Source organism: Aeromonas allosaccharophila, from assembly GCF_000819685.1.
Lineage (GTDB): Bacteria > Pseudomonadota > Gammaproteobacteria > Enterobacterales > Aeromonadaceae > Aeromonas > Aeromonas allosaccharophila.
This window is the reverse complement of record NZ_CDBR01000025.1, coordinates 56,292-111,401: the sequence shown is the minus strand read 5'-3', so window position 1 is coordinate 111,401 and position 55,110 is coordinate 56,292. Positions and strand designations below refer to the sequence as shown.

General features: G+C 60.0%; 54 protein-coding genes (2 of these 54 running past the window's edge). 30 read left to right on the top strand and 24 right to left on the bottom strand.

Features of this window, described 5'->3' with window-relative positions; all coding sequences use genetic code 11:
- Positions 1-251: the 3' end of a LysR substrate-binding domain-containing protein gene (locus tag BN1115_RS05800; RefSeq protein WP_042656430.1), read on the top strand. 640 nt of this gene lie to the left of the window's left edge; 251 of the gene's 891 nt are visible here — the last part of the coding sequence; its start codon lies off the left edge, out of view; the stop codon is at positions 249-251.
- A 9-nt stretch (positions 252-260) separates the two neighbouring features.
- On the opposite strand, the gene znuB is transcribed toward BN1115_RS05800, so the two are convergent.
- Together znuB and znuC are read right to left on the bottom strand one after the other, a co-directional pair.
- Positions 261-1,040 carry a zinc ABC transporter permease subunit ZnuB gene (znuB, locus tag BN1115_RS05795; RefSeq protein ID WP_005354863.1) on the bottom strand — a complete coding sequence of 260 codons (780 nt, stop codon included), beginning with the start codon at positions 1,038-1,040 and terminating at the stop codon, positions 261-263.
- 21 nt (positions 1,041-1,061) lie between these two features.
- A complete protein-coding gene (gene znuC, locus BN1115_RS05790) occupies positions 1,062-1,838 on the bottom strand; it encodes a zinc ABC transporter ATP-binding protein ZnuC (protein WP_005354861.1) in 777 nt (258 codons plus the stop codon).
- 93 nt (positions 1,839-1,931) lie between these two features.
- Here znuC and znuA point away from each other — a divergent pair, with 93 nt between their 5' ends.
- Together znuA and BN1115_RS05780 are read left to right on the top strand one after the other, a co-directional pair.
- A complete protein-coding gene (gene znuA, locus BN1115_RS05785) occupies positions 1,932-2,876 on the top strand; it encodes a zinc ABC transporter substrate-binding protein ZnuA (RefSeq protein WP_042656429.1) in 945 nt (314 codons plus the stop codon).
- A gap of 67 nt (positions 2,877-2,943) precedes the next feature.
- On the top strand, positions 2,944-3,618 hold the full coding sequence (locus BN1115_RS05780; protein WP_042062932.1) for a transglutaminase-like cysteine peptidase: 675 nt from the start codon (positions 2,944-2,946) through the stop codon (positions 3,616-3,618).
- On the opposite strand, the gene BN1115_RS05775 is transcribed toward BN1115_RS05780, so the two are convergent.
- Complete coding sequence (locus BN1115_RS05775; RefSeq protein WP_042656428.1) at positions 3,613-4,554, bottom strand: TAXI family TRAP transporter solute-binding subunit; 942 nt, start codon at positions 4,552-4,554, stop codon at positions 3,613-3,615. The two genes, BN1115_RS05780 and BN1115_RS05775, sit on opposite strands and share 6 nt — an antisense overlap.
- Positions 4,551-5,849: a LapD/MoxY N-terminal periplasmic domain-containing protein gene (locus BN1115_RS05770; RefSeq protein ID WP_042656427.1), complete on the bottom strand. Its 1,299-nt coding sequence runs from the start codon at positions 5,847-5,849 to the stop codon at positions 4,551-4,553. Before BN1115_RS05770 ends, BN1115_RS05775 begins: the two co-directional genes overlap by 4 nt.
- A gap of 260 nt (positions 5,850-6,109) precedes the next feature.
- Here BN1115_RS05770 and mepM point away from each other — a divergent pair, with 260 nt between their 5' ends.
- Positions 6,110-7,447 (top strand): murein DD-endopeptidase MepM, encoded by a 1,338-nt coding sequence (gene mepM / locus BN1115_RS05765; protein ID WP_042656426.1) that lies wholly within the window; start codon positions 6,110-6,112, stop codon positions 7,445-7,447.
- 72 nt (positions 7,448-7,519) lie between these two features.
- Here mepM and BN1115_RS05760 read toward each other — a convergent pair whose 3' ends face one another.
- Positions 7,520-8,464 carry a D-2-hydroxyacid dehydrogenase gene (locus BN1115_RS05760; RefSeq protein ID WP_042656425.1) on the bottom strand — a complete coding sequence of 315 codons (945 nt, stop codon included), beginning with the start codon at positions 8,462-8,464 and terminating at the stop codon, positions 7,520-7,522.
- 162 nt (positions 8,465-8,626) lie between these two features.
- On the opposite strand from BN1115_RS05760, the gene BN1115_RS05755 reads away from it, so the two are divergent.
- The gene (locus BN1115_RS05755; RefSeq protein ID WP_042656424.1) at positions 8,627-9,208 is read left to right on the top strand and encodes a YjaG family protein; all 582 of its coding nucleotides are present in this window, start codon (positions 8,627-8,629) and stop codon (positions 9,206-9,208) included.
- A gap of 71 nt (positions 9,209-9,279) precedes the next feature.
- Here the strand turns inward: BN1115_RS05755 and BN1115_RS05750 are convergent, their stop codons facing one another.
- A complete protein-coding gene (locus BN1115_RS05750; RefSeq protein WP_042656423.1) occupies positions 9,280-9,759 on the bottom strand; it encodes a MarR family winged helix-turn-helix transcriptional regulator in 480 nt (159 codons plus the stop codon).
- A 163-nt stretch (positions 9,760-9,922) separates the two neighbouring features.
- Between BN1115_RS05750 and BN1115_RS05745 the strand changes: the two genes are divergently transcribed.
- Together BN1115_RS05745 and BN1115_RS05740 are read left to right on the top strand one after the other, a co-directional pair.
- Positions 9,923-10,450: a hypothetical protein gene (locus BN1115_RS05745; RefSeq protein ID WP_042656422.1), complete on the top strand. Its 528-nt coding sequence runs from the start codon at positions 9,923-9,925 to the stop codon at positions 10,448-10,450.
- 9 nt (positions 10,451-10,459) lie between these two features.
- Positions 10,460-12,058 carry a BCCT family transporter gene (locus tag BN1115_RS05740; protein WP_042062941.1) on the top strand — a complete coding sequence of 533 codons (1,599 nt, stop codon included), beginning with the start codon at positions 10,460-10,462 and terminating at the stop codon, positions 12,056-12,058.
- Between the two features lie 117 nt (positions 12,059-12,175).
- On the opposite strand, the gene BN1115_RS05735 is transcribed toward BN1115_RS05740, so the two are convergent.
- Positions 12,176-13,414: a multifunctional CCA addition/repair protein gene (locus tag BN1115_RS05735; protein ID WP_042656421.1), complete on the bottom strand. Its 1,239-nt coding sequence runs from the start codon at positions 13,412-13,414 to the stop codon at positions 12,176-12,178.
- Positions 13,415-13,651: 237 nt separating this feature from the next.
- Between BN1115_RS05735 and mutY the strand changes: the two genes are divergently transcribed.
- The 3 genes from mutY (at position 13,652) to mltC (ending at position 16,206) form a co-directional block, all read left to right on the top strand.
- Positions 13,652-14,704, top strand: a complete 1,053-nt coding sequence (gene mutY / locus BN1115_RS05730; protein WP_042656420.1) for an A/G-specific adenine glycosylase — start codon at positions 13,652-13,654, stop codon at positions 14,702-14,704.
- Positions 14,705-14,712: 8 nt separating this feature from the next.
- On the top strand, positions 14,713-14,985 hold the full coding sequence (locus BN1115_RS05725; protein WP_005335828.1) for an oxidative damage protection protein: 273 nt from the start codon (positions 14,713-14,715) through the stop codon (positions 14,983-14,985).
- A gap of 117 nt (positions 14,986-15,102) precedes the next feature.
- Complete coding sequence (mltC, locus tag BN1115_RS05720) at positions 15,103-16,206, top strand: membrane-bound lytic murein transglycosylase MltC (RefSeq protein WP_042052484.1); 1,104 nt, start codon at positions 15,103-15,105, stop codon at positions 16,204-16,206.
- 85 nt (positions 16,207-16,291) lie between these two features.
- Here the strand turns inward: mltC and BN1115_RS05715 are convergent, their stop codons facing one another.
- Positions 16,292-16,678 carry a YgiW/YdeI family stress tolerance OB fold protein gene (locus tag BN1115_RS05715; protein WP_005335826.1) on the bottom strand — a complete coding sequence of 129 codons (387 nt, stop codon included), beginning with the start codon at positions 16,676-16,678 and terminating at the stop codon, positions 16,292-16,294.
- A 254-nt stretch (positions 16,679-16,932) separates the two neighbouring features.
- Here BN1115_RS05715 and BN1115_RS05710 point away from each other — a divergent pair, with 254 nt between their 5' ends.
- Both BN1115_RS05710 and ompA read left to right on the top strand, forming a co-directional pair.
- Positions 16,933-17,958 carry an SGNH/GDSL hydrolase family protein gene (locus BN1115_RS05710; protein ID WP_042656419.1) on the top strand — a complete coding sequence of 342 codons (1,026 nt, stop codon included), beginning with the start codon at positions 16,933-16,935 and terminating at the stop codon, positions 17,956-17,958.
- 266 nt (positions 17,959-18,224) lie between these two features.
- Positions 18,225-19,259 (top strand): porin OmpA, encoded by a 1,035-nt coding sequence (gene ompA / locus BN1115_RS05705; protein WP_042656418.1) that lies wholly within the window; start codon positions 18,225-18,227, stop codon positions 19,257-19,259.
- Between the two features lie 135 nt (positions 19,260-19,394).
- Here ompA and BN1115_RS05700 read toward each other — a convergent pair whose 3' ends face one another.
- On the bottom strand, positions 19,395-20,417 hold the full coding sequence (locus BN1115_RS05700; RefSeq protein ID WP_042656417.1) for a GGDEF domain-containing protein: 1,023 nt from the start codon (positions 20,415-20,417) through the stop codon (positions 19,395-19,397).
- Between the two features lie 134 nt (positions 20,418-20,551).
- On the opposite strand from BN1115_RS05700, the gene rnr reads away from it, so the two are divergent.
- The 4 genes from rnr (at position 20,552) to BN1115_RS05680 (ending at position 24,915) form a co-directional block, all read left to right on the top strand.
- Entirely contained in the window at positions 20,552-22,945 is a 2,394-nt protein-coding gene (gene rnr / locus BN1115_RS05695) for a ribonuclease R (protein ID WP_042656416.1), read from the top strand.
- A complete protein-coding gene (gene rlmB, locus BN1115_RS05690; RefSeq protein ID WP_042062953.1) occupies positions 22,942-23,691 on the top strand; it encodes a 23S rRNA (guanosine(2251)-2'-O)-methyltransferase RlmB in 750 nt (249 codons plus the stop codon). Before rnr ends, rlmB begins: the two co-directional genes overlap by 4 nt.
- 7 nt (positions 23,692-23,698) lie before the next feature.
- The gene (locus BN1115_RS05685; protein WP_042656415.1) at positions 23,699-24,268 is read left to right on the top strand and encodes a Crp/Fnr family transcriptional regulator; all 570 of its coding nucleotides are present in this window, start codon (positions 23,699-23,701) and stop codon (positions 24,266-24,268) included.
- 191 nt (positions 24,269-24,459) lie between these two features.
- A complete protein-coding gene (locus BN1115_RS05680; RefSeq protein WP_042656414.1) occupies positions 24,460-24,915 on the top strand; it encodes a GNAT family N-acetyltransferase in 456 nt (151 codons plus the stop codon).
- Positions 24,916-24,987: 72 nt separating this feature from the next.
- On the opposite strand, the gene srmB is transcribed toward BN1115_RS05680, so the two are convergent.
- The gene (srmB, locus tag BN1115_RS05675) at positions 24,988-26,211 is read right to left on the bottom strand and encodes an ATP-dependent RNA helicase SrmB (protein ID WP_042656413.1); all 1,224 of its coding nucleotides are present in this window, start codon (positions 26,209-26,211) and stop codon (positions 24,988-24,990) included.
- 119 nt (positions 26,212-26,330) lie between these two features.
- Between srmB and BN1115_RS05670 the strand changes: the two genes are divergently transcribed.
- From BN1115_RS05670 to brnQ (BN1115_RS05660), 3 genes are all read left to right on the top strand, one after another.
- On the top strand, positions 26,331-27,041 hold the full coding sequence (locus BN1115_RS05670; protein ID WP_042656412.1) for a tRNA1(Val) (adenine(37)-N6)-methyltransferase: 711 nt from the start codon (positions 26,331-26,333) through the stop codon (positions 27,039-27,041).
- A 191-nt stretch (positions 27,042-27,232) separates the two neighbouring features.
- Positions 27,233-28,537 (top strand): branched-chain amino acid transport system II carrier protein, encoded by a 1,305-nt coding sequence (gene brnQ, locus BN1115_RS05665; protein WP_082034802.1) that lies wholly within the window; start codon positions 27,233-27,235, stop codon positions 28,535-28,537.
- 430 nt (positions 28,538-28,967) lie between these two features.
- Positions 28,968-30,245 carry a branched-chain amino acid transport system II carrier protein gene (brnQ, locus tag BN1115_RS05660; protein ID WP_042656410.1) on the top strand — a complete coding sequence of 426 codons (1,278 nt, stop codon included), beginning with the start codon at positions 28,968-28,970 and terminating at the stop codon, positions 30,243-30,245.
- Positions 30,246-30,316: 71 nt separating this feature from the next.
- Here the strand turns inward: brnQ (BN1115_RS05660) and BN1115_RS05655 are convergent, their stop codons facing one another.
- The 3 genes from BN1115_RS05655 to zur are packed head-to-tail and all read right to left on the bottom strand — an operon-like array spanning position 30,317 to position 31,461.
- On the bottom strand, positions 30,317-30,547 hold the full coding sequence (locus tag BN1115_RS05655; RefSeq protein WP_042656409.1) for a hypothetical protein: 231 nt from the start codon (positions 30,545-30,547) through the stop codon (positions 30,317-30,319).
- 4 nt (positions 30,548-30,551) lie between these two features.
- On the bottom strand, positions 30,552-31,013 hold the full coding sequence (locus tag BN1115_RS05650) for a chemotaxis protein CheX (RefSeq protein ID WP_042656408.1): 462 nt from the start codon (positions 31,011-31,013) through the stop codon (positions 30,552-30,554).
- The gene (zur, locus tag BN1115_RS05645; protein ID WP_005335805.1) at positions 31,003-31,461 is read right to left on the bottom strand and encodes a zinc uptake transcriptional repressor Zur; all 459 of its coding nucleotides are present in this window, start codon (positions 31,459-31,461) and stop codon (positions 31,003-31,005) included. Before zur ends, BN1115_RS05650 begins: the two co-directional genes overlap by 11 nt.
- 137 nt (positions 31,462-31,598) lie before the next feature.
- Here zur and dusA point away from each other — a divergent pair, with 137 nt between their 5' ends.
- Complete coding sequence (gene dusA / locus BN1115_RS05640) at positions 31,599-32,585, top strand: tRNA dihydrouridine(20/20a) synthase DusA (RefSeq protein WP_042656407.1); 987 nt, start codon at positions 31,599-31,601, stop codon at positions 32,583-32,585.
- Positions 32,586-32,651: 66 nt separating this feature from the next.
- Here the strand turns inward: dusA and BN1115_RS05635 are convergent, their stop codons facing one another.
- The 3 genes from BN1115_RS05635 to BN1115_RS05625 all read right to left on the bottom strand — a co-directional run bounded on the left by BN1115_RS05635 (position 32,652) and on the right by BN1115_RS05625 (position 36,376).
- Positions 32,652-34,211 carry a methyl-accepting chemotaxis protein gene (locus tag BN1115_RS05635; protein ID WP_042656406.1) on the bottom strand — a complete coding sequence of 520 codons (1,560 nt, stop codon included), beginning with the start codon at positions 34,209-34,211 and terminating at the stop codon, positions 32,652-32,654.
- Between the two features lie 130 nt (positions 34,212-34,341).
- On the bottom strand, positions 34,342-34,641 hold the full coding sequence (locus tag BN1115_RS05630; protein ID WP_042656405.1) for a hypothetical protein: 300 nt from the start codon (positions 34,639-34,641) through the stop codon (positions 34,342-34,344).
- A 112-nt stretch (positions 34,642-34,753) separates the two neighbouring features.
- Positions 34,754-36,376, bottom strand: coding sequence for a peptide ABC transporter substrate-binding protein (locus BN1115_RS05625; RefSeq protein ID WP_042656404.1), 1,623 nt, complete (start codon positions 36,374-36,376; stop codon positions 34,754-34,756).
- Positions 36,377-36,560: 184 nt separating this feature from the next.
- Between BN1115_RS05625 and BN1115_RS05620 the strand changes: the two genes are divergently transcribed.
- On the top strand, positions 36,561-37,268 hold the full coding sequence (locus BN1115_RS05620) for a ParB-like protein (RefSeq protein WP_042656403.1): 708 nt from the start codon (positions 36,561-36,563) through the stop codon (positions 37,266-37,268).
- Positions 37,269-37,362: 94 nt separating this feature from the next.
- Here BN1115_RS05620 and BN1115_RS05615 read toward each other — a convergent pair whose 3' ends face one another.
- A complete protein-coding gene (locus tag BN1115_RS05615) occupies positions 37,363-38,022 on the bottom strand; it encodes a CatB-related O-acetyltransferase (protein ID WP_042656402.1) in 660 nt (219 codons plus the stop codon).
- A gap of 284 nt (positions 38,023-38,306) precedes the next feature.
- Here BN1115_RS05615 and BN1115_RS05610 point away from each other — a divergent pair, with 284 nt between their 5' ends.
- Complete coding sequence (locus tag BN1115_RS05610) at positions 38,307-38,735, top strand: DUF2753 family protein (RefSeq protein ID WP_005335785.1); 429 nt, start codon at positions 38,307-38,309, stop codon at positions 38,733-38,735.
- Between the two features lie 17 nt (positions 38,736-38,752).
- On the opposite strand, the gene BN1115_RS05605 is transcribed toward BN1115_RS05610, so the two are convergent.
- Positions 38,753-39,502 (bottom strand): enoyl-CoA hydratase-related protein, encoded by a 750-nt coding sequence (locus tag BN1115_RS05605; RefSeq protein ID WP_042656401.1) that lies wholly within the window; start codon positions 39,500-39,502, stop codon positions 38,753-38,755.
- A 90-nt stretch (positions 39,503-39,592) separates the two neighbouring features.
- Between BN1115_RS05605 and BN1115_RS05600 the strand changes: the two genes are divergently transcribed.
- The 3 genes from BN1115_RS05600 to BN1115_RS05590 all read left to right on the top strand — a co-directional run bounded on the left by BN1115_RS05600 (position 39,593) and on the right by BN1115_RS05590 (position 41,567).
- The gene (locus BN1115_RS05600) at positions 39,593-40,042 is read left to right on the top strand and encodes a copper chaperone PCu(A)C (RefSeq protein WP_042656400.1); all 450 of its coding nucleotides are present in this window, start codon (positions 39,593-39,595) and stop codon (positions 40,040-40,042) included.
- A 94-nt stretch (positions 40,043-40,136) separates the two neighbouring features.
- Positions 40,137-40,769 carry a TIGR04219 family outer membrane beta-barrel protein gene (locus BN1115_RS05595; RefSeq protein ID WP_042656399.1) on the top strand — a complete coding sequence of 211 codons (633 nt, stop codon included), beginning with the start codon at positions 40,137-40,139 and terminating at the stop codon, positions 40,767-40,769.
- A 117-nt stretch (positions 40,770-40,886) separates the two neighbouring features.
- Positions 40,887-41,567: an SDR family oxidoreductase gene (locus tag BN1115_RS05590; RefSeq protein WP_042656398.1), complete on the top strand. Its 681-nt coding sequence runs from the start codon at positions 40,887-40,889 to the stop codon at positions 41,565-41,567.
- A 94-nt stretch (positions 41,568-41,661) separates the two neighbouring features.
- Here the strand turns inward: BN1115_RS05590 and BN1115_RS05585 are convergent, their stop codons facing one another.
- Complete coding sequence (locus tag BN1115_RS05585; RefSeq protein WP_042656397.1) at positions 41,662-43,386, bottom strand: proline--tRNA ligase; 1,725 nt, start codon at positions 43,384-43,386, stop codon at positions 41,662-41,664.
- Positions 43,387-43,659: 273 nt separating this feature from the next.
- Between BN1115_RS05585 and rlmD the strand changes: the two genes are divergently transcribed.
- Positions 43,660-45,012 (top strand): 23S rRNA (uracil(1939)-C(5))-methyltransferase RlmD, encoded by a 1,353-nt coding sequence (gene rlmD, locus BN1115_RS05580; protein WP_042656396.1) that lies wholly within the window; start codon positions 43,660-43,662, stop codon positions 45,010-45,012.
- A 104-nt stretch (positions 45,013-45,116) separates the two neighbouring features.
- Here rlmD and araA read toward each other — a convergent pair whose 3' ends face one another.
- The 3 genes from araA to BN1115_RS05565 are packed head-to-tail and all read right to left on the bottom strand — an operon-like array spanning position 45,117 to position 49,016.
- A complete protein-coding gene (araA, locus tag BN1115_RS05575; protein WP_042656395.1) occupies positions 45,117-46,616 on the bottom strand; it encodes an L-arabinose isomerase in 1,500 nt (499 codons plus the stop codon).
- A 13-nt stretch (positions 46,617-46,629) separates the two neighbouring features.
- Positions 46,630-47,328, bottom strand: coding sequence for an L-ribulose-5-phosphate 4-epimerase (locus BN1115_RS05570; RefSeq protein WP_042656394.1), 699 nt, complete (start codon positions 47,326-47,328; stop codon positions 46,630-46,632).
- Entirely contained in the window at positions 47,325-49,016 is a 1,692-nt protein-coding gene (locus tag BN1115_RS05565; RefSeq protein ID WP_042656393.1) for a ribulokinase, read from the bottom strand. Before BN1115_RS05565 ends, BN1115_RS05570 begins: the two co-directional genes overlap by 4 nt.
- Positions 49,017-49,377: 361 nt before the next feature.
- Here BN1115_RS05565 and BN1115_RS05560 point away from each other — a divergent pair, with 361 nt between their 5' ends.
- The 4 genes from BN1115_RS05560 (at position 49,378) to araC (ending at position 54,039) form a co-directional block, all read left to right on the top strand.
- Positions 49,378-50,361, top strand: coding sequence for an arabinose ABC transporter substrate-binding protein (locus tag BN1115_RS05560; protein ID WP_011705778.1), 984 nt, complete (start codon positions 49,378-49,380; stop codon positions 50,359-50,361).
- Between the two features lie 72 nt (positions 50,362-50,433).
- Positions 50,434-51,933: an L-arabinose ABC transporter ATP-binding protein AraG gene (gene araG / locus BN1115_RS05555; protein ID WP_042656392.1), complete on the top strand. Its 1,500-nt coding sequence runs from the start codon at positions 50,434-50,436 to the stop codon at positions 51,931-51,933.
- Positions 51,934-51,981: 48 nt separating this feature from the next.
- On the top strand, positions 51,982-52,983 hold the full coding sequence (gene araH / locus BN1115_RS05550) for an L-arabinose ABC transporter permease AraH (protein ID WP_042656391.1): 1,002 nt from the start codon (positions 51,982-51,984) through the stop codon (positions 52,981-52,983).
- A 144-nt stretch (positions 52,984-53,127) separates the two neighbouring features.
- Complete coding sequence (gene araC / locus BN1115_RS05545) at positions 53,128-54,039, top strand: arabinose operon transcriptional regulator AraC (RefSeq protein WP_042656390.1); 912 nt, start codon at positions 53,128-53,130, stop codon at positions 54,037-54,039.
- A 127-nt stretch (positions 54,040-54,166) separates the two neighbouring features.
- Here the strand turns inward: araC and BN1115_RS05540 are convergent, their stop codons facing one another.
- Both BN1115_RS05540 and pqiB read right to left on the bottom strand, forming a co-directional pair.
- Positions 54,167-54,736, bottom strand: a complete 570-nt coding sequence (locus tag BN1115_RS05540; RefSeq protein WP_042656389.1) for a PqiC family protein — start codon at positions 54,734-54,736, stop codon at positions 54,167-54,169.
- Positions 54,733-55,110, bottom strand: the 3' end of a protein-coding gene (pqiB, locus tag BN1115_RS05535) for an intermembrane transport protein PqiB (protein WP_042656388.1). Its footprint extends 1,272 nt past the window's final position; only the last 378 of its 1,650 coding nucleotides appear in the window; the start codon falls outside the window, past its right edge; its stop codon occupies positions 54,733-54,735. Before pqiB ends, BN1115_RS05540 begins: the two co-directional genes overlap by 4 nt.

Here is a 55,110-nt window from a genome sequence, read left to right as displayed (position 1 = left end):
AGGCGCGGATGCACCACTTCAGCCATGTGCTGCTGGCGATGGAGGCGGCGGCCTGGGATCAGGGGGTGGCGTTCGTGAATGACTACATGCTGCGGCCCGATGATCCCCAACTGGTGGCCTTGCCGGTACACCAGCTGGAGACGGGGGATGCCTTCTACTTTACCTGCAAGCGCTCGCGGGCCCATGAGCCCGCCATCAGCCGGTTGCGCCAGTGGCTGATGATGGAGACACGCCAGAGCATGCCGCTCTAGCCTGCGCCGTTACGCTCTCTTGAACTGGCTCAGCACAAACAGGCTGGTGGCGCAGACGACGACCGAGGGGCCTGCCGGAGTGTCCTGATACCAGGAGAGGGTCAAGCCACCCAGCACGGCGAGGCAGCCGATTAGCGCGGCAAAGCCGGCCATCTGCTCCGGCGTCTGGCTGAAGCGGCGGGCAGTGGCGGCGGGGATGATCAGCAGGGAGGTGATGATCAGCGCGCCGACAAACTTCATCGCCACGGCGATCACCAGCCCGATCAGCAGCATCAGCACGCAGCGCAGCACATCGACCCGGATCCCCTCTACCCGCGCCAGCTCTTCCGAGATGGTCATGGAGAGCAGGGGATCCCACAATCGCCACAGGGTGAGCAGCACCAGCGCGCCACCGCCGTAGATCCAGAGCAGATCCATCGGTTGTACCGAGAGCAGGTCGCCAAACAGGTAGGCCATCAGATCCACCCGCACGTTATCCATAAAACTCAAGGTAACCAGACCGAGGGACAGGGCGCTGTGGGCTAGAATGCCGAGCAGGGTATCGGTCGCGACCTGCTGGTTGCGACTCATGATCACCAGCAGCATCGCCATGGCGAGGCAGCAGACCACCACCGCCAGGGTGAGATCGACCTGCAGCAGGATGCCCAGCGCGATGCCGAACAGACAGGCGTGGGAGAGGGTGTCGCCAAAATAGGCCATCTTGCGCCATACCACGAAGCTGCCGAGGGGGCCGGCCAGCAGGGCGATGCCGAGACCGGCCGCGAGGGCGTATAACAGAAAGCTGTCCACTTGAATGTCCTGTTGCTTGCGCTATTTACTGTGAGCGTTGTTGCGAGAGGGCAGGCGGATGACGGGAGCCTGCGGTTCATGATGATGGTGTTCGCCGTCGCAGTGGTGATGGTGGGTATAGACCGCCAGCACCTCCTGCTCCGGTCGCCCGAACAGACGGGCAAATTCGGGGTGGCGCGCCACGCTTTCCGGCTCGCCATGACAGCAGACGTGGCGATTGAGGCAGATCACCTCGTGGGTGCTGGCCATCACCAGATGCAGGTCGTGGGAGACCATCAGCACGGCGCAATTGAACTCGGCGGCGAGCTGGCCGATCAGGGCATAGAGCTCGATCTGGCCGGTGATATCGACCCCTTGTACCGGCTCGTCCAGCACCAGCAGCTCGGGCTTGACCAGCAGGGCGCGTGCCAGCAGCACCCGCTGCATCTCACCGCCGGAGAGTTTTTGCATCCGGTTTTCCAGCAATCCTTCTGCGCCAACCCGGGCCAGCGCTTCCTCGATGGAGAGGCGGCTGTTTTTGCCCAGTTGCAAGAAACGGCGCACCGTCAGCGGCAGGGTGGGATCCAGATAGAGGCGCTGGGGCACATAGCCGACTCTCAGGTCGCGACTGCGGGTGATCTTGCCCGAATCCGGCGTGAGCAGACCCAGCACCAGCTTGCTCAGAGTGCTCTTGCCCGCCCCGTTGGGGCCGACCAGGGTGGTGATTTTGCCTTTATTGAGGGTAAAGGAGACCTTGTCGAGCACAGAGCGTCCATCAAACGAGAGAGAGACCTCTTTCAGCTCTACCAGTTGGCTCATGACAACTCCGGGGTTTACAGCCAGTGAGAGTTATAATATAACAAAAAGCGGCTGTTATATTATCACATACTCACCCCCTGACGAGATTCATCAATGAGAATTATTGCGCTTTTCACTGCCTTGCTGGCGGTGAGTTTGCCTGTTCGTGCCATTGAGGTACTGACCACCATCAAGCCCCTTGGCTTCATCGCCGCGGCGATCACTGACGGGGTGAGCGAGCCCAGGGTATTGCTGCCGACCGGCGCCTCTCCCCACGATTTTTCCCTGCGTCCCTCCGATATTCGCAGCATCAACAGCGCTGGTCTGGTGGTGTGGGTCGGCCCCGAGCTGGAAGGCTTTATGGCCAAGCCGCTGGCCAACCATCCCCATGCTCTGGCCCTGACTCAGGTTGAGGGGATGCCGCTGTTCAACTACGCGACTCAGGATAGCCATGACTCCCATGATCATGATGGGCACGATCATGACCACGCAGCCCACGAGCACGGTGACCATGATCATGATGAAGGGCATGAGGGACATCATCACGAAGGGGTCGATCCCCATATCTGGCTTGGCCCGACGCAGGCCAAGGTGATTGCCAAGGCGATCGCAAGCGAATTGGGCAAGCTGGATCCGGCCAATCAGGATCGCTATGACGCCAACCTCGCGGCATTTGATGCCAAGGTGGATGCCAAGGACAAGGTGATTGCCGGCCAGATGAAGGCGGTGAATCAGAAGGGGTACTTTGTCTTCCACGAGGCGTACGGCTATTGGGAGCGCCACTACGGCATGAGTTCAAAAGGTCACTTCACCGTGAGTCCGGAGCGTCGCCCGGGTGCCAAGACCCTGGTGGATATTCGCAAGGCACTGGAAGAGAAGCAGGCGAGCTGCATTTATGCCGAGCCGCAATTCTCACCGGCAGTGATCGAATCGGTGGCGCGCAATACCGGTGCCAAGGTGCTGTTGCTGGATGAGGTGGGTGAACAGGTGCCGCTCGGCCCGGATGGTTATCCCCAATTCATGCAGCAATTGGCTGACGCATTCGCCCAGTGTCGCTGATCACCGGCTGAGCCTCTCATCCGGACGGACTATACTGACCTCCAGCATCTGACATGGAGTGTCCGGTATGAAATGGTTGTTGATCCCGGCCTGCACCCTGGCGCTATGTTGCGCCAGTGTGCAGGCATCGCGTCTTTCCGAGTACATTGCCAGTCCGGAGCTGCGGGCCAAGCTGCAGGAAGTGTATGGTGGCCGCGCCATTCAGCGGGCCGAGGCTTTTTCTCGCCTGCTGGCCCCCAGAGCGGGCACGACCGACCAGCAGAAGATCGAGCTGGTGAACAACTACTTCAACAATCTGACCTACAGCGAGGACCCCAGGTTGTGGGGGGATGAGGATTATTGGGCCAATCCGCTGGAGTTCATCGGTGCCCGCGGGGGGGATTGCGAGGATTACAGCATCGCCAAGTACTACACCCTGATGGAGCTGGGGGTGGATGAGAAGAGGCTGCGGCTGGCTTATGTCAAGGCAGTCAAATACAACCAGTTCCACATGGTGACGCTCTACTTCCCGACTCCCAAATCTGACCCGCTGGTGCTCGACAACATCAACAGCCGGATCCTGCCCGGTAGCAAGCGTACCGATCTCATCCCCGTTTACAGCTTCGATGCCAAAAGCATCTGGATCATGAAGTCACGCCGGGAAGGGACGCTGGCGGGGAGTGCCGATCGGTTAGCGCAGTGGACATCGATGAAGACCCGTTTCTCCAGCGAGCAACTGCGCTCTCCCCGTCGTCAGCTATAGCTTGCCCGCCGCTTTCAACTCCTCGAAATATTTTGCCGCGCCCGGATGCTGTTCAATGCTCAGCACCGGGCCGGTTTTATTGCGCGCCCGGTGAAACATATTGGCATAGCCATAAGTCTGTCCATTGAACTTGGTCTGCTGGGTCAGCATGGCCTTGGTCAGGCGATAGACAGACGCTTCCGGCATGGCGGCATTGGTGACCAGGGTGGCGGCGATGGCAAAGGTTGGCGTCGCCTTCAGATTGCCAGGGTAGATGCGGGCTGGCACCTGACTGCGCTGGTAGTAACTGACCCCCTTGAGCAACTGATCCCGGGTGGCTCCCTCTATGGCAAGAAAGCTGACGGGGCAGCGCTTGGCAGTATCCAGCACGATCCGGTTCGGGTGCCCCATCACCAGTGCAAATGCGTCTATCTGCTTGCTGCAGAGCGCATCCGGCAGGTTGGCCATGCTCTTCAGGTCGAGGTCCTGCTCTTTCGCTCCCAAGATGTTGAACAGGGCCAGCGCCGTCTGGCGGGTTCCCGAGCTCTTCAGCCCCATGTCGATGGGGGCGAGCTTGAGCTGTTCCAGTGAGGTGATATCGCCATCGGCACGGATCACTATGGTGAAGGGCTCGGCATGGGTGGCAAACAGGGCACGCAGCTCAGGTTGCGGCTGCGTGGCAAAAGGGCCAAAGCCCTTGCTGGCCTGATACAGCCAGTCCGATTGCACCATGGCGTAAGAGGTCTGGCCGCTCTTCAGTCGCTGCAGGTTTTCTATTGAACCCGATGTGGCTTGTAGCTTGCACTCAAGTTGTTTATCGACCTCATGGGCCAGCCGGCAAAACTCTTTGGTTATCTGGTGGTAAATCCCCTGCTCACCACCGGTGGCGATCGTCACGGTTTCAGCCATCAGGCCGGGTTGCCACAGCAGGGGCAACAGTATGGCGAGCTTTTTCATGATTGCGCCTCCCTGGCATAACCATCGATACCCCAGGTCCGCAGTTTGTCGATGTCGCGGCACTCTCCCGATTCCGCCAGCAGGGTATAACCGGCGGCATGCATGGTCTGGGAGAGCAAATTCCAGTAGAGCGGCGCATCGGTCAGCTGGCAGCTGATAAAGATGGGGTTGAGCGGGTCAAGTTGATTGAAGGTATCTGCATTGAGGGGAATGGCGCTGAAGGCGAGCTCACACCCCTGTTCCTGTAGCGCGGCCAATGTGGCTTGGCCGTGGGCGGGGAACGTGGCCACATCCCAGCGCCAATCCAGTGTCTTGCCGCGTCCCTGGCTCAGCAGGGGGGCGATTTCTGACCATTGTGGATGATTGAGCAGGGAGAGGGGCAGCAAGATCCCCTCAATATGGGAGTGCTGCCACTGTTGCAGAGCGGTCTGGATGGTCGCGAGATCGCTGTCTGCTCCGAGGGGCTGGTTGGGCAAGAAGCGCTGGTAGAGCGCGATATCCCCTTGAGTTGAGACAAATTTTTGCAGTTGCCCGCCTTCCGGCAACGGGCTTAGCCCTTGCAGCGGCTGCGGGTGGGTCAGTGGCAGCTGTTTGCCCAGCTGGGTGATCTTGAGCCGTTGTTGCAACAGATCCCGTTTGCGTTCGGAGACCAGTTGGTTGATGGAGATCGCCACCTCTTTGAGATCCTGCAACCAGGGTGTGGGCAGGGTGCTGTTGAACTGGTGTTTGCGGACCCGGATCAGCTGCAGGTTGATCTGCTCCAGAGGGTGCAGCAGGCGTTTGCAGACCAGGGAGATCACCAGGGTAAACACCACCAGCCCCGCCAGTAGCGCCAGACCGGTGCGGCTGATGGCATTCCACAGATGCTGGTAGGCGTAACCGCTATGCCCCTCCAGTGTCAGGGTGCCCAGCATGCGCCAGCCATCGGTCAACTCTTGCTCAATCTTGACGGGCGGCATGCCGATAACCGAGGGAAGCCAGCCGGGAACATTCTGCTGGGTCGAGTGGAAGACCTTCTGAAACAGCAACTGGCCATCGGGATCGATCAGGGTGACCGAGCTGACGAAGCCGCCATCAAACATGGCATTAACGATGGTCTCTGCCAGCACCTTGTCGTCATTTAACAAGGTTCCTTGCAAAACCAGTCCAAGGGCCGTGATGGCGGTTTCCAGATTGGCTGACATCTGGTCGAGGATGGACTGGCGGACTGTCGTGACTTCCAGTGCGAACAGCAGCGCTGCACCTATCAGGAACAGGACGACAATTATTCTGATTAACAGTTTTGCTAACGACATATCCACTCCATGGAAAAGTTATCGCAACATTTTGGGTTTCTATTCAGAATCGAATCCGACCCGGTTCTTAAAAATAGGAAAAAATGGTTAAAAAAGACGATCATTTCTGCCCATCCGGGCGGGTTATGCATAAAATGTGAGGTTCATGCAGATTGCGATGAACTATTTGTAACTTTTTTTGTCCAACAAACAGTTTTATACGGTTTTGTCACAACTGACATCGCAACTCACACTCTTTAGATCTAAATACAGGATAGCGGATGAAACGTCTCCGTCCCTTGGTAGTACAGGCTGCCAATTGGGAACCACCGGTTCCCCGCAAACACTTTTATGCCATGCTGATGCTGACGGCCATGACCCTGTCAGCAGTGGCATTATTGCCAGCTCCGGGTGACATCCTCGAGCGGCCGCTGCGTCTTGAGTTGCCCATTGATACCGCCGGTACGGCAACCAACGAAAACAACACCGACTTTAACGAAATCCCCGATCACGAACTGGTTGATCAGAGTGCGCCGGATGACGACATCCCGGTCGACACCACCCCCCAGTGGCAGGATTACCGGGTTCGCAACGGCGAAAACCTGACCGCCATTTTTAACAATCTCGGTCTCTCCACCACCACCCTCTACAAGGTGCTGGACGCGGACAACAAGAACTATCTGGCGCGCCTCAAGCCGGGCCAGAATATCGAGCTGCTGATCGATCAGGACAATATCCTGCAGCAACTCAAGATCCGCCTGAACATCAAGCAGACGCTGGTGATGGCGCGTAGCGATGATGCCTATACCGCCTCCATGATCAATGAGAAGGTCGAGTGGCAACCGCAGCGTTACAACGGGGTGATCAACGGCAGCTTCTATGTCAGTGCCCGTAATGCGGGGATTCCGGCCAACCATATCCAGAAGATTGCCAACCTGTTCCAGTGGCGGATGAATTTCGCCAAGGACTTGCAGAAGGGCGACAAGTTCAAGGTGCTGGTCCGCCAGGAGACGGTGGAAGGCAAGAGCACCGGCAACAGCCAGCTGCTCGGCGTGGAAGTGATTAGCCAGGGCAAGAATGTGTCAGCCTGGCTGGCCGAAGATGGCAACTATTACGACGGTCAGGGCAACAGTCTGGAGCGCGGATTCCGCCGCTACCCGACTCACAGCCGCTACCGGATCAGCTCCAATTTCAACCCCGCGCGCAAGCATCCGGTGACCGGTGCGATCCGTCCCCACGAAGGGACCGACTTCGCGGTACCGGTGGGCACGCCTGTGCTGGCGACCGGTGATGGTGTGGTCCAGAAGGCGACCAGCCACCCGCTGGCGGGCACCTATGTGGTTATCAAACATGGCCGCACCCTGGCGACCCGCTATCTGCACCTGAGCAAGCTGCTGGTCAAGCCGGGCCAACGGGTGAAGATGGGCGACAAGATCGGCCTCTCCGGCAACACCGGCCGATCGACCGGTGCCCACCTGCACTATGAGCTGCGGATCAACAACCGCCCGGTCAATGCCATGACCGCCAAGCTGCCGATGGCTGAACCCCTGAGCGGCAAGGAGCGTCGTCAGTTCCTCGCCAAGGTGAAGAGCTACCGCAAGGAGCTGGCCGCGGGTTGATACCTGTCATCACTGCCTGAAATGAAAAGGCCCCGCCAGATTGGCGGGGCCTTTTTGCAGGCGCGGTGAGGGTCAGTACCCCTTGTCGAAGTCAATCTTGCCATCCAGTGGCTGGCCGTCGATAAAGCGGATGTAGTTGCGCACAAAGATCTGGGCCACATCCTCTGGGAAGCTGTAGGCGCTGTTGTGAGGGGTGACGATGAGGTTGGGTTGTCCCCACAGCGGACTGTCGGCGGGCAGCGGCTCCTGCTCGAACACATCCAGCACCGCCATCGCCAGCTTGCCGGTACGCAGCGCGGTGAGCAGATCGCCCGAGTGCACGGCGCTGCCGCGGCCAACGTTGAGCAGGATGGCGCCCGGTTTGCAGTGTTCGAAGCGGGCGGCATTGAACAGATGACGGGTATCTCGGGTGGCTGGCAGCACGCTGACGATGACATCGGCCTGTGCCAGCATCTTGTTGAGCGCAGGCAACTGATAAACCTGATCAAAACCGGCCCGCTCCCGACCGCTGCGGCTGATGCCCAGCACCTTCATGCCAAAATGTTTGCCGGTCTGGGCGATATGCTGGCCAATGCTGCCGGTACCCAGGATCAGCATGGTGCGCCCCTTGAGGCCCTGGTAGGGGTGGCTTTGCCACAGCCGCTGCTTCTGCTGCTCCCGATAAAGAGGAATTTGGCGCATCAGGCTGAGCAGATGACCAAAGACATACTCGCTCATCAGCGGGCCGAAGATACCGCGCACATTGGTGAGCTGAAAGTCGCGGCGACTGTCAGGGTCGAGCAGCACATCGACTCCCGCATAGGTGGACTGGAACCAGCTCAGCTTGTTGGCTTTGGGCAGCAGCGGTTTGGCACGGGCCGGTTCGGCCATCAGAATATGGGCTTCGCCAATCAGTTTTTCGGCATCGGCCGGATTATCGGCCCGCAGAATGCGCAGATGGGGGAGGTTGGCGGCCTTGAGCAGCCGTTCGTAGTGAGCATTATCCTGGCTGAGCAAAAGAAGGGTACGTTGGCTCATACTCTTGTTCCTTATCAGAATTTGCGGCGCAACAAGATGCCGCTCTCGTCCCATCTTACCTGACTTCATCTCGCAACATAGCCGACCAGGGCGCTTTTTCGTTTTCGCCGCGCGCCTCGTGGGCTACAATCTGCCCCACATTTTGCAAAGGATCCGACTCCAGTGTTTGGTGACAAGTTTTATAAGCGACTGGCCGAGCTACAGCCTTGGCAACAGACCGTCTACACCCTGGCGCTGGCAGAGCGCATGTACCCCAACTATGCCCTGTTCTGTCAGGCCTCCGGCTTTGGCAATGCAAGCGCCTTCCGGCATGCGCTGGATCAGCTGTGGGTCTACCTCACCGTCAAGGGATCCCGGGTCAATCTGGGGGCCATTCTCGAAGAGTTCGAGTCTCACATTCCGGATCCCCGCAAGTTCGAATCCTACGGCGCCTATCCCGCGCTGGATGCCTGCGTTGCGCTGGGCTGCGCCTACAACTCGGTGATCTGCCGGGTTGGCGAAGAGGCCAACGATGCCAGCCATGCATCAGTCGGTACTGTGGCCGGTTTTATCGAGCTGCTGGAAGAGCGGGATCTGACCGAAGAGGAGCTCTACGAGCACGAGTACATGGAAGCCGAGCTGGAGTTCCAGGTCGAACTGCTCAAGCGGGTTGCCCATGAACGCGACAGCGATCGTATCCTGGCCATCAGAGCATTCGCCTCTCAGGATGGCGTCTCCAATATCGGGATCAGCCTGGAAGAGTAATTCTCTCCAGCTCCTGATAGACAAAAGCTCCCGTTCGGGAGCTTTTTTTATGCCTGAAATTGTTCAGCAGCTTATGCCTGCTCTTCGGTGAGGGGTCTGACACTCAGCACCGGGGCGGCGTCGATTTCGTCGGCATTCATCATGGAGGAGATGCGCTGCAGGGAGGAGAGCAGCAGGGTCTGCTCCCACGTTTCCAGTGCCTGAAAACGCTGGATGAAGCGCTCTTGCAGCGGGGTGGGGGCCTGGGCCAGCAGGGCGCGGCCTGCGTCAGTCAGTGTCGCGTGAACCTTGCGCTTGTCGGTATTGCTGCGAACGCGCTGCACCAGTTGGCGGCTCTCCAATCGGTCCATGATGGTGGTGGCGGTGGCCTGGCTCATGTTGGTGTGATCGGCCAGCTGGCGCATGGAGATCTGTCCCAGCTCGTCGATCCCTTTGAGCAGCAAGAGTTGCGGGGAGGTGAGCCCGGCTTCTTTGATCAGGCGCCTAGAGTGCATGTCGATGGCACGAATAATCTGGCGCAGAGCGACCAGCACTTCATCATGTTTTTCCATGGGGTGTGCGTCATTGGAGGGCTATGGAGAGGCGCAAAATTTTCCGCCTAATTCGTCACAAGGTCAATATGGTTTTTGCTGTAATCATTTCTGCTCTAATTAATTTTGTGTTAGGTTGTCGGGCATTTCACGGAATTCACCCTGACATTTGAGGAGCGAAATGATGAACAACGAGCTGGATATCAAGTCTCTGGTAGCCGAGTTACGCGTGGTCAGAGTGCGCTACGAACTGCCTGATACCTCGGCGTTTGTGCGTTATCAGCCTGCCTACGAAGAGGACCCCAATACCCTCAAGGTGCACCACTATGATGGTGAATTACCCCTCTCGTGCAGTGAGACAGGTACTTTCAACCTAAAGGAGTTGGTGAATGAATTGCGCTACGCCTATGTGCTGGTTCACCTCTTTCCTGATGAAAGTGCCATGAACTTCTATCTGACCGGCCTCGATACCGGCCTGGCCCAGCTGGAGTTCATCGGCGGCTCTTACGATTTCAACCGGCTCTGGATCACCAGCGGTGTCTCCAATCTGGGTGTCCCCATGGCCATCTTCCTTGGCAAGCGTCACGCCGTGAATGGCCAGCCCTCGGTTTCGTTGGTGGATCACCGCGAACAGGCAGCCGGCAAACTGGTCTATCGCGCCATCGGCGGTGCCGGTGAGCATGTGGGCGAAGACTTTTTCAACAACGACTAAGGAGGCTGGATGCGAGCAAGCAAAGGGCTATTGAAAGGCCTCAACCCGACCATGGCCATGACGGCCCTCACCGTGATCACCCTGTTTTTGCTGTTTGGCGTATTTGTTCCCGATACCGCGGCCGCCTGGTTTGTCGGTGCCAAGGATCAGATCATTGCCGGGTTCAAGTGGTACTACATTCTGGTAGTCGCCCTGTTCCTGTTCTTCGCTGTCTACCTGATGTTCAGCCGTTTTGGCAGCATCCGACTGGGTGACGACGACCAGGTACCGGAGTTCGGCTACTTCGCCTGGTTCTCCATGCTCTTTAGTGCGGGCATGGGTATCGGTCTGGTGTTCTGGAGCATCGCCGAGCCGATGAACCATCTGCAGGGCAATCCATTCATTACCGAAGGGATGACCCCGGAAGCGGCCCAGATCGCCATGCGTCTCACCTTTTTCCACTGGGGTCTGCACCCCTGGGCTATCTATGTGATCGTCGGCCTGTCGCTGGCCTTCTTCAGTTATCGCCGCAAGTTGCCGCTGGCTATTCGTTCTGTGCTTTACCCGATTCTTGGCGAGCGGATCTACGGCTTCTGGGGCCATGCGGCCGATGTGCTGGCAGTGTTTGGCACCGTGTTCGGGGTGGCAACCTCCCTCGGGCTGGGGGTCTCCCAGATGAATACCGGCCTCAACCAGATGTTCGGCATGGCAGTGTCGCAGTCCAACCAGCTCTGGCTGATTGGTGGCATCAGCCTGATCGCCACCCTGTCGGCAGTCTCCGGGGTCGGGCGCGGGGTGAAGATCCTCTCCGAGCTCAATATCTGGCTGAGCGTGTTCGTACTCGCTCTCTTTCTGGTGCTGGGGCCGACCACCTATATCCTCAACGCCTATGTACAGAACATCGGTGATTACCTGCAGAACATCGTCAAACTGAGCTTCTGGACCAACACCGAGGCCAATGGCACTTCTGCCTGGCAGTCGAGCTGGACGGCGTTTTACTGGGGTTGGTGGATTGCCTGGGCGCCGTTTGTCGGCATGTTTATCGCCCGTATCTCCAAAGGGCGCACCATTCGCGAGTTTGTGCTCGGCGTGCTGTTGGTGCCTTCGCTGCTCGGCATGTTCTGGCTCACCGTGTTTGGCGGTACGGCGATGAATCTGGAGCTGTTTGGTGGTGGTGGGGTGGTCGCTGCGGTCAATCAGGATGTGACGCTGGCGCTCTACAAGACGGTCGAGCTGCTGCACTGGGAGACCTTCGGCTGGATCGCCAAGGCCGTGCTGACCCTGCTCATCTGCACCTACTTCATCACCTCCAGTGATTCGGGCACGCTGGTCATCACTACCCTGCTCTCCATCGGTGATCAGGAGCCGCCGGTGCTGCACCGCGCCATCTGGGGGCTGGGACAGGGGCTGGTTGCCGCCATCCTGCTGGTCTCCGGCGGCCTGGCAGCCTTGCAGGCGGCCAGCATCATAGCGGCACTGCCCTTCTCGGTGATCATGCTGGCGATGTGCTATTCGCTGATGCTGGGGCTCAAGCAGGAGAGCCAGCGCCAGTTCGAGTATCGCCAGAACCTCAAGCGCCACGATGGCTCATCCCATATGAGCCTGATGGAGCGAATTGGTCCGGCATAAAGGCACCAGCAGGGGTTAGCGCCTCTCATATATAAATCTGGATGCAAAACGGCCGCCCTAGCGATGCTCTCCTTGCGGAGCTCATCATCAGGGCGGCCGTCTGTTATGGGGCCGAGGTTACTCTTCGATAAAGGTCCACTCATCCTTGACCCGACTGATGGCGTCGGTCCGCTTTTTGGCCAGCTGCTCCTTGATCTCTTCTCCCTTGTAACCTGCCGCCACTATCTCTTTCACCGGCACCGCCTGGGCGGCAGCCAGCGCTTCGGCCACATAGTCCGGCTCGGCGTAGACCCGCTCCTCGAAACCGGTACGGCCGTGGAAGTCGGCGCGGCAGGCATCCAGCAACTGGGCAAAGCGCTCGGGGCGGCGCCAGGCATCGGCCTTGTCGAACACCTTGAGCAGGGTGGCTGGCTTGAGCTCAAAGGCGATGTGGATGTGGGTATGCAGATCGCTCACCAGCAGCGCCAGATCCCGGCACTCGTTGGGTACCCTGAACCGCTCGCACAGGGCGCGAATAAGCGGCAGCCCCTTCTGACCGTGGCCGTGATGGCTGGGCCAGAACTCCTTGGGGGTGATCCCCTTGCCGAGGTCGTGGCAGAGGGCGGCAAAGCGCACCGTCAGCTCGGGGGAGATCCGGCACGCCTGCTCCAGCACCATCAGGGTGTGGATGCCGGTGTCGATCTCCGGGTGCCACTTGGCCGGGGCGGGGACGCCAAACAGGGCATCAATTTCGGGGAAGAGCGCCTTGAGGGCGCCGCACTGGCGCAGCACCTCGATAAAGATCTGCGGGGTCGGCCCCAGCAGCACTTTTTCCAGCTCCTTCCAGACCCGCTCCGGGGTGAGGTGGGCCAGCTCGCCGGCGGCCGTCATCTCGCTCATCAGGGTGAGGGTCTCTGGCGCAATGGCAAAACCCTGGGCATGGAAGCGCGCGGCGAAGCGGGCGACCCGCAGGATGCGCAGCGGGTCTTCGGCAAAGGCGGGGGAGACGTGGCGCAGCAGCCGTTTTTCCAAATCCTCAATGCCACCGTAGGGATCGTGGAGCTGGCCCTGATCATCCTCGGCGATGGCGTTGATGGTGAGATCCCGGCGCAGCAGATCCTGCTCCAGCGTCACATCGGGGGCGGCGTGGCAGACAAAGCCGGTGTAGCCCTGACCCTGTTTGCGTTCGGTACGGGCGAGGGCATACTCCTGCTGGGTTTTGGGGTGAAGAAATACCGGAAAGTCGCGACCGACCTGGGTAAAACCCAGCGCCAGCATCTGCTCCACGGTGGCACCGACCACCAGATGATCCCTGTCGCCCTGCGGCAATCCCAGCAGGCGATCCCGCACTGCGCCCCCAACCAGATAAGTCTGCAAACCGTCTCTCCCGTCATCAATCGTGGGGCCGAGTATATCGTCTTTGTTACCGCTTTGCTGCCTGACCACCACCTGCCCGCAGTGCCAGTCAGCGCGGCTTTGACTTGGGCGTGACGAGGCCTTACGCTGCCGCACCAGACAGCTGGCGCTGTGCTGCGGGATGACTTTATGCCCGCTCAGGCCAGATGAGCCGAAGGAACCGCAGAGTTCCCCATATATCAACGACATGAGAACAACGTGAATCAATCAACCTTCGCAAGCCGGGTTCTGGAGTGGTACGAGCTTCATGGCCGCAAAACCCTGCCCTGGCAGCAGGAGAAGACCCCTTACCGGGTCTGGGTCTCGGAGATCATGCTGCAGCAGACCCAAGTCGCTACCGTGATCCCCTACTACCAGCGTTTTATGGCGCGCTTCCCCGATGTGGTGGCGCTGGCCGATGCCCCTGTCGACGAGGTGCTACACCACTGGACCGGGCTTGGCTACTACGCCCGGGCCCGCAACCTGCACAAGGCGGCCCAGCAGATCCGCGATCATCTCCACGGCCTCTTTCCCGAGCGCTTTGACGAGGTGATGGCGCTGCCGGGGATTGGTCGCTCAACCGCCGGGGCCGTGCTGTCGCTCTCTCTTGGTCAGCCCCACGCCATCCTTGATGGCAACGTGAAGCGGGTACTCACCCGTTGGCTGGCGCTGCCGGGCTGGCCCGGCCAGAAACAGGTGGAGAACGAACTGTGGGAGATCACCATCCGGCTGACTCCCAAGCTGGGAGTGGCGCAATACAATCAGGCAATGATGGATATCGGGGCCACTATCTGCACCCGCAGCAAGCCAGCCTGTGATCGCTGTCCGGTGCGGGCCGATTGCCAGGGGCTGTCGCAAGGCAAGCCTACCGCTTATCCCAACAGCAAGCCCAAGAAGAGCATTCCGGCCCGTGATGGCGTCATGTTGTTGATCCGCCATGGTGACGAGTTATTGCTGGAGAAGCGGCCGCCGCAGGGGATCTGGGGCGGGCTCTACTGCTTCCCGCAGGTGGCCTCGCTGGCGGAGGTGGATGGTCTGCTGGCATCCCTCGGCCTGAGCCATCACGGTTATCGTGAACTGGCCGGTTTTCGCCATACCTTCAGCCACTTCCATCTCGATATTCAGCCGCTGCTGATTGACATTGATGAGGCGCAGCCGCTGCGGCTCATGGAAGCAGATAACCGACTCTGGTATAACTTACGCCATCCTGCCGAGGTGGGGCTGGCGGCCGCCACGGCCCGTCTGCTCGCCTATCCAGAGTTACAACCATAGAGGTCAACATGAGCCGTACTGTATTTTGCCAACGCCTGAAAAAAGAGGGCCCAGGTCTGGATTTCCAACTCTATCCCGGCGAGCTCGGCAAGCGGATTTTTGACAACATCAGCAAGGAAGCCTGGGCCGAGTGGCAGAAGAAACAGGTGATGCTGATCAACGAGAAAAAGCTCAACATGATGAATCTTGAGCATCGCCAACTGCTGGAAAAAGAGATGGTCAGCTACCTGTTTGATGCAGGTGAAGTGCAGATCGAAGGTTACACCCCGCCTGCCCAGTAAGCTCTCCGGCTGTTGTACGTGTGAACAGGTGCGGGAATGGCGCCACACTGGCGTGACCGCTCCTGAAGTCGCAGCAAATGAATGATGGGCAGCTCTGCTGCCCGGTTTGAGGATCCTATGGGCCGAATTTTTTGGCTGCTGTGCACCCTGCTGTTTCTCTCTGCCTGCTCATCCTCCCCCAAGCCCAGCGGGAGTGAGGATGACGATCTGGTCAACGGCAAGGACATCCGCGGTTTTGAACACATGATCAGCGCGCTCTCCCATAACGTGAACGAGATATGGGGGCGGGAGGCGCTGTTTGCGGGCAAGTTTGACTACGTCAAATACACGGATCAGTACAAGAGCCGGGCCCACATCGACTTCTCCAGCGGTCACATCATGGTGGAGACTGTCTCGGGCATCGATCCCCGCGCTCACCTGCGTCGCGCCATCATCGAGACCCTGCTGACGCCGGACGATCCGGCCGAAGTGGATCTTTACTCCGACCGGGAAATTCTGACCGGCGGCGAGCCCTTCCTCTACGGTCAGGTGCTGGACAATCAGCGCCAGCCAATCCGCGCCTCCTGGCGCGCCGAGCGTTATGCCGATTACCTGCTCAACACGGCGATGAAGAAGCGCACTCTGGGTATTCGCACCATCTTCTTCGTCGATATACCCATGGTGGCCAACCATGAAGATCGACGGGGCTACAAGTATGCGGGGATCATCCGGGAAGCGTCGCGCAAATACGGCGTGCCGGAGAGCCTGATCTATGCGGTGATCAAGACCGAGAGCAGCTTCAACCCCTATGCGGTGAGCCATGCCAACGCTTATGGCCTGATGCAGGTGATCCCGGCTACCGCCGGTCGTGACGTCTATGTTCGGGTCAAGGGCAAGAACGGCCAGCCAACCCGGGAGGAGCTGTTCAATCCGGCCTACAACATTGATGTCGGTACCGCCTATCTGCACCTGTTGCAGACCGTCTATCTGGCGGATATCGAGGACCCGCGCTCCCGTCGCTATGCGGTGATCTCTGCCTATAACGGTGGCGCGGGCGGGGTACTCAATACCTTCTCCAGCGATCGCAAGGCGGCGCCGGGCCGGATCAACCGGCTCTCCCCCGAGGCGGTCTATCAGGTGTTGACCGAGCAACATCCCAAAGAGGAGGCGCGCCGTTACCTCTACAAGGTCAATCAGGCCGAGAAGGGGTTCAAGAGAGCCTTTGCAAGTCGGGCCGGTTAAGCGGTGACGCTGGGTTAAACATGCAAAAGGGCGCTTGATATCAAGCGCCCTTTTAACGTCTGGCCAGTTCGTCGTTGAAGTGGCCTTATTTGGCGATAAAGCCGCCCTTGGTCTGCGGGGCCGCGCCCACTTTCTCCAGGGTTTTCACTTCCACTTCGGTCTTGTTCCAGCTGTGGTCCACTTCACCACGGATGCGGATCTGATCATCCGGGCCTACTTCGGTGCCACGCCACACATCCTGATCCACTTCGACCTCCACTTCACCGCTGGCATCGCGGAACAGATAGTTCTCGCCGCCCAGGTGCTTGACCAGTTTCCCTTCCAGCGTGGCCCAGCTGTCATCGGCCAGATCTTTCAGTTGAGCAACGGAAACCTTGTTCTGCTCTTGCGGGCCGGTATAGGCCGCCATGGCAAAAGAGGAGACAGACATCAGGGTCAACAGTCCGATTACGCTTGCGCTTGCCTTGTTCATTTCATACTCCTGTCGTTGGTATGAGGGCATTGTGCCGGGGGGGGCGTGAAACAAGCGTGAAAGAAATAGGCTGGTGTGATTGTCTGTTTTGTGAGCGCAAGCGATTTCATCGGTGGCGGAACATGTGTGATTTCATCTGGAACTGTAATCTGTCGCCTTCACCAGAAGTCAGTGGCAGCAGACTCTTCCCATGCCTGTCGCCACTCGAGGAGAAGTCCGCAGGTCTCACCTGCTTAATCGAAGAGCATAACAATATGAAAAAATGGCTTGTTTGTTTATTGGGGTTAATGGCATTGACCGCGCAAGCGGCAGAGGGACGCCAACATTTTTCCCGGGTTGTGATGTTTGGTGACAGCCTCTCCGACACCGGCAAGATGTACAAAAAGATGCGGGGGTATCTCCCCTCCAGCCCACCCTACTTCAACGGGCGTTTCAGCAACGGCCCGGTGTGGCTGGAGCAGTTGCGTGACCAGCATTTCCCCGGTCTGGTCGTGGCCAACGAGGCGGAAGGCGGCGCGACGGCGGTGGCCTACAACAAGCTGGGCTGGTTTAACAAGTGGGCATGGGATCCCAAGTATCAGGTGATCAATAACCTCGACTACGAGATCGATCAGTTCCTGAAAAAGGACAAGTTCCACCCCGATGACCTGGTGGTGATCTGGGTCGGTGCCAATGACTATCTGGCCTATGGCTGGAACACCGAGCGGGATGCGGATCGGGTGATCGATACCATCCGGCTGGCATCCAACCGGTTGGTGCTCAACGGCGCGCAGCAGATCCTGCTGTTCAACATACCGGATCTGGGGCAGACCCCGTCGGCCCGCAGCATGAAGGTGGTGGAGAAGGTGCGCCATGTGGCCAGCTACCACAACCAGCGGCTGCAGAACCTCACCCGCGAGCTGGCCCCCCTCGGCATCGTGAAGCTGTTCGAAGTGGACAAGCAGTTTGACGAAATGGTGCGCGATCCCCAGCTGTTTGGCCTGAGCGACACCGAGCACGCCTGTTATGACGGTGGCTACATGTGGAAGCCCTTCTCCGGTAGCGCCGCCGAGGTTGCCCCGGCTCCGGCTTTGAGTCTGTCCGAGAGGGTGGCGATCGCCGGTAACCCGATCCTGGCGCAGGCGGTGGTGAGCCCGCAGGCAAAACGTAGTGCCGCAGTCCTCAACTGCGATGAGCATATGTTCTGGGATCAGGTACATCCGACCAAAACCGTGCACACGGCACTGAGTCAGCGCGTGGCTGATTTTATTGACCGGAACTACGAGTTTGTTCGTCACTGATTCCTCACCGGGCCAGTATTCTGCTGGCCCCTGTTCTCCCCCGAGCCCTGATCAATACGTCTTTTTGCGTCACACTTAGTTCAAATAACAAACATTTGTTGCTGTTTTTGTAACACACTTGCGTTACAGTGTTTTTTGTTAATTGATATCAGTGACTTGAAAATAGGCTAACGTTGATATGCTGCGATCGCTTTTGGGTGGTTGCACCTATAAGACGAGGTGATATCAGTCAACCTCCTCCTACATAAAGTTGCAGAGGCTCAGACATGAAAAAAACATTGATTACCTTGCTGGTTACCGGCTTGCTGGCGGCCAATGCCCAGGCTGCCGGTCAGGACAACACCTGGTATGGCGGTGCCAAACTGGGTTGGTCCAATTTCTATAGCATTGATGAAAGCAACAATTTCACCCTCGGTAATGAGACCAATGATGCTCTCGGGGCGGGTGTATTTGTTGGCTATCAAGCCAACAAGAACCTAGGTATCGAATATGGATACGATTATCTGGGTAAATACAAATATGATGCCCGCTCCGCCACGGGCGCTGCGTTTCAAGATGAAGTTCAGGCTCAGCTAATCCATTTGTCTTTGAAGCTGGGCTTCCCTGTGACTGATAGCCTTGACCTGTATGGACGTATCGGCGGCGGTTATGCAGCAGCGAACAGTGACCTAAACGGGGGGGACGGCCGGTTCAACTTTGTGGGTGCACTGGGTGCCGAGTATGCATTCAACCTCGACTGGGCTGCTCGCCTGGAGTACCAGTACACCACACCGTATGGCGACCGTGATGACACCGGCGTGAGAATGGATAACGGTCTGCTGTCGCTGGCGGCGGTTTATCGCTTTGGTCAGGTTGCTCCTGTGGCGCCAGCCCCGGCTCCGGTACCTGCTCCCGCGCCTGTGATGGTTGAGAAGCAGTTCACCCTGAGTTCCGACGTGCTGTTTGACTTCAACAAGGCGACTCTCAAGCCAGAGGCCAGTCAGGCGCTGGATAGCCTCTATACCCAGATCGAAGAGGCGCGACCCAAGGATGGCGTAGCAACCGTGATTGGTCACACCGACCGTATCGGTTCCGATGCCTACAACCAGAAGCTTTCCGAGCAACGTGCCCAGACCGTCGCCAACTATCTGGTTGGTAAAGGGATCCCGGCCGCCAAGATCAATGTGGAAGGGCGTGGTAAATCCTCACCGGTTACCGGCGACAGCTGTGTCAGCAAGTCCAAGCGTGAGCTGATCGTCTGCCTGGCACCGGATCGTCGCGTTGATGTGAAAGTCGAAGGTGTCAGCGAGGTGCAGGAGTAATCCTTCACACTGACCTGATCTCCACTGGGGCTGGAATGAACAGCCCCTGTCGGAGCAAGAGAGACCAAAAAGCCAGTCAGTTGATCTGACTGGCTTTTTCATTTCGCGGCGCAAGGCGTTATGAGGGTTGCAGTATCAGGACGGCAGCGGCATCACCCGGTTGCGGCCGAGTTCCTTGGCCTTGTAGAGCAGCTTGTCGGTACGTTCGACCAGACAGTCCGCGCTCTCCTGACCGTTGAACTCACCCACGCCAAACGAGGCGGTGATGTGGTCGATACGACGACCCGACTTGCGATCCAGAATCGACATCCGTTCGATGGCCCGGCGCATGCTTTCCGCCATCTGTCTGGCCAGTGCCAGAGCGCGATGGGGAACCAGCAGGGCGAACTCTTCTCCGCCGATCCGATAAGCGGTTACCCCCTCCTGACAGGCGTCACGCAGCCGTTTGCTGAAGGCACGCAGTACCTGATCGCCGAGCAGATGGCCATATTCGTCGTTGAAGTTCTTGAAGCGATCGATATCGGTCAGGATCAGTGAGAAGGGATGCTGGCTGCGGATCAGTCCTTCCAGCTCCAGATCGAAGGCGCGACGATTGAGCAGGTTGGTGAGGGCATCTTCGTTGGCCAGCTTGCGGGTCTCGTTGAGCGCCGCCCGCAGCTCCTTGATCTCTTTCTCTGCATTGCTGATTTGATTGCGAAAGTGCATGGTGGACATCCGCACGTCCCGCGATTCGCGCACCAGTTCCCGCAGGATCCCCATGGTGTCTTCCAGACTGAAGCCCTCGTCATCGATGCGGCTGAGCTTGTCAAAACTCTTGTCGAGCATCTCCTGAAACATGCCGGTATCGGAGATGGCGTCCTGCATGGAGTGACCGAGCTCGTTGGCCATGGCGGCAAGGCTTAGTTTCATTGCCTCCATCTGCTTCTCATCCTGAGCGGCCAGATACTGGTGATAGAGCCGTTCGCAGGTGGTGAGCGAGCAGGTTCCCTGCAGCTTGACGGCCTGATCGATCGCCTGGTTGAGCTCGGGCATGCTGGCCGAGACATAGCTGTACCACAGGTGGTAATTGTCCGGCGTCGTGGGAATTTGGTACTTGATCATCAAGGGTACCGCCTGCTTGAGATAGGCGGCGGATTGGGCAAACGTGTCCTTACTCATGAGTTCCGTGTCTCATCATGCCAGCGAACTGAAGATAGTATGACAGAGAGATTGGCCAAAAGGCAGCCGATGGATGCCATTCGCCCCCCCCTTCGATATAATGGCTGGGTTATTACCTACCCTAAGGCCTGCTTATGTCTCAAAAAGATCCTTTCCTCCAACGCGAGGCCGAAAAATACGAAAACCCCATCGCCAGTCGCGAGCTGATCCTCGAACTCATCAAGGGTCACGAAAAGCCGATGTCCCGCGAAGAGCTGGCCAAGGCACTCAAGCTGACTGACGAAGAGCCGTTGGAAGCTTTGCGCCGTCGTCTGCGCGCCATGGAGCGCGATGGGCAGCTGGTATTCACTCGCAACCAATGTTACGCCTTGCCGGATCGTCTGAATCTGGTCAAAGGGTATGTACTCGGCCATAAAGATGGTTTCGGTTTTCTGCGCCCGGAAGGTGGTGGACCGGATCTGTATCTGAACAACCGCGAGATGCAGCGCCTGATGCACGGTGACTATGCGCTGGTGCAGCCGACCGAGATTGACCGCAAGGGTCGTCAGGAAGCGCGTCTGGTGCGCCTGCTCAAGCCCCGTGAGGCAGACATCGTCGGCCGTTACTTCGTCGAGAACGGCGTCGGTTTCGTGGTGCCGGATGACAGCCGCATCGGTCAGGACATCATCATCCCGGAAGGCGAAAACAAGGGGGCTCGCCAGAGCCAGGTCGTGGTGGTGCGCATCAACCAGCGCGCCAACTCCCGCATTAACGCGGTCGGTACCGTACTGGACGTGCTGGGCGAGAACATGGCCCCGGGCATGGAGATCGAAATTGCCCTGCGTACCCACGGTATCCCGCATACCTGGCCAGAGGAGGTGACCAAAGAGGTTGCCGGTCTCGGCGAACAGGTACCGGAAAAGGCCAAAGAGGGTCGTATCGACCTGCGCGCCCTGCCGCTGGTCACCATTGACGGGGAAGATGCCCGTGACTTCGATGACGCCGTCTTCTGTGAAGCCAAGCGTGGTGGCGGCTGGCGCCTGTGGGTTGCCATTGCGGATGTATCCGCCTACGTGAAGCCCGGCACTGCGCTGGATGCCGAAGCCTATCAGCGCGGCAACTCGGTCTATTTCCCCGAGTTCGTGGTGCCCATGCTGCCGGAGGTGCTCTCCAACGGTTTGTGCTCCCTGAATCCGCAGGTTGACCGTCTCTGCATGGTGTGCGAGATGACCATCTCCGCCGCCGGTCGCATGTCCGGTTACAAGTTCTACGAAGCGGTAATGAACTCCCACGCCCGTATGACCTACAGCAAGGTCGCGGCCATTCTGGATGGTGATCCCAAGCTGCGTCAGCAATATGACCCGCTGGTGGGCCACATCGAAGAGCTCAACAACCTCTACAAGGCGCTCAAGCACGCCCGTCACCAGCGTGGTGCGGTGGAGTTCGAGAGCGACGAGACCCGTTTCATCTTCAACGCCCAGCGCAAGATCGACCAGATCGTGCCACTGGTGCGCAACGACGCCCACAAGATCATCGAAGAGTGCATGATCCAGGCGAACGTGGCCGCGGCCCGTTACATCGAGAAGAACGAAGCCTTTGCCCTGTTCCGGGTGCACGACCGTCCGGGTGAAGAGCGTCTGACCGGTTTCCGTGATTTTCTGGCCGAACTGGGTCTGGAGCTCAAAGGCGGTCTCGAACCCGAACCGAAAGACTTTGCCGAGCTGGCTGCCAAGTTTGAAGGGCGCCCGGATGCCGAGCTGCTCTCCACCATGCTGCTGCGCTCCATGCGTCAGGCGGTCTATCAGGCTGACAACATCGGTCACTTCGGTCTGGCGTTGAAGTCCTATGCGCACTTCACTTCGCCAATCCGTCGCTATCCCGACCTGATCCTGCACCGTGCCATCAAGTACCAGACCGCAAAAGAGCAACAGGGCAACCTGCGCCACAAGTGGACTCCGAGCGGTGGTTATCACTACCAGCTGGAAGAAGTGGACCCGATGGGCGAGCACTGTTCCATGACCGAGCGCCGTGCCGATGATGCGACTCGCGACGTGGCCGACTGGCTCAAGTGCGAGTACATGCTGGATCACGTGGGTGATGAGTTCGATGGCGTGATCGCCAGCGTCACCGGTTTTGGTTTCTTCGTCCGTCTGGCGGAGATCCACATCGATGGTCTGGTCCACGTCAGCACCCTCACCAACGACTACTACCAGTTTGATCCCCTGCACATGCAGCTGATCGGCGAGAACTTCCGCCGTCGCTACCGTCTGGGTGACAAGGTGCGGGTCAAGGTGATGGGCGTGAACCTGGACGATCGCAAGATCGACTTCGTGATGGTGGAAGAGCCGCTCCAGGCCACCGGCAAGAATGCCAAAGAGATGGCGCGCAAGCAGGCCGAAATCAAGAAAGAGAAGGCCAAGAGCGCCCAGCGCCACGAAAAACGCAAAGAGGGCAAGGATCACGGCAAATCCGACAAGGGTGGCCGCGCCAAGCCCAGCAACAGACGACCGAGCAAAAACGCTCGCGATAAGGCCAAGAGCACTAAATGAGTACTGAACTGATCTACGGCATTCACGCTGTATCCGCGCTGCTTGAGCGCACCCCGGAGCGTTTCATCGAAGTGTGGGCCCTCAAGGGGCGCGATGACGACCGGCTGCAACCCCTGTTGACCGAGCTTGAATCCCTCGGTCTCAAGGTGCAGAGCGTGAACCGCAAGACACTTGATGATAAAGCCGAGGGCAACAATCACCAGGGCATCATGGCCAAGGTGATCGAAGCGCCCAAGCTGGCCGAGCACGATCTGGCCAGTTTGCTGGACAGTCTGGCCGAACAACAGACTCAGCCTTTCCTGCTGGTGCTGGACGGCGTGACTGATCCGCACAACCTCGGTGCCTGCCTGCGCAGCGCCGATGCGGCCGGGGTCCATGCGGTGATCGTGCCGCGGGACAAGGCCACCGGCCTGACCTCGGTGGTACGCAAGGTCGCCTGTGGCGCCGCCGAAGTGGTGCCGCTGATCCAGGTCACCAATCTGGCTCGTAGTCTGCGGGAGTTGAAGGATCGCGGCGTCTGGATCGTCGGCACTGCCGGTGAGGCGGATCACGATGTCTATCAAGCCAAGCTGACCGGCCCGATGGCGCTGGTGATGGGCGCCGAGGGCAAGGGGATGCGCCGTCTGACCCGTGAACATTGCGACGAGTTGGTGAGTATCCCGATGGCGGGGGCGGTATCCAGCCTCAACGTCTCGGTAGCGACCGGCGTCTGCCTGTTCGAAGCCGTGCGTCAGCGCCGCAGTTAATGCCGTGATGACCGACAGACCCCCCTTCAGTTGGGCGCAGGTCGCAAATAAAGAGGAGGCCGCGCGCCTCCTCTCTTTTGCCCGGCCGCTGACGCTCGCCCCCAGATCTTGCCTCTGGCACGCTGGCGATAGCCCTGATCTGCTGGTCAGGGTGGAGCAGGGGCTGCTGCGGGCCAAAGTGGTGCTGGCGGATGGCCGCGAGTACATCAAGGAGTTCTACTGGGAGGGGGACGAGTTTCTCGATTTCCACCACCTGCTCAGTGGTGAGCCTGCCCGCTACAGCGTGGAGGCGCTGGAACCCTGCCGTTTGCAGTTGTTCCAGCTGGCCGACCTGCGCCAGCTCTGCTGTTGGCCTGTCTGGTACCGGCACCTGCTGGAGGTACAGCTGCGCATCAAGGAGGAGAAGGAGCTGTTGCTGCTGACCGGGAGTCCGCAGGCCCGCTATCAGCACTTTCTGCAATGCTTCCCCGCGCTCGATGCCAGAGTGCCCGACCACCAGATCGCCGCCTATCTCGGCATTACCCCCATCAGCCTGAGCCGCATTCGCAAGCGGTTGAAAGCACTTGGCGAGGGCTGACTTCCTCTCTATTAGCGCCCGATTTTGTGCAAAGGGGTTGGTGTTGCTCCCTATACCCGATCTACCCGCGCATTACGCTGCATCTGCAGCCTGAGCCGTATTCGCAAACGACTGAAAGAACTTAACAAAGGTTAATGCAGGGCGCTGGCGTCACGATTATGCTGGCAGGCCGAATTGATAAGGAGTCGCCGATGAACTGGATCCTGAAACCCTGGTCTGAATTGACCACTGACGAGTTGTACGAGTTGTTGGCATTGCGGGCCGAGGTGTTCGTGGTGGAGCAGACCTGCCCCTTCCAGGATCTGGATGGGCTGGATCGCCGCGAGGGGGTCTGGCACCTACTCGGTTATCAGGGCGAACAGCTTGCTGCTTACGCGCGGATCATGGCGCCCGGTATTGGTGATGAGAGCGGTGCCGCCATCGGCCGGGTGGTCACCTCGCCCAAAGCGCGTGGCGGTGGCCTCGGTCACCAGCTGATTGGCGAGGCGGTGACAGCCTGCGAGGCCCGCTGGCCGACTCACAGCATCTGGCTCGGCGCGCAGGCCCATCTGCAGGGATTTTACGGTCAGCACGGCTTTGTGGCTGAAGGGGAAGGCTATCTCGAAGATGATATCCCCCATATTGGGATGCGCAGAGCCGTGGCCTGACCGTCAGGCAAGGTGATGCAGCATGCAGAAGGGCCATCCCGTGGGATGGCCCTTCTCTTTCGCGCTTGGCGATTACTTCTTCTTTTTCTTCTTGGCGGACTTTTTCTTGTCGACCGGCTTTTTCTTCTTCACCGGTACCCGCGCTTCCTTGTGTTTCGGACGCAGCTCGTCGATGACCCGGCGCTTGAGGCGCTCCTCGGTGTAGCGTTCGATCTTGGCAACCATCGCCATGTCGTGTGCTTCGACCAGGCTGATGGCGCAGCCACGGTTGCCAGCGCGACCGGTACGGCCGATACGGTGGACGTAAACGTCGGTACCGTAGGGCATGTCATAGTTGATGACATGGCTGACGTTGGGCAGGTCAATGCCACGGGCGGCAACGTCGGTCGCGATCAGGAAGGGTACTTCCCCTGCGTGGAACTTGCGGATCGACTCGACGCGCTTGCTCTGCTCCATCTCGCCACGGATCCAGGCGCACGGGATGCCCGCAGCCTGCAGCTGGCCGGAGAGCTCCGCCAGACGCTCGCGGGTCTTGACGAAGACGATGGCTTTCTGGGTTTCCGGATCTTTCAGGATATGGATCAGCAGCGCCAGCTTGTGGGCGGCATCATCGGCCAGATGCACCCACTGGGTGATCGGGCGACGTTCGCTGCGGGGCGGCTCGGCGTGCAGTTCGACCGGATCGTTGAGGATCTCGTTGGCGAACTTCTCAAGGCCAGCTCCTTCAAGCGTGGCGGAGAACAGCATGGTGTGCTTGCGATAGCGCGCTTCGGCCACGATGCGGTTCACATCCTTGATAAAGCCCATGTCCAGCATGCGGTCCGCTTCATCCAGCACCAGCACCTCGATGTCGTGGCTCTCGAACTCCTCTTTCTCGATGTACTCGAGCAGACGACCCGGGGTGGCGACCACGATGTCGGTGGTCTTGGTCAGGGCAGGCAACTGCTCTTCATGACTGACGCCGCCGATGATGGTCTCGATGCTGAGGTTGGTGTGCACCGCCAGCGCCTTGGCGTGGGCGGTCACCTGCAGCGCCAGCTCGCGGGTCGGGGTCAGGATCAGCATGCGGCAGGGGCCTGGCTTGCGGCGCGGGAAGTCCAGCAGGTGCTGGAGTGCCGGCAGCAGGAAGGAGGCTGTTTTGCCGGTACCGGTTGGAGCGGATGCCAGAATATCGCGGCCGTCCAGGGCTGGCTCCAGCACCATCTGCTGGATGGTGGTGGGGCGGGTGAATCCCATCTCGGCCAAGGCCCGGTTGAGGGCGGGGTGCAGGTCGAAATCATCAAAGGACTGGCTCATGGCAATACTCGGTCATTAAGGAAACGGCAGATTATAGGCGATTATCTCGTCGGCTCCTATTGGTGAGTGTGTCTTAGCCGCTATAATCGCCCACCATTTTTTCAGATGACGGGGGCCATATGGGGCGTAGTCGCGGATTTACCTTCAAACAGTTCCATATCAATCACGATCGCTGCGCCATGAAGGTAGGCACCGATGGCATTCTGCTCGGTGCCTGGGCACCGGTCGAACGGGCGCACCGGGTGCTCGATATCGGCACCGGCAGCGGCCTGATCGCCCTGATGCTGGCCCAGCGCAGCAGATCTGACTGCCGTCTCGATGCGGTCGAGCTGGATATTAATGCGGCCAGCCAGGCGCGGGAGAATGCGGCGGCCTCTCCCTGGGCCGATCGGGTGACCATCATAGAGAGTGCCATTCAGGATTATCAGGCTGCCCCTTACGATCTTGTCGTCTCCAACCCCCCCTATTTCGTGGCAGGCCAGTCATTTAGCGATCCGGCGCGGGCGTTGGCCCGTCATACCGGCGCCCTCGATAGTCACGGATTACTGGCAGCCTGCAATCGTTTGCTGAGCCAGAACGGTCAGGTGGCGCTGGTACTGCCGACGGCGATGGCCGATGAAATTTTATGCATCTCGGCGCATTATGATCTGCATGGGATTTGTTATACAGCTGTTATCACCAGGGAGGGTAAAGAGGCAAATCGTGTTTTATTGCTACTTGGCAGAGGATTAAACAGGTGTGAGAGGGGGGAGATTGTGATCCATTCTGCTGATGGAGCCTATTCCGACAGATATATCCAACTGACCAGCCCCTTCTATTTGAAGATGTAAATTTCGTCTTGAACTATTTTTTCACGCCATTATGCTGGTTCCAGATCGAGCGCCCGCTCCAGACCAGCTAAAACCACTGGTTGTGATGAAAAAACACGCGGGGCTCTTTTTTTATCCCCCCTGAACACACCCGGTCAGCGACCGATAAAAACTATAACAAGCAATAATTTACAAGACAGACGAGGTTGAACTTGACGAAATCACTCACATTGTCCGATGTACTCGGATTAGGGTTTATGACCTTCGCCTTCTACCTGGGCGCCGGTAATATCATTTTCCCGCCGTTGGCCGGTTACATGGCCGGTGAGCACCTCTCCCTGGCGATGTTCGGCTTCCTGGTGACTGCCGTGGGCCTGCCCCTGGTGACCATTCTGGCCGTGGCGAAAGCCGGTAACGGCTGGGCGGGCATGACCAAGCTGCTGCCTGCCGGTGTCGCGACCGCGCTGGCCGTGGCCATCTATATCATCATCGGCCCGGCCTTTGCTGCTCCCCGTACCGGTCTGGTGGCCTACGAGATGGGTCTCAAGCCGTTCATCGGTGACATGGGTCAGGTGGGTCTGGCGGCCTATACCGTGATCTTCTTCGGCGTGGCCATGCTGGTTTCCATGAACCAGGGCAAGCTGATGGATGCCATCGGCAAATACCTGACACCGGTACTGATGCTGCTGCTGCTGACCCTGGCGGTCGGGGTATTCGTAGCGCCGCAAGGCACCATGCCTGATGCGTCCGGTGACTATCAGAACAGCCCCTTCGTGAAAGGGATCCTGGAAGGCTACAACACCATGGACACCCTGGCGTCCCTGATGTTTGGCGCCCTGATCGTCGACCTGCTGCGCCAGAAGGGCATCAACGACTACAAGAGCCAGTTCAAGTATCTGGCCATTGCCGGCCTCATCTCCGCCATTGGTCTGTGCGTGGTCTATGTTTCCCTGTTCCGTCTGGGTAACACCGCGGCCGGTGTGGCGACGGATGTCAGCAACGGTGGCGCCATCGTCAACGCCTACGTGTTGAGTCTGTTTGGTCAGCCCGGTCAACTGATCCTGGCCGCCATCATCACCCTGGCGTGCTTCACCACTGCCGTGGGTCTGATCTCCGCCTGTTCAGACTTCTTCCACAATCTCACCGGCATGAGCTACAAGAAGCTGGTGGTATTGCTGGGCGTTGTCTGCGCCGTGGTGGCCAACGTGGGCCTGAGCCAGTTGATCAGCCTCTCCATTCCGGTGCTGGTTGCCATCTATCCGGTTGCCGTGGCGCTGGTGCTGGTCACCTTCCTGAAGGGTTACTTCGGTCGTCCCCGTCTGGTGTTCCGTGCTGTGCTGGTGGTTGCCTTCCTGTTCGGTTGCCTGGATGGTCTGGGTGCTGCCGGCATGAAGATGGATGCGTTCGCCTTCCTGCCGCTGTTCGACAAGGGCCTCGCCTGGCTGATGCCGACCCTGCTGGCCTGCGTAGTGGGCATGGTGGTGCGTCCGACCGAGCTGGCCGCCGAAGCCGCCTGATCACGCCCGATGTGATGTTGCCAAGAGCCTGCCCCGTGCAGGCTCTTTTGTTTTTCATCTTTCTGCAGTCTGTGCCGCAGTGTCGTGATGATCGCTGTCGGCGACGTTCGTCAGTTCCACTCCTTTGCCACCCGTCCTCCCCTCTTGGTGCAACCTCTGTTTTGTATCCTTTTGAGATTTCCAAATTTATTGGTGATTAACTCTGCATAGTTAAATTGTTTCAATATATTAATTTGAGATTGAGCTTTTATTCATTTTCTTTATGCTGAGTGAGTGATTCTTATCCTGTCTCAGGACGAGAAAGAAGCAAGAGGTATTGTTACCGGTTATCTGCCAGGCAGTGGGTGCAATCAATAACAAGCTGATAAGGCAGATGAGGTTGGGTTTGACGGAATCATTGAAGTTGTCCGATGTATTCGGATTGGGGTTTATGACGTTTGCCTTCTATCTGGGGGCAGGCAATATCATTTTTCCGCCGCTGGCCGGTTTCATGGCCGGTGAGCATCTGCTGGCTGCCATGAGCGGCTTTTTGCTGACGGCGGTGGGCTTGCCGCTGATCACCCTGATTGCGGTGGCTAAGGGGAGTTCGGGTGGCGGCGCGGGTGGCTGGACCGGGATGACCCGCTATCTACCGGGCTGGGCCGCCACAGCGCTGGCCATCGCCATCTACATCATTATGGGACCGGCTTTTGCCACACCGCGCACAGGATTGGTCGCCTACGAGATGGGGCTCAAGCCCTGGCTTGGCGAGGCCGGCCAATACGGACTGCTGCTTTACAGCCTGCTCTTCTTTGCACTGGTGATCCTGGTCTCGCTGAATCGGGGTCGACTGTTGGATGCGGTGGGCAAATACCTGACACCGGCCCTGATGGTGATGCTGCTTATTCTGGCGGTCGGGGTCTTTATGGCGCCACAGGGCACTATGCCCTATGCCAGCGGCGACTATGTCGAGGCCCCGCTCATCAAGGGGATGCTGGAGGGGTACAACACCATGGATACCCTGGCCTCCCTGATGTTCGGTGCGCTTATCATCGGTTTGCTGCGGCGCAAGGGTATTGAAGACTACCCGAGCCAGTTCAAATACCTGACCATCGCAGGCCTGATCTCTGCGGCCGGACTCTCGGCGGTCTACATCTCCCTGTTCTACCTTGGCAATAGCGCAGCCGGAGTGGCGAGCGATACCAGCAATGGCGGCGCCATCGTCAATGCCTACGTCCTGAGCCTGTTTGGTCAGCCGGGGCAGTTCATCCTGGCCGCCATCATCACCCTGGCCTGCTTTACCAGTGCGGTCGGTCTGCTTTGCGCTAGTGCCGACTTCTTCCACAGTCTGGCTGGCTGGACATACCGCAAGTGGGTGCTGCTGATGGGCTGCTTGTGCGTCCTGGTGGCCAATGTGGGGTTGAGCGAGCTGATCAGGCTCTCTATTCCGGTACTGGTGGCCATCTATCCGGTTGCCATCGCGCTGGTGCTGGTGACTTTTGCTCAGGGTAGCTTCGGTCGGCCACGTCTGGTGTTTCGTGCCGTGCTGCTGGTGGCCTTCCTGTTCGGCTGCCTGGACGGACTGGGCGCTGCCGGTATGCAGATGGATGTGTTCGCCTTCCTGCCGCTGTTCGACAAGGGGCTCGCCTGGTTGTTGCCGACCCTGCTGACCTGTGGCCTTGGCATCTTGGTGCGGTCAAGCGGGAAGCTGGCTGCCGAAGCGGCCTGATCCACGGTCAGAGATAGCAAAGAGGCCAGCATCTGCTGGCCTCTTCTGTTTCTGCTGGATCCGTTAACAAGTCAGATTTGCGGGCCTGTCGGCTTGGGTTTGCCGTCCAGACCGTACCAGTGGGTTTGCACCCGTCCGGCATGCCACTCGAAGGTGCCCCAAGGCTGCTTGGCTTCCCAGCGGGGGAAGTTGATGAGCACCCGGTTATCCTCGTATTTGTAGAGGGAGGTGCTGATCTGGATATCCGACAGGATCAACAACAGGGCCCAGCAGATGAAAATCCATTTCAATGCTTTCCACATAGGGTTACTCGAAGCAGATTTCGATGGTGGCGCGGCCGTAATCTGATTCGAACGGCATCATGATCTTGGTGCCATCGGCCCGGTGAGTGATGGTGTGGTTGGCTCCGGAAACGATGATGGGGGTGGCCATATCAAACTCGTAACCCTTCTCACCCAGCATCCGCTTGGCGCCACCGGTTACCATGTTGGTGATTTCACCGACCATGTCGGTCACCTCTTCGTTGATGTTGGCGGGGGCTTCCCCCAGCATGCGGCGCATGATCTCCAGCGCCAGCCCCTTCTCGAAGCTGATGGAGAGAGAACCACGGGTCTGCGGGCCGACCATGCCGATCAGGCCGGAGACGTCGCCGCGCGCCAGCTCATCCATCTTGCGTTTCGGTTTGCCCGGTTTGAGTTCCAGCTGTGCCATGGTGGAGAGCACATTGAGCAGGGATAGCAGGAACGGATTTACAAAATCAGCCTTCATGATGACTTCCTACAGTGGGCGTACAGCGAGCACATTGACCATGTGCCTCGATTGTCTTATTGGTAATCGTAAAACCATGCAAGTGGGCTTGCTCGGAAAACGCGCTATCTATGGCCGTATCGTGCAGCTCGACCACATCGCCGCACTCGTCGCAGATCAGTAGCTGCATCGGGTGAGCATGATCGAAGTGGCAGCAGAAGATAAATGCGTTGAGCGATTCCACCTTGTGAGCAAAGCCCTGTTCGAGCAAAAAATCGAGTGCCCGATAGACGGTTGGCGGCTTGGCATTGGCTTCGGTTTGTTGCAGCTGGGCTAACAAATCATAGGCGCTGATGGCGTTGCCGTGTGCCGCCAGCAGGCGAAATACCTGACGCCGGGTCGGGGTGAAGCGGATCCCTCGCTGTATACAGAGTCGCTCGGCTCGTTGTAAAAGTTGGTCTTGATTCATGATCGCGCAGATACCCTTTCTATTAACCGGATACTATCACAGGGCCTCGCATGGCGCGGCGACAAAATTCATTTTCTGGGGCTGCTTCACGTTGTGATAAAATCCGCCCCTTTCTTTAGCCAACCCGGATGATTTTTATGCAGGCGCAGCGTTTTTCCATCGCCCCCATGCTGGACTGGACCGATCGGCATTGCCGTTACTTTCATCGACTGATGAGCCGCCAGACCTTGCTCTATACCGAAATGGTGACCACCGGCGCCATCATTCACGGCAAGGGGGATTATCTGGGTTACAGCGAGCAGGAGCACCCCATCTCCCTGCAGCTGGGTGGCAGCAATCCGGTCGATCTGGCGCGCTGTGCCAAGCTGGCCGAGGAGCGCGGCTATGACGAGGTGAACATCAACGTCGGCTGCCCCTCCGATCGGGTGCAAAACGGTCGCTTTGGTGCCTGCCTGATGGGGGAACCGGCGCTGGTGGCGGACTGCGTCAAGGCGATGCGCGATGTGGTCGATATTCCGGTGACGGTGAAGACCCGTATCGGTATCGACGATCAGGACTCCTACGAATTTCTGCAGGCATTCATCGAACAGGTGCGCGATGCCGGTTGCGACACCTTTATCGTCCATGCCCGCAAGGCGTGGCTGAGCGGCCTGAGTCCCAAGGAGAACCGTGAGATCCCGCCGCTCGATTATCCCCGCGTCTATCGGGTCAAGCAGGATTACCCGGAGCTGACCATCGCCCTCAACGGTGGTGTTACTTCCATGGAGCAGACTCTCGAGCACCTGCAACACGTCGATGGCGTCATGATGGGGCGCGAAGCCTATCAGAATCCCTACATTCTGGCGCAGGTAGACAACCTGGTGTTCGGCCAGAACGGAGCTGTGCCGAGTCGTCACGAGGTGGTGCGGATGATGCTGCCCTATATCGAGCAGGAGCTGGCCAAGGGCAACTACCTCTCCCACATGACCCGCCACATTTTGGGGCTGTTCCAGAACATGCAGGGGGCCCGCGCCTGGCGCCGCCACCTGAGCGAGAACGCCTGCAAACCGGGCGCAGGTATTCAGGTGGTGCTGGATGCCATGGCCAAGGTGCCGGAGTTTGCCAGCAGCGAGACGGCCGAATAAGCCGCTGTCAGCAGCAAGAACCACAAAAAGCGCGTCAATCGACGCGCTTTTTTTATCGCTGTCGCTTCAATATCTGAACTGGTTGATCAGCCGCGAGAGATCCTGCAGCCGTTCCACCAGCAGGGTGATGCCATCGAGGGCTTGCCTGCTGTTGTCGGCGGTGTGGCTGGCCAGCTGGTGGATCTGGTGTACCCCTTCGTCGAGTGTCGCCGTGACGTCGGCCTGCTGACTCACCGCCTGGGCGATCTCGTCGCTGGTGCGGGTCACCTGTCCCAGCATCCGGTTGATCTGGGTGAGCACGTCGGCGGTGGTGCCTGCGTGCTGCTGGCAGCGCACCGAGGTCTGTGCCCCTTGCGTCATCCCGTCCGACAGCTGTCGGGTGGTCTGTTGCAGCGCCTGGATCATCTCGTGGATCTCGCTGGTCGAGGCGCGGGTCTTCTGGGCCAGCGCCCTCACTTCATCCGCCACCACCGCAAAACCGCGTCCCTGTTCGCCCGCCCGGGCGGCCTCGATGGCCGCATTGAGGGCGAGCAGGTTGGTCTGGTCGGCGATTTGGCTGATCACCTCCAGAATGCCGCTGATCTTCTGGCTGTCGCTGGTGAGCTGGGCCAACACGGCGTGGTTGGCATCCAGCTCCTGATGGAGTTGGTTGACGGAGGATTGGGTAGTCGCCAGTGCTTGCAGCCCCTCGGCGGAGACCTGTTGCACCTCGGTGACCAGATTGCTCGCCTCATGGGCGCTGTGTGCTACATCGCGAATGGAGTGGCTCAGCTCGGTGATGGCGGTCGCCAGCTGCTCGCTGTGGGCGCGCTGCTGCTGCAGATGAGTATCGATGGTCTGGATATTGCCTCGGTCATCTTCGGCTGCCTGCAGGATCTGCTGGTTGGTGTCGGCGCTGCGCCCGACCACGGCCTTGAGCTCGGCCTGCTTCATCCGCAAGGCCAGTTCAACGGCCGCCAGGGTGTCGCGCCGCCGGGTGTAGAGCACCTGACAGAGGCGGGTTCCCTTGTCTTGATCGGCAAGGGTGAGCAGATGAGCCAGCCGCTGCTGCAAGCGCCAGCCGTGGGTTGCCTGTGCCAGCAGCAACAGGGCGGTGGGCAGCAGCCAGCACAGGTTGCCGGTAGCAAAAGCAATAAGGGTGGTAAGCAATGTAGCAATGGAGAGCCAGAGGGTCAGTTGGCCCGGTTCAATGTGAAGCCGGCTCAGCCAGGGAAGCGCCTTGCCGCTGCGCAGCAGGCCATAGAGCTGCTCGGCCCAGGCCACATCGCTGGCAGCGGGTTTGGTGCGTACCGACTGGTACTCGACGATCTCCTTCTGTGCATTGAGGATCGGGGTGACGTAAGCGTTTACCCAATAGAACTGACCGCTTTTGGCGCGGTTCTTGACCAGCCCCATCCAGCTTTTGCCCTGTCGCAGCCGCTGCCACATGTCGGCGAAGGCCGCCTTGGGCATGTCGGGGTGACGCACCAGATTGTGGGGCAACCCTTCCATCTCGGCAGCACCATACCCGGCCACATCACAGAAGTGCTGGTTGGCGTAGGTAATATGGCTGGCGGGATCCGTGGTCGAGATTAGTGCGATGTTGTCGGGGAAGTGTATCTCCCCCTCCTGATGGCGTGTGGTCATGTGTCGTTCCTGAAAAAGCCAACTAACTGATAAATATCTTTTTATTTTCAGCTAATCATTCTAAGGCTCTTCAGTGACCCGAACTTGGCTTGGGTCAATTAATCAACACAATGAATTGATGAAGTGAGGGTCAGCTGGCTGGGGCGAAATCGTGAATTTCGCCGGTTCTCGGTTTAAAGCGTGGATCGCCATCTTTGTAGCTGCGCACCAGCTGCATGGTCTTGCAGAAGCTGGCCTGCTTGTCGTACTCCTGACGGGCCAACTCGATGGCTCGCTCGGCCCGGCGCCGCTCCATCTTGTCAGACTGGCGATCGCTGAACTGTTGCTGCTGGTGCAGCATCCAGCCGACAAACTCTTGCTGGCATTGGGATTCGCTATTGGCCTGCACAGGCAGGGTCCACAACAGGGGGAGCAGTAACAGATAACGCATGTTCAACCGATGATAAGAGGGGGTGTTCACTAGAAGGTCGGCATTTTATGCCTAAAACTTGAGCATGAACAGTATCAATAAGAGGGCCGCCCGCAGGCGGCCCTCTTCGGTTTCAGCCTTGACGGCCAGTTCGGTGTTTGACGAGATAGAGCTGGCGGCTGTAGGCCACATCTTCCGGGTTGTTGATGGGGTAGCCCTTGAGCCATGGCTTGATGAGGCGGGCATTGGTGTACTGGTAGATGGGGGCGATGGGGGCCTGCTCCAGCAGGATTGCCTCCGCCTCGCCAAACAGCTTGCTGCGGCTGGCTATATCCTGAGTGCTGGCCGCCTCTACCAGTAGCTGGTCATAACGGGCATTGGCGAAGCCCGCCATATTGCCGCTGTGACGGGAGCCCCACAGGCCGAGGAACGCTGACGGGTCGTTGTAGTCGGCCACCCAGGAGGAGCGGATTACCTCAAACTGACCGCTCTGGCGGCTGTCGAGATAGGTTTTCCACTCCTGATTGGTCAGCTCGACCTCGGCGCCCAGCTTCTGCTTCCACATACTGGCAATCGCCAGTGCCATCTTCTTGTGAATTTCCGCGGTGTTGTAGAGCAGGGTCAGCTTGAGCGGCTTGCCTGGGCCGTAACCGGCCTCCTTGAGCAGGGCCTTGGCCTTGCTGTCCAGCGCCGGCTGGCTGCTGGTGGAGAGCAGGTTGGTGGCCGGGGTGAAGCTGGCGGTCACATCCGGGGTGAAGTGATAAGCCGGTTTCTCGCCAGTGCCGAGCACCTTGTCGGCGATCAGGGCGCGGTCGATGGTGTAGGAGAGCGCCTTGCGCACCCGCACATCGTCGAGCGGCGCCTGCTTGGTATTGAAGGCGTAGTAGTAGGTGCCGAGCTGATCCGGGGTGTAGACCTCATCCGGGATCTGCTGCTTCAGCTTGTCGTACTGCTCCTTGGGGAAGGACTCGGTGATATGCAGATCGCCAGCCAGATAGCGGTTGGTGGCCGCGCTCTCCTGATTGATCGGCATGAAGATCACCTTGGTCAATACGGTATGGGCCCGATCCCAGTAATGGGGGTTGGGGGTCAGCTCCAGCTTCTCGTTGACTACCCGGTTGTTCAGCACAAAGGCACCGTTACCAACCAGCTTGCCCGGTTGGGTCCACTGGTTGCCGTACTGCTCAATGCTGGCCTGATGGAGCGGCGAAAGGCTGGGGTGGCTCAGCAGGTTCAGGAAGTAGGGCACCGGTTGGGAGAGGGTCACCTGCAGGGTATGGTCATCGAGGGCCTTGACCCCCAGCTCGCTGGCAGGCAATTTGCCAGCGACTATCTCATCCACCTTGTCGAAGCGGGCCAGCTGGGCAAACCAGGCGAAGGTGGCCGCCTCTTTCGGGTCGACCAGCTTGCGCCAGCCGTAGACGAAGTCGCCGGCCTTGACCGGATCGCCGTTGGACCAGCGTGCATCCGGGCGCAGATGGAAGGTAAAGAACTTGTTGCCCTTGTTCTCCCAGCTGGCCGCCACCCCGGCAACCGGTTTGCCATCCGGCCCCTGGGTCAGCAGCCCCTCGAACAGATCCCGCAGTACCTGCAACTCCGGCAGGCCGACCAGCTTGAGCGGGCTCAGGCTGGCAGGTTCATCCTTGAGGTGGCGAACGACAATCTGCTCGGCGGCGAGTTGTGTTCCGGCGGGAATATCGGCAGCCTGGACAGCAGCACAGCCCAGCAGGGCCAGCAAGGGGGTCCATCCTTTCATGGGTCGGATCCTTCAAATAGTGTGAAGCGGGGTGAAAACTCGGCGAGAAAATATCGCCGACAGATGGGAAATCATGATATCCCGTTTGCTGGTCTGACCGCCAGCATTCGACTCTCACGCCCAATCGAGGTAGCAGAGCGTTTTCGGCGTCTGTGCAGTTCAATGTGGTGAGGAGTGTCAAACGATGAAAGCATGGTTATTGCTGGCCTGTGTGTTGAGCCAGGGTGCCTGGGCGTTGGCCCCGTGCCAGAGCGACACGGCGGTAGGCAACTGGTGCGAGATCGGCATCGATGCCTTGCACCCGACGCAGGGGGGCGTTGGCCAGATCCAGGTCGATGAGACCCAGGCCACATTGGCGGGCATGAGCGCAAAGCAGCTCGACAAGTTGATGAAAAAGAAAGAGATTCCTGTAGTGATTGCGCCGGATGGCCGCTACTGGCTGGTGGACAGACACCATCTCACCAAGGCGCTGTGGCAGCAGGGCGTCAAGGATGCGCGGGTCAAGGTGATTGGTCGTCTGCAGGACAAGGCCAACTTCTGGAGCCAGATGCAGAACAACCACTGGGCCTGGCTCAAGGATGAGAAGGGGCAGCCGCTGACCCCGGAGCAGTTGCCGACCCGCATCGACCAGCTACCTGATTACCCCTATCGCACCCTGGCCGGACTGCTGCAGGATGCGGGCTATTTTCGCAAGGACAAGCAGGTCTATTTCGTCGAATTTGCCTGGGCCAGCTGGCTCGGCAAGCAGATGCAGTGGATGCCTGTCGATAACTCCAATCTGGCCGCCCGGCTGCAACAGGCCAAACGGCTCGCCTGCGGCAGCGATGCCAGTGACTTGCCCGGTTATCCCGGCAAGCAGTGCAGTCTCAACCAGTCCAAAAGCGCGCAGTGAGCGGATGGGCGATGACGCCATCCAGAGCATGCCAGAGCTAAAAGAGGGCGACCCACGGGTCGCCCTTATGCTGTCAGCTACTGGTTAGCAGTGGTCACTCATGGCACTCAGCCCAGCGGGCGGCTGCCTGTTCAAGCAGGGCAACTTCACCTTGCTGGATCAGTGGCAACAGGGCGTTGACCTGCTGATCCGGCCAATCCCACCAGGCGAGGGCCTGCAGCCGGGCAATCTCCTCCTCGCCAAAGCGCATCCGCACCACCCTGGCCGGGGTGCCCGCCACCATGGCATAGGGCGGCACATCCTGATTGACCAGCGAGCTGGCGGCGATGATGGCGCCATCGCCGATGGTGACGCCGGGCATGATCATCGCCTCCATGCCGATCCAGACATCGTTGCCGATGCGGGTATCGCCGGCGGGGCGGTAGCTGCGTTGGAGCGCCGCCAGATCAGAGAACGGATAGGTGCTGATGAAGGACGTGTTGTGGGTGTGGTTGCCGCCCATGATGATCTTCACCCCGGCGGCAATCTGCACATAGTCGCCGATATGGAGCCGGTCGATATGCCAGAGCGGCTCCCAGCCGGTTTCCGGGCTGCGGCTGAAGGGATCTCCATGGAGGTAGCGTACCGCCACCTCTTCGAAGGGGCCATCCCAGGCGCCCGAGTAGTAGCTGTGCTGACCCTTGAAGCAGATATTGGGGTTGGTCACCGTCAGGTGCAGGTATTCGACCTGTGACCAGTGTTGGCAGGTGTTCATGTTGGTACTCCTTTGCTGAATGGATCGGATGGGTTGCGTTCGCGTGAGCGCAGCTAATAGATCCAGACCAGCATGCGGGGCACGCAGAGCAGGGAGCAGCCCAGCATCTGCGGGAGGCGTGGTCGCATTGTGGTGTGCTCCAAAGAAGGGGGAGGAGCACGATCATAAGGTCGGGCGCCGGGTTTGCCAAGGTTGCGCAGAGATCCTGCACTAACCCTCTGGTTGATATTTATTCTCAATTAGCCATGATGACACTCCCACCATGACGGACTCGGGAGAGCGAGATGACACCGCAAAGTTGGCAACGATACATGCTGGAGGCAGAGCGAGCCTGGCAGGCCGGTTCGCTGGGGGCGGCGATCTGCTTTTATCAGCAGGCGCTGGGGGATGTTTACGAGATGACCCAGGTCGAGTTGACCGAACTGGCCACCATGCGGGTCGCCACCTGTCACCGGCTGGCCGACTTCTGGCGGGCGATGGATGAGCCGACTTATGAGCTGCGCTACCTGAAGCTCGCCTCCGAGCTGGTCACGGCGCTGGTACCACAATGCCCGAACCGGGAGTGCGAGGCACTGATCAGCGAGCTGGGTTGCTGTCGTGGTGCCCTGCTCGCCTTTCTCAAGCGTCACCCCAATCCGGAAATTGCCCGGCTGATCCAGCTACAGGACAAGGTGCAGGGCTGCGAGCTGATCGGCCGTTTTCGCCTCAACTGAGCGGATTTGGGGGCGGCTCAGCTCCGCCGTTTGAGTTTCTGGGCGATCCGTTGCTGCGCCTCTTCCCCTTGCAGTGCCTGCGCGAAGGCGCGCGCCTCCAGATCGATGACAAAGTGCACCGCCTGTTTGAGCTCCTGTTTCAGCAGCGCCTTGCTCTTTTGCAGCGCTTTGGGCGGTTTGGCTGCCAGCTTCAACCCCTGTTCGCGGGCAAAGGGGAGCAATCCATCGGCCGCCACCACCTTGTTGGCCAGCCCGAGCCGCAGCGCCTCCTCGGCATCAATGGCTTCGGCCAGCAGCAACAGCTCGGCCGCCTTGAGGTGCCCCACCAGACGCGGCAGCAGCAGGCTGGAGGCAAACTCCGGCACCAGCCCCAGCTCGACGAAGGGGAGCTGCAAGCGGGCGTTATCCGCCAGATAGACCAGATCGCAGTGCAGCAGGATGGTGGTGCCAATCCCTACCGCCGGGCCGCCGACCGCGGCGATCACGGGTTTGGGGAAATCGGCCAGGGTGTGGAGGAACTGCAGGATGGGGTCGTCGGGCTCCAGCGCGCTCTTGCCCATAAAGTCGGCCAGATCATTGCCCGCGGTAAAGCAATCTTGCTGCCCCTGTAACATCAGGACGTGCACCTCCTCATCGGCCGCCGCCTCTCGCAGCGCCGCGACCAGTTGTTGATACAACTCGGTATTGAGGGCGTTGCGCTTGTCGGGGCGGTTGAGGGTCAGGGTGAGCAAGCCATCCTGCTGCTCAGCAATGAGAATGGGGGCCATGTCTAAATCCTTGTTATTGAAAGGTGCAAAAAAGGTTGCCGTTGCGGTAACCTCTGGGCCGTTTAACAACATCATAAAAGGATTTCAACCATGTTTAAACGTGCGTTTTATTCTCTGCTGGTTCTGGGTATGACGGCGCCGGCACTGGCCAAGGTCGAGGCCGTCGATGGCTATGTGCGCCTGTTGCCGCCGGGTTCCCCCAACACCGCCGCCTTTATGGTGCTCAAGAATGACGCCGACCAGCCGGTCAAGCTGGTGGCGGCAGCTTCTGCTGCGGCCGGGCGTGCCGAGCTGCACACTCACCTGCACGAAAATGGTGTGATGAAGATGCGTCAGGTCGAGAGCATCGAGATCCCGGCCAAGGGCGAGGCGGTGCTGAAACCGGGCAGCCTGCACATCATGCTGTTCGGGGTGGGCACGCTCTCCGAGCAGACTCCTGTTCCGCTTACCCTCACCATGGACGATGGTCAGAAGCTGGATCTGTCGCTGCCGGTGAAGCCGATTGAGCCGATGGCAGAGATGGATCATATGAAGCACTGACATTTGTCGTCGCTTGTTCAGCATTCCCGCTGGGTATTTTGGCTGTGCCGAGTAAAATAGTGCCCTTTCCATGTATGCAAGAGGAAGTGAAGTGATGAAGAAGACACTGATTGCCGGTTTTGTGTTGGCTCTGTGCAGCCAGAGTGCCATGGCCGCTGACGACTGGCGTTTCGCCGCCGGTGCTGACGTATGGGCAGCCAAGGGCAGTGGTCAGGCTTACGGCACCAGTGCCGATGGCAGCTATGACGACAGCTACAACTGGAACGGCTATCTGCAACTGGAACACGGCATCATCTTCCTGCCGAACGCCAAGTTTGAAGTCTCCGATTTCAGCACCTCCGGCGGTGCGTTCAAAAATGACCTGACCGCCTACGATCTGAGCCTCTACTACCGTCTGTTCAACAACGATCTGTTCAAGATCGATCTGGGTATGACCGGTCGTCACTACGATGGCGAGCAGGTTTACTGGGGCCGCCAGGGCTATAAAGAAGATACCCTGATGGCCTATGCCGGCAGCGAAGTGAAGATCCCGGGCACCGGTATCTCCTTCTTCGGCGACCTGCGCACTCACGATGCAGACAACTATGACTACCGTCTGGGTGGCGCATACAAGTTCTCCTCCATGCCGATCAAGCTGCGCGCCGGCTGGCGTGAAGCCAAAGTCGATTTCGACAATATCGATCAGTCAATCGACGGCTGGTTCATGGGTGGTGAATTCACTTTCTAATCTGACGGTGGTCTGACGACGCGTCGCCAACATCGAGCAGCGCATTGACGGTCGGCTGGTTTATGGACTGTGAGTTTATTTTCCAATATGGCCATCAGCTGGCAACGAGGAGGGATAATGGGGCACATCATAGTCACTGGCGCCGGTTCCGGTCTGGGCCGGGCCCTGACCATAGGTCTGGTTGAGCGGGGCCATCAGGTTTCCATGATGGGGCGCCGTTATCAGCGACTGCAGGAGCAGGAGCAACTGCTCGGTAGTGCGGTGATCGGCATCGCTGCCGATCTGGCGCACCATGAAGAGGTCGACGTCGCCTTCGCCGCTGCGGTGGAGTGGGGCGGCTTGCCCGAGCTGGTGCTGCACTGCGCCGGGGTGGGCGAATTCGGCCCGGTCGGTGTCTACACCGCCGAGCAGATCCGCCGTGTGGTGGAGAGCAATCTCATCTCCACCATTCTGGTGGCCCAGCAGACGGTGCGGCTCATCGGCGATAAAGGCGGAGTGCTGGCCAACGTGCTCTCCTCCGCCGCGCAGGTGGGCAAGGCCAACGAGAGCCTCTACTGCGCCTCCAAATGGGGGATGCGTGGCTTTCTCGAATCCTTGCGCGCCGAGCTGAAAGGCTCGCCGCTGCGGCTGGTCAACCTCTACCCGAGCGGGATCCGCAGCGAATTTTGGGACAACTCGGATCATGTGGATCCGAGCGGTTTCATGACCCCGGAAGATGCGGCGGCCTATATGCTCGACGCACTGGAAGCCAGAAGCAGCTGCCACGTGACCGATCTCTTTATCGGTCGCAATCCCTGAGGCGAAGCCCGCCATCCGGTTGCCGTCGTCAGAACATACAGAAACAAAAAGCGCGCCAAACGGCGCGCTTTTCTATTCAGGCAAGGGGGCGGAATTAACGGCCCAGCTTGGCCTTGAGCATGGCGATGATGTCGCCAATGGCGACTTCCTGCTTCTCGCCGGAGCGGCGGCACTTGTACTCGACCACGCCGTTGTCCAGACCGCGATCGCCGATGACGATGGCATGCGGGATGCCCAGCAGCTCCATGTCGGCGAACATCACGCCCGGACGCTCTTTACGGTCGTCGAACAGCACGTCCACACCAGCGGCTTTCAGCTCGGCGTAGAACTGCTGTGCCTGCTCGGCCACGCGCTCGGATTTGTGCATGTTCATCGGCACGATGGCCACTTCGAACGGAGCGATGGCGTCCGGCCAGATGATGCCGTACTGGTCGTTGTTTTGCTCGATGGCCGCCGCCACCAGACGGGAAACCCCGATACCGTAGCAACCCATCTCCATGGTGACGGACTTGCCGCCTTCGTTCAGCACGCTCGCCTTCATCGCTTCTGAGTACTTGGTACCCAGCTGGAAGATGTGGCCCACTTCGATACCGCGCTTGAGCAGCAGCTTGCCCTGGCCGCATGGGCTCGGGTCGCCTTCTACTACGTTGCGCAGGTCGGCCACTTCATAGGTAGCGATGTCGCGATCCCAGTTGGCACCGGTCAGGTGGAAGCCAGTCTCGTTGGCGCCGCAGACGAAGTCAGCCAGATGGGCAGCGCTGCGATCGACGATGATGCGACCGGCAAAGCCGACCGGGCCGATGGAGCCTGCATCGCAACCGGCGGCAGCTTTAATCTGCTCGTCGTTGGCGAAGGTCAGCGGGTTGGCCACGCCAGCCAGTTTCTCGGCCTTGATCTCGTTCAGCTCGTGGTCGCCACGCAGTACCAGCGCGATGACGGCCTGCTTGCCGTGCTCATCTTCCTCTGCCAGTACCAGCAGGGTCTTGGCGATGGCGGTCGGTGCCACGTTCAGGAAGGCGGCCACTTCATCGATGGTGTGGACGTTCGGGGTGGCAACCTTGGTCAGGGCTGCGCTGGCGGCAGCGCGCTCACCAGCCGGTGCCAGCGCTTCGGCCATCTCGATGTTGGCGGCGTAATCGGAGCTGTCGGAGAAGGCGATCAAGTCTTCACCGCTCTCGGCCAGCACCTGGAATTCGTGGGAACCGGTACCCCCGATGGAGCCGGTATCGGCCTGCACCGGACGGAAGTTCAGGCCCATGCGGGTGAACGCCTTGCAGTAGGCGGCGTGCATCTTCTCGTAGGTATCGACCAGAGACTCTTTGTCGATGTGGAAGGAGTAGGCATCCTTCATCAGGAACTCGCGGCCACGCATCACGCCGAAACGGGGGCGCACTTCGTCGCGGAACTTGGTCTGGATCTGGTAGAGGTTGAGCGGCAGCTGCTTGTAGCTGTTCACTTCGTAACGCACCAGCGCAGTGATCACCTCTTCGTGGGTCGGGCCCAGCACGAAGGGACGGTTGTGACGGTCGGTCAGACGGCACAGCTCGGGACCGTAGTCATCCCAGCGGCCGGACTCCTGCCACAGCTCGGCGGGTTGCACCACCGGCATGGAGACTTCGACGGCACCAGCATTGTTCATCTCTTCGCGAACAATGTTCTCGATTTTCTTCAGTACCCGCAGACCGGTTGGCAACCAGGCATACATGCCGGAGGCCAGTTTACGGATCATCCCGGCGCGCAGCATCAGCTGGTGGCTGACAACTTCAGCGTCGGAGGGGGTTTCCTTGAGAGTGGAAAGCAGATATTGGCTGGTACGCATCGCGGTAGACCTTAGCTAGAACGGGCGCGGGGCCCAGGATAATTTCAAGGGCGGAATTTTAACAGGCTGGGCGTTATGGCCCAAGGGCTAAATTTGCCGCAACCCGAAAGGTGGCAACGCCCGGCAGATGGTCAGGGTAATGACCATTACAACAAGCAGGCTTTTTATGCCTGCAATTTGGCCGGATCTCCGCTAAACTCTGCCACCTTTTCTCGATGGGCATGGCTCTGCCGCGTTCATCACCCCCCATTTTTAGTACTTTTGGAGCCGCTCATGCCGTTAGTGGGACATCAACACCAGATCGAGATCCTGGAACTGACCGACAAAGGAGATGGCAAAGGACGCCTGTTCGATCGCCCCCTGTTTGTCGAAGGTCTGCTGCCCGGTGAGCAGGCGCTGGTGGAGCTGACCGAGGTCAAGCCGAACTATCTGCACGGCAAGGTCGCCGAGCTGCTCCAGCCCTCTGCTGATCGGGTTGCCGATTTCTGCCCCAACACCGAGTGCGGTGGCTGTCAGGTGCGCCCGCTGGCCTATCCGGCCCAGCTCAAGCTCAAGCAGGCACTGGTGCAGAGCGCACTGGAGCAGGCCGGGCTGGGTGACACTCCGGTCAAGGATATCCTTGGCATGGAGAGCCCGTTCGCCTATCGCAACAAGGCGCAATATGCGGTGCGCAGCTGTGAAGTGGGTGCCGAGATCGGTTTTTATCGCAAGCACTCCCACGATCTCATCACCGCCGATGACTGTGCGGTGCAGGACTCACTGCACGTGGAGCTGAACGCTCGGGTGCGCAACTGGATGCGCGAGCACGACATTGCGGCCTATGACGAAGTGAACCACACCGGCTGCGTGCGCAACCTGATGACCCGCAAGGGCTTCAAGAGTGGCGAGCTGATGGTCGTGCTGGTAACCCTGGGTGAGGCGCTGCCGTTCGAAGCCGAGCTGCTGGCGGCCCTGAGCGATCTGCCGGTTACCACTCTGGTGCAGAACATCAACGATGAGCGCACCAACCGCATTCTGGGCGCTACCAACCGGGTGCTGTTGGGCGAAGGGGTGATCCGCGACAAGATCCACGAACTCGAGTTCGAGATCTCGCCGCTCTCCTTCTTCCAGAACAACCCGACCCAGACCGATGTGCTCTACTCCAGCGCCCTCGAGTATGCCGAGCTGACCGGCAACGAGACAGTGTTCGACATCTATTGCGGTATCGGCACCATCTCCCTGTTCCTGGCAGGCAAGGCCGCCAAGGTAGTCGGGATCGAGTCGGTGGAGAGCGCCATCAGCGATGCCCGCCGCAACGCGGCCCTCAACGGCATCGAACACACCGAATTCCACGTCGGTAAGGCCGAGCAGCTGATGCCCGAACTGCACGCCCAGGGTGTGACTGCTGATGTGGTGGTGATGGATCCGCCGCGCAAAGGCTGTGACAAGGCTGTGCTGCAGACCCTGGTCGCCATGGCGCCCCGTCGTCTGGTTTATGTCTCCTGCAACCCGCAGACCCTGGCCCGCGATCTCGCCTGGCTGGTCAAGCAGGGCTTCGTGCTGGACGAGGTGCAGCCGGTCGATATGTTCCCGCACTCCATGCATGTGGAAGCGGTTGCTCGCCTGAGCCAGCCCGCCAAGGCGTGAGTCATCACCTGACACTCGCCCATAAAAAAACGACGCCAGCTGGCGTCGTTTTTTTATATGGGCAGAAACCCACTGTGACAAATCGTGAGTCATCCACTGGTTAATTAGTTGCACACTTTGTAGTAAACCTCATTCCACTGCAGCGTCTGCTTGAACTCGGGGATGCGGGTGTGCTCGTCGATGACCACAAACTCGATACCCATGATGTCGGCGAAGGTGCGCAGCTGCTCTATGTCTACCGACTGGGTGAACACAGAGTGGTGGGCGGCGCCGGCCAGGATCCAGGCCTCGGCGCTGGTCTGCAGATCCGGCATGGGGTTCCACAGTGCGCTGGCCACCGGCAGCTTGGGCATGGCTTCTGGCAAGTCCACCACTTCCAGCTGATTGACCACCAGCCGGAAGCGGTTGCCCAGATCGATCAGGCTGGCGTTGACCGCCTTGCCGGCGGGGGCCGCAAACAGCAGGCGGGCCGGGTCGGCCTTCTTGCCTATGCCCAGATGCTGGGCATCCAGCACGGGTTTATCGGCGGCGATGGAGGGGCAGACCTCCAGCATGTGAGCCCCCAGCACCAGATTATTGCCTGCCTCCAGGTGGTAGGTGTAGTCCTCCATAAAGGAGGTGCCGCCCGCAAGACCGGTTCCCATCACTTTGAGGGTGCGCAGCAGCGCGGCCGTCTTCCAGTCCCCTTCCGCCCCGAACCCGAAGCCTTGTTGCATCAGGCGCTGGCAGGCGAGCCCCGGCAGCTGGTGCAGGCCATGAAGATCCTCGAAGGTGGTGGTGAAGGCGCCAAAGCCGCCGTCGGTGAGGAACTTCTTCATCCCCAGCTCCTGGCGCGCAGCCTCATAGAGAGAGGCGCGAAGCGGCCCGCCCGCCTGCACCGCCTCGGTCAGGGTGTAGCTCTCTTCGTATTCGGCCAGCAGCGCCTCGATGTCGCTTGCGGGCACGGCGTCGATCACCTTCACCAGATCGCCGACCGGGTGGTAGTTCACCTGATAGCCGAACTGGATCTGGGCCTCAATCTTGTCGCCCTCTGTGACGGCCACGTTGCGCATGTTGTCGCCAAAGCGGGCGATCTTCAGGTGGCGGCTGTCGTGAATGGCGGCGGCGACACGCATCCAGTTGCCCAGCTTGCGGTGGGCCTCTTCATCTTGCCAGTGACCGACCACCACGGTGCGCGGCAGCCGCAGCCGGGCCCCCATAAAACCGAACTCACGGCCGCCATGGGCGGTCTGGTTCAGGTTCATGAAGTCCATGTCGATCTCGCTCCAGGGCAGATCCCGGTTGAACTGGGTGTGGAACTGCAACAGGGGTTTTTGCAACTGGCTGAGGGCCGGGATCCACATCTTGGCGGGGGAGAAGGTGTGCATCCACACCATGAGCCCGATGCAGCGCTGGTCGTGATTGGCATCGCGGGCTACCGCGCTTATCTCGTCGAGGGTGGTGCCGGTGGGCTTGAGCACTATCTTGACCGGCAGGCCGGCGTGCTCGTTGAGCTGGCTGGTGATGGTGTGGGCGTGATCGGCCACCTGCTTCAGGGTGACGGCGCCATACAGGTGCTGGCTGCCGACCAGGAACCACACTTCCAGCTGTTTCATCAATTCCATCTTGGTGTCCTCATTATGCTTTTGTCTGGCCGTAATAGGCGTGTTTGCCATGTTTGCGCTGGTAGTGCTTCTCCTGCAGGTAATCGGGCAGGGGGCGGGCCGCGGGGTTTATCTGGCCGGTGAGCCAGGCCATGCGCGCCACCTCCTCCAGCACCACGGCGTTGTGCACCGCGTCTTCGGCACTCTTGCCCCAGCTGAAGGGGCCGTGGTTGGCCACCAGCACCCCCGGCATGGTGAGAATGGGGGTCTGCTTGAGGGTCTCGACGATGAGATGACCGGTCAGCCCCTCGTAATCCTCCTCGACTTCCCCCGGGGTGAGCAGGCGAGAGCAGGGGATCTCGCCGTGAAAGTAGTCGGCCTGGGTGGTACCGAAAATGGGGATGGCACGCCCCGCCTGGGCCCAGGCGGTGGCATGGGTGGAGTGGGTGTGCACCACGCCGCCAAGCTCGGGATAGGCGCGATAGAGCACCAGGTGGGTGGCGGTGTCGGAGGAGGGGCGCAAGGCGCCTTCTACCTGCTTGCCCGCCAGATCCAGCACCACCATGTCCTCGACCCGCATCCGCTCGTAACTGACGCCGCTCGGCTTGATAACCACCAGACCTTGTTCCCGGTCGATGCCGCTCACGTTGCCCCAGGTGAAGGTCACCAGGCCGTGGCGCGGCAGATCCAGGTTGGCGACGAGCACCTGCTCCTTGAGCATCTGGAGGTTCATGCCGGTATCCCCCGGTTGTAGAGCGGCTCGGCGGCGGCGCCCCAGGTGAGGTAGCGCTGGTAGAGACGCTCGTATTCGGCGACCCGCTCGGGGTCAGGCTGGTGGGTGCGCTCCACGGCGCTCGCCATGTGGTGCTGGGCCTTGGCCACATCGGCGTGGATACCGGCCGCCACGGCGGCAAAGATGGCCGCCCCCAGAGCGCAGCACTGATCCGAGGCCACCACCTGGATGGGCCTGTTCATCACGTCGGCGCAGGTCTGCATCACGGTGGCTGACTTGCGGGCGATGCCGCCAAGGGCGATCACCTGCTCCACCGGCACCTGCTGACTGGTCATGCACTCCATGATGCTGCGGGCCCCGAAGGCGGTGGAGGCCACCAGGGCGCCAAAGAGATCGGGCGCATCGGTACCGAGGTTGATGCCCGTGAGGGTGCCCTGCAGGCGCTGGTTGGCGTAAGGGGTGCGGCGACCGTTGAACCAGTCGAGTACCACCGGCAGGTGGGCCAGATCGCGCTGCTGCTCCCAGGCGGCGGCGAGGCTTGGCAACAGTTCCCGCTTGTGGGCCTCGATGGCGGTGCGCAGCTCGGGGTACTGGGCGGCGAGGCTCTCCAGCGGCCAGCCGAGCTGGCGCTGATACCAGGCGTAGATGTCGCCGAACGCCGATTGTCCCGCCTCCAGCCCCACCATGCCCGGCACCACGCTGCCGTCCACCTGGCCGCAGATCCCGGCAATGGCGCGATCACCTATGGTGGCTTCGTCGGCGATCAGGATGTCGCAGGTGGAGGTGCCTATCACCTTCACCAGCGCATTGTTGCCGGCCCCGGCTCCCACCGCCCCCATGTGGCAGTCAAAGGCGCCGCCGGCTATCACCACCTCGCAGGATAGGTGCAGTCGCTCCGCCCATTCCGGGGTCAGGGTGCCGACCGGCAGATCGGCGGTCCAGCTGTTGGTAAAGAGCGGGTAGTCGAGATCCTCGGTCAACAGCGGGTCCAGCGCGTTGAGAAACTCGGCGGGGGGCAGGCCGCCCCAGCTCGGGTGCCAGAGGGACTTGTGGCCGGCGGAGCAGCGCCCGCGCCGGATGTCGGCCGGGACCTGGGTACCGCTCAGGATGGCGGGAACCCAGTCGCACAGCTCGATCCAGTTGCAGGCGGCGGCGCGCACGGCCGCGTCACTGCGGGAGACGTGCAGTATCTTGGCCCAGAACCACTCGGAGGAGTAGACCCCGCCGATGTAGCGGCTGTAGTCGGGGAACCGGCCGCCGTGACACAGCGCCGTGATGGCCTCGGCCTCCTCGATGGCGGTGTGATCCTTCCACAGCACGAACATGGCGTTGGGGTTGTCGGCAAACTCCGGGCGCAGGGCCAGCACACGGCCCTCCTCGTCGATGGGGGCCGGTGTGGAGCCGGTGCTGTCCACCCCGATGCCGCGCACGGCGGCGCGCTGACTCGGGGTGAGCTGGCTCACCACCGCCACCACCGCTTGCTCCATGGATTCCAGATAGTCGAGGGGGTGGTGGCGAAACTGGTTGGTGACCGACTGACAGTAATGACCAGCCTGCCAGCGCGGGTAATAGACGACTTGGGTTGCCAGCTCGGTGCCGTCGTGGCAGCGCACGGCGAGTGCCCTGACCGAATCGCTGCCGAAATCGAGTCCGATGGTGATCTGCTCGGACCTGGGGTGCTCAGACATAAGTGCTCCTGACCATCAATGAGGGGTGACTGGTGAGGAACCATAGGAGATGGACCGGACGGGCGGTTAGCCATTGGCTGCTGGAAATATGGATTTAAACGCTATGCCGACAAGAGGGTGACGGCCATCGAAGATCCGCTATGTGATTATTTTGCTGAAAACATAGACAAAACGGCTGCAATTTCATGGCGTGATCCTGCTCTCCATTTTTCCATGTGAAAACGATTACAACTTGGTTCGCTCAACTAGCAACAACAATAAAGTCCTGTTTAAGCATGTTTTTATATGGCTGTGACTTGATTGACTCAATGAGCAGCACTGCGTGGATACATGGATTGATAGAACACCTGGAGACACTCGCATGAACAAAATCGTTAACAGCATGATCGCAATGGGGTTTGCCCTTGGTATGGCAAATTCTGCTTTCTCGGCCGAGGCGCTGAAGCTGGGTTATCTGGTCAAGCAGCCGGAGGAGCCCTGGTTCCAGACCGAATGGAACTTCGCCGACAAGGCGGGTAAGGATCTCGGCTTCGAGGTGATCAAGATAGCCGTCCCCGATGGCGAGAAGACCCTCAATGCCATCGACAGCCTGGCGGCCAACGGCGCCAAGGGCTTCGTCATCTGTACCCCGGATCCCAAGCTCGGGGCCGCCATCATGGCCAAGGCCAACAGCATGGATCTGAAGGTCATCACGGTGGACGACCAGTTCGTCAACGCCAAGGGCCAGCCCATGGAGCAGGTGCCGCTGGTGATGATGGCCGCCACCAAGATTGGTGAACGCCAGGGCCAGGAGCTCTACAAGGAGATGCAAAAACGCCAGTGGGACGTGAAGGCGACCGGGGTGCTCGCCATCACCGCCGATGAGCTCGACACCGCCCGTCGCCGGGTCGAAGGCTCCTTGAGCGCGCTCAAGGCCGCCGGTTTCCCCGAAGGGCAGATCTACCGCTCGCCGACCAAGGCCAACGACATTCCGGGGGCACTAGATGCCGCCAACTCCATGCTGGTGCAGCACCCCGAGGTGAAGAACTGGCTCATCGTCGGCATGAATGACAACACGGTACTCGGCGGCGTGCGCGCAACCGAAGGGCAGGGCTTCAAGGCCGAGAACGTCATCGGCATCGGCATCAACGGGGTGGATGCGGTGAACGAGCTCTCCAAGTCCAGCGCCACCGGCTTCCTCGGCTCCCTGCTGCCAAGCCCGGATGTGCACGGTTACAAGAGCATCCAGATGCTCCATGACTGGGTGGTCAACGGCGCCGAGCCGGCCAAGTTCACTGAGGTGACCGACGTGGTACTCATCACCCGCGACAACTTCAAGGTCGAGCTGCAGAAGAAAGGTCTGTGATTGACGCCATCTAAACCCTGACACCGAGACCGGCATGGCGGAGTGCGCCATGCCGGTCGGCTGGAGTGAAACATGAATCAGTCAGTTCCTTATCTGGAGTTTTGCGGCATCAGCAAGGAGTTTCCCGGCGTCAAGGCGCTGAAGAACGTCTCCTTCTGCTGCCAGCAGGGCACGGTGCACGCGCTGATGGGGGAAAACGGCGCGGGCAAGTCCACCCTGCTCAAGATCCTGAGCGGTTTCCAGTCGCCCACCACCGGAGTGGTGAAGCTGGCCGGCCAGGAGCGGGTCTTTCAGAGCACGGTCGATGCGCTGGAGAGCGGGATCGCCATCATCTATCAGGAGTTGCACCTGGTGCCCGAGATGACGGTGGCCGAGAACATCTACCTCGGTCAGCTGCCGACCCGGCGCGGGATCATCGACCGGGAGAAGCTCTATCAGGATGCGGCCAGGCAGCTGGCGCGCCTCGGCATGGATGTCTCCCCCGAGACGCCGCTCAAGTACCTGTCGCTCGGACAGTGGCAGATGGTGGAGATCGCCAAGGCGCTGACCCGGGATGCCAGCGTCATCGCCTTCGACGAGCCGACCAGCAGTCTCTCGTCGCGCGAGATTGAGCAGCTGTTTCGTGTCATCCGACAGCTGCGGGACGAGGGCAAGGTCATTCTCTACGTCTCTCACCGGATGGACGAGATCTTTGCCCTGTGCGATGCCATCACCGTATTCAAGGATGGCCAGTTTGTGCGCACCTTCGCCTCCATGGCCGAGGTGGACCGGGATCTGCTGGTCAAGACCATGGTGGGGCGCGAGCTGACCGACATCTATGGCTACAGCCCAAGGCCGCTCGGCGAGGCGGGCCTCAAGGTGGAGAACCTGATGGGGCCGGGGCTCAAGGCACCTGTGTCGTTCGAGGTCAAGCGCGGGGAGATCCTCGGCATCTTCGGGCTGGTGGGGGCCGGGCGCAGCGAGCTGATGAAGATCATCTTCGGCGCCGACAAGATGCACAGCGGCGAGATAGCCGTGTTTGGCAAGCCGGTGGTCATCGGTAGCCCCATCGACGCCATTCGCAGCGGCATCATGCTCTGTACCGAGGACCGCAAGGCCCTCGGTATCATCCCCATCCATTCGGTGCAGGAGAACATCAACATCAGCGCCCGCCGTCACAAGGCGTGGGGGGGCTTCTGGATCAACCAGCAGTGGGAGGACGAGAACGCGAGGCTGCGGATCCGCGACATGCGGGTCAAGACCCCGTCTCCCCATCAGGCCATCATGAACCTCTCCGGCGGCAACCAGCAGAAGGCCATTCTGGGGCGCTGGCTCTCCGAGGACATGAAGGTCATCTTGCTCGACGAGCCGACCCGCGGCATCGACGTCGGGGCAAAGAACGAGATTTACAACGTGATTTACGATCTGGCCAAGGTGGGCATCGCCGTGGTGGTGGTATCAAGCGAGCTGCCGGAAGTGCTGGGCATCGCGGACCGGATCATGGTCATGCGGGAGGGGGAGATCGCCGGCGAGCTCTCCCACGATGAGGCCAACGAGGTCAAGGCGCTCAATCTGGCCATGCCGGCCCGTTGATCTGCTGACCGCAACGAGATAGCACCCGGAATTTTCAGGAGAAATACCATGACAACTACTACCTCAGTCGGCCAGGCCGCCAGCACCGCGGCGGCCAGCGGCTCCCGCCTGCAACTGGCCCGCGTCTGGGATCAATACGGCATGCTGGTGATCTTCGCCATCCTGTTCCTGCTGGCCTGCGTGCTGGTGCCCAACTTCGCCAGCCTGATCAACATGCGCGGGCTCGGGCTCGCCGTCTCCATGTCGGGCATGGTGGCCTGCGGTATGCTGTTCTGCCTCGCCTCCGGAGAGTTCGATATGTCGGTCGGTTCCGTGGTGGCCTGCTCCGGCGTCGCCTGCGCGGTCGGCATCAACGCCACCGAGAGCATCACGGTCGGCATCCTGGCCGGCATGTCGGTGGGAGTGCTGTTTGGCCTCATCAACGGCATAGTGGTGGCCAAATTCAAGATTAACGCCCTCATCACCACCCTCGCCACCATGCAGATGGCGCGCGGGGTGGGCTACATCATCTCCGACGGCAAGGCGGTGGGCATTGTCGAGGAGCGTTTCTTCGAGCTCGGCAACTCCGCCCTGCTCGGCATTCCGACCCCAGTCTGGCTGACCGCCGTCTGCTTCGTGCTGTTCGGCCTGCTGCTCAACAAGACCACTTTTGGCCGCAACACCCTGGCTATGGGGGGTAATGAGGAGGCGGCGCGTCTGGCCGGGGTCAACGTGGTGCGCACCAAGATCATCATCTTCACCATGACCGGGCTGATTGCCTCCATCGCCGGCATCATACTGGCCTCGCGCATGACCTCGGGCCAGCCGATGACCTCTATCGGCTTCGAGCTGGTGGTGATCTCCGCCTGCGTGCTGGGGGGGGTCTCCATGAAGGGGGGGATCGGCAAGATCTCCTACATCATCGCTGGGGTGCTGATTTTGGGGTTGATGGAGAACGCCATGAACCTGCTCAACATCTCCCCGTTTGCCCAGTACGTAGTGCGTGGCCTCATCCTGCTCGCCGCCGTGCTGTTCGACCGCTACAAGCAGGTGCGCAAGGCGCGCGTCTGATCCCTGTCCAACCATGCAGGCCCGCGTTCAGCGGGCCTTGCCAGGGTGGCGCCGTGGCTCACGGCATATCCCGTTGTGAGCCAGTTCACCAATTTCACACGGCGCCGAGCGCCGGATAGCGCGTTCCCAAGGTGAGTCTTTACAATGGCCCAAGCCGATTTTTTTACCCAAGCGCTGTTTTCCGCCATGTCCTCGATGCAAAAAGAGAAGCCGAAACAACTCAACCCCCTGCTGCCGGGTTACGCCTTCGATGTCTTCCTGGTCTCGGGCATGACCCCCATCGAGCAGGGGAGTGCGCTCGACTTCATCATCGACCGGCCCCAGGGAATGAAGGGCTTCATCGTCAACCTGACCATCAAGGGCAAGGGGCAGATCTTCCAGGGGGAGCAGGCCTTCACCGTGGAGCCCGGTGACCTGCTGTTGTTCCCACCGGCGGCGGTGCACCATTACGGCCGGGCGCCGGATGCGCGGGAGTGGTATCACCGCTGGGTCTATTTCCGGCCGCGGGCCTACTGGGCTGATTGGCTCAAGTGGCCGCAGGTGACGGAGCGGGTGGGGCGCCTGCAACTGGCGGACGCCGCCTTGCTCGCCGAGTTCGACGCCCTGTTCCTCGACATCGAGGAGACCCACCAGCAGCTGCGACCCATGTCGGAACAGCTGGCCATGAACCTGCTGGAGCGGCTGCTCATTCGCTGCTATGAAGCCTCCTCCCTCAATGCCTACCCCACCATAGATCACCGGGTTCACCAGGCGTGCCAGATCCTGAGCGAATCGCTCTGCGCCGAGATTTCGGTGGAGGCGCTGGCCGAGCAGGTGTTTTTGTCCCCGTCACGGCTGGCCCATCTGTTTCGCGAGCAGGTGGGGGTGAGCATAGTGCGCTGGCGCGAGGATCAGCGGATCATGCGGGCCAAGCTGCTGCTGCAGACCACCCCCATGTCGGTGGCCACCATAGGTCAGCAGGTGGGCTATGACGATCAGCTCTACTTCTCGCGGGTGTTCAAAAAACGGGTGGGGGTCAGTCCTTCGGAATATCGGAAATGTGCGACTCCGTTATGACATCAGGTTTCAGCTAGATTGCGAAGATTCAAAAATAGACTCAACCCTCTCTTTCGCGGGGTTGCTGCAATGTGAAACGACGCCAGCTGGCGTCGTTTTTTTATCTCTGCAATCGGCTGATGGCCGATTAGCTGGCGCTCTGGCGTACCTCGGCGGCGATCTGGTCGAGCAGCTGTTGCCAGCCCTGACCCAGTTCGTTCACCAGTGCGTTGTAGCCATCGGCCGGTAGCACCCGCTCCTGACGGAAGGGGGCATCACGCAGCACGGTGCCATCCTCAGCCAGCAGGCGCCAGCGACCGCTCAACACGGCGCTGCCGTCATGACGGCCCTGAAAGCGTTCCACCAGAATGGTCAGCACCGGCCCCTTGCGGGCGCCATCCTGCCGTACCACCCAGCCCGGCAGGCGGGTGGAGAGGCCATTGAGGGTGAGCTGGTTGAGCTGATCGTCGAGCGCACCGGCCCAGCGATGGTACTCGGTGAAGTGCAACTCTTGCCCTTCCAGTTGATAGACCAGACTGATCCGGTCGAGCTGGCTGGCCAGCGCCACCGGGCGCAGCACCAGTTGGTGCTGCGGTTGGGCCGGGGCCGTCACGGGTTGCTGGCTGTCGGCATCGAGCGAGTAGTAGTGCAGGCTTGGCTGGCTGCTGCAACCCGCCAGCAGGCCCAGCAGGGCCAGCGTCAGGATCTCTTTTTTCATTGTTTGCCTCGCTTGGGCTCAGGGTCCGATGGATGCGCGCGATCGAAGATCAGCGAGCTGGGCTGCTCGTTGAGGGAGTGCACCAGCGGCTGCAGTTCGCGCATCAACTGATTGAGGGTCTGCACCGACTGACGCAGGTCCTGATTGGTCTGCGACTGGGCATCATAGGCCTGCAAGGTTTCCTGCAACTGCTTGAGGCTCTCGTTGAGCGAGGCCGGCAGCTGCTGGGTGGCGTCCTTGGCGGTGAGCTTGTTCAGGTTGGCGCTGACAGCACTGATGTTCTTCAGGGTGCCATCCAGGGTGGTGAGTGACCCGTTGACCTTGGTCAGGGTGGTCGCCATGTCCATGTCGACAAACTTGTCGAGGATGAGGTT

What these genes read in the sequence shown, in the direction of transcription:
- znuC (WP_005354861.1), bottom strand. Translation starts at nt 1,838, where the DNA reads ATGAGCCAACTGGTAGAGCTGAAAGAGGTCTCTCTCTCGTTTGATGGA.
- znuA (WP_042656429.1), top strand. Translation starts at nt 1,932, where the DNA reads ATGAGAATTATTGCGCTTTTCACTGCCTTGCTGGCGGTGAGTTTGCCT.
- BN1115_RS05780 (WP_042062932.1), top strand. Translation starts at nt 2,944, where the DNA reads ATGAAATGGTTGTTGATCCCGGCCTGCACCCTGGCGCTATGTTGCGCC.
- BN1115_RS05775 (WP_042656428.1), bottom strand. Translation starts at nt 4,554, where the DNA reads ATGAAAAAGCTCGCCATACTGTTGCCCCTGCTGTGGCAACCCGGCCTG.
- BN1115_RS05770 (WP_042656427.1), bottom strand. Translation starts at nt 5,849, where the DNA reads ATGTCGTTAGCAAAACTGTTAATCAGAATAATTGTCGTCCTGTTCCTG.
- mepM (WP_042656426.1), top strand. Translation starts at nt 6,110, where the DNA reads ATGAAACGTCTCCGTCCCTTGGTAGTACAGGCTGCCAATTGGGAACCA.
- BN1115_RS05760 (WP_042656425.1), bottom strand. Translation starts at nt 8,464, where the DNA reads ATGAGCCAACGTACCCTTCTTTTGCTCAGCCAGGATAATGCTCACTAC.
- BN1115_RS05750 (WP_042656423.1), bottom strand. Translation starts at nt 9,759, where the DNA reads ATGGAAAAACATGATGAAGTGCTGGTCGCTCTGCGCCAGATTATTCGT.
- BN1115_RS05745 (WP_042656422.1), top strand. Translation starts at nt 9,923, where the DNA reads ATGAACAACGAGCTGGATATCAAGTCTCTGGTAGCCGAGTTACGCGTG.
- BN1115_RS05740 (WP_042062941.1), top strand. Translation starts at nt 10,460, where the DNA reads ATGCGAGCAAGCAAAGGGCTATTGAAAGGCCTCAACCCGACCATGGCC.
- BN1115_RS05725 (WP_005335828.1), top strand. Translation starts at nt 14,713, where the DNA reads ATGAGCCGTACTGTATTTTGCCAACGCCTGAAAAAAGAGGGCCCAGGT.
- mltC (WP_042052484.1), top strand. Translation starts at nt 15,103, where the DNA reads ATGGGCCGAATTTTTTGGCTGCTGTGCACCCTGCTGTTTCTCTCTGCC.
- BN1115_RS05715 (WP_005335826.1), bottom strand. Translation starts at nt 16,678, where the DNA reads ATGAACAAGGCAAGCGCAAGCGTAATCGGACTGTTGACCCTGATGTCT.
- BN1115_RS05710 (WP_042656419.1), top strand. Translation starts at nt 16,933, where the DNA reads ATGAAAAAATGGCTTGTTTGTTTATTGGGGTTAATGGCATTGACCGCG.
- ompA (WP_042656418.1), top strand. Translation starts at nt 18,225, where the DNA reads ATGAAAAAAACATTGATTACCTTGCTGGTTACCGGCTTGCTGGCGGCC.
- BN1115_RS05700 (WP_042656417.1), bottom strand. Translation starts at nt 20,417, where the DNA reads ATGAGTAAGGACACGTTTGCCCAATCCGCCGCCTATCTCAAGCAGGCG.
- rnr (WP_042656416.1), top strand. Translation starts at nt 20,552, where the DNA reads ATGTCTCAAAAAGATCCTTTCCTCCAACGCGAGGCCGAAAAATACGAA.
- rlmB (WP_042062953.1), top strand. Translation starts at nt 22,942, where the DNA reads ATGAGTACTGAACTGATCTACGGCATTCACGCTGTATCCGCGCTGCTT.
- BN1115_RS05685 (WP_042656415.1), top strand. Translation starts at nt 23,699, where the DNA reads ATGACCGACAGACCCCCCTTCAGTTGGGCGCAGGTCGCAAATAAAGAG.
- BN1115_RS05680 (WP_042656414.1), top strand. Translation starts at nt 24,460, where the DNA reads ATGAACTGGATCCTGAAACCCTGGTCTGAATTGACCACTGACGAGTTG.
- srmB (WP_042656413.1), bottom strand. Translation starts at nt 26,211, where the DNA reads ATGAGCCAGTCCTTTGATGATTTCGACCTGCACCCCGCCCTCAACCGG.
- BN1115_RS05670 (WP_042656412.1), top strand. Translation starts at nt 26,331, where the DNA reads ATGGGGCGTAGTCGCGGATTTACCTTCAAACAGTTCCATATCAATCAC.
- brnQ (WP_042656410.1), top strand. Translation starts at nt 28,968, where the DNA reads ATGACGTTTGCCTTCTATCTGGGGGCAGGCAATATCATTTTTCCGCCG.
- BN1115_RS05655 (WP_042656409.1), bottom strand. Translation starts at nt 30,547, where the DNA reads ATGTGGAAAGCATTGAAATGGATTTTCATCTGCTGGGCCCTGTTGTTG.
- BN1115_RS05650 (WP_042656408.1), bottom strand. Translation starts at nt 31,013, where the DNA reads ATGAAGGCTGATTTTGTAAATCCGTTCCTGCTATCCCTGCTCAATGTG.
- zur (WP_005335805.1), bottom strand. Translation starts at nt 31,461, where the DNA reads ATGAATCAAGACCAACTTTTACAACGAGCCGAGCGACTCTGTATACAG.
- dusA (WP_042656407.1), top strand. Translation starts at nt 31,599, where the DNA reads ATGCAGGCGCAGCGTTTTTCCATCGCCCCCATGCTGGACTGGACCGAT.
- BN1115_RS05635 (WP_042656406.1), bottom strand. Translation starts at nt 34,211, where the DNA reads ATGACCACACGCCATCAGGAGGGGGAGATACACTTCCCCGACAACATC.
- BN1115_RS05630 (WP_042656405.1), bottom strand. Translation starts at nt 34,641, where the DNA reads ATGCGTTATCTGTTACTGCTCCCCCTGTTGTGGACCCTGCCTGTGCAG.
- BN1115_RS05625 (WP_042656404.1), bottom strand. Translation starts at nt 36,376, where the DNA reads ATGAAAGGATGGACCCCCTTGCTGGCCCTGCTGGGCTGTGCTGCTGTC.
- BN1115_RS05620 (WP_042656403.1), top strand. Translation starts at nt 36,561, where the DNA reads ATGAAAGCATGGTTATTGCTGGCCTGTGTGTTGAGCCAGGGTGCCTGG.
- BN1115_RS05615 (WP_042656402.1), bottom strand. Translation starts at nt 38,022, where the DNA reads ATGAACACCTGCCAACACTGGTCACAGGTCGAATACCTGCACCTGACG.
- BN1115_RS05610 (WP_005335785.1), top strand. Translation starts at nt 38,307, where the DNA reads ATGACACCGCAAAGTTGGCAACGATACATGCTGGAGGCAGAGCGAGCC.
- BN1115_RS05605 (WP_042656401.1), bottom strand. Translation starts at nt 39,502, where the DNA reads ATGGCCCCCATTCTCATTGCTGAGCAGCAGGATGGCTTGCTCACCCTG.
- BN1115_RS05600 (WP_042656400.1), top strand. Translation starts at nt 39,593, where the DNA reads ATGTTTAAACGTGCGTTTTATTCTCTGCTGGTTCTGGGTATGACGGCG.
- BN1115_RS05595 (WP_042656399.1), top strand. Translation starts at nt 40,137, where the DNA reads ATGAAGAAGACACTGATTGCCGGTTTTGTGTTGGCTCTGTGCAGCCAG.
- BN1115_RS05590 (WP_042656398.1), top strand. Translation starts at nt 40,887, where the DNA reads ATGGGGCACATCATAGTCACTGGCGCCGGTTCCGGTCTGGGCCGGGCC.
- BN1115_RS05585 (WP_042656397.1), bottom strand. Translation starts at nt 43,386, where the DNA reads ATGCGTACCAGCCAATATCTGCTTTCCACTCTCAAGGAAACCCCCTCC.
- rlmD (WP_042656396.1), top strand. Translation starts at nt 43,660, where the DNA reads ATGCCGTTAGTGGGACATCAACACCAGATCGAGATCCTGGAACTGACC.
- araA (WP_042656395.1), bottom strand. Translation starts at nt 46,616, where the DNA reads ATGGAATTGATGAAACAGCTGGAAGTGTGGTTCCTGGTCGGCAGCCAG.
- BN1115_RS05570 (WP_042656394.1), bottom strand. Translation starts at nt 47,328, where the DNA reads ATGAACCTCCAGATGCTCAAGGAGCAGGTGCTCGTCGCCAACCTGGAT.
- BN1115_RS05565 (WP_042656393.1), bottom strand. Translation starts at nt 49,016, where the DNA reads ATGTCTGAGCACCCCAGGTCCGAGCAGATCACCATCGGACTCGATTTC.
- BN1115_RS05560 (WP_011705778.1), top strand. Translation starts at nt 49,378, where the DNA reads ATGAACAAAATCGTTAACAGCATGATCGCAATGGGGTTTGCCCTTGGT.
- araG (WP_042656392.1), top strand. Translation starts at nt 50,434, where the DNA reads ATGAATCAGTCAGTTCCTTATCTGGAGTTTTGCGGCATCAGCAAGGAG.
- araH (WP_042656391.1), top strand. Translation starts at nt 51,982, where the DNA reads ATGACAACTACTACCTCAGTCGGCCAGGCCGCCAGCACCGCGGCGGCC.
- araC (WP_042656390.1), top strand. Translation starts at nt 53,128, where the DNA reads ATGGCCCAAGCCGATTTTTTTACCCAAGCGCTGTTTTCCGCCATGTCC.
- BN1115_RS05540 (WP_042656389.1), bottom strand. Translation starts at nt 54,736, where the DNA reads ATGAAAAAAGAGATCCTGACGCTGGCCCTGCTGGGCCTGCTGGCGGGT.